The sequence below is a fragment of the Dehalobacter sp. genome, from assembly GCF_030063005.1.
Taxonomy (GTDB): domain Bacteria; phylum Bacillota; class Desulfitobacteriia; order Desulfitobacteriales; family Syntrophobotulaceae; genus Dehalobacter; species Dehalobacter restrictus.
Window position 1 is genome coordinate 57672 of sequence record NZ_JAPDHR010000014.1, and the last position, 41853, is coordinate 99524.

Sequence of the window (41853 nt, forward strand, 5' to 3'; positions counted from 1 at the left end):
AAATCCCCTCCGGTATCCTGGGGGACCACTGCAATCGTTTTGGCAAGATCTTTTTTCCTAATCTTAAAAATATTCTGATCATCGAGCAGGACAACTCCCTTTTGGGGAGTAATTTCTGCGGTAATATTTTTCAGCAGGGTAGACTTGCCGGACCCGTTGGGGCCGATGATGGACACAAAACTGCCCTTGCTGATTTCCAGACTTAAGTCTTCCAGAATATTTTTACTGCCATAGGCGAATGTAAGGTTGCTGGCGATGATTGAAGAATCCACTTATATTACTCTCTCTTTCTTTTTCTTCAGCAGATAGATGAAGAAGGGTCCGCCAAAAAGCGCAGTGATGACACCAACAGGGATTTCCTGTGAACCCAGGCATGTCCTGGCAATCGTATCGGTAATCACCAAAAAGGTCCCACCCACCAGAAAGGAGAGTGGAAGCAGGACCCGGTGATCCGGACCAACCATAATCCTGACAATATGTGGAACGATTAGTCCGACAAAACCAATGGAGCCGCAGGATGCCACGGCTCCCGCTGTTGTCAGGGAGGTGGCCATCAGCAGAATGATTTGCAGTTTCCCAAGATTGATGCCAAGATGCTGGGCGGTACTGTCGCCAAATACCATCGCATTCATTTCCTTTGCTAAAGCGAATAAGACAATCACGCCAATAATGATAAACGGTGCGGCAAGTTGGATATGCTCCCAGCTCTTGTTGGCAAAACTGCCCATGAGCCATAGATAAATTTTATCGATATCATCCGTATTCAAAACCATCAGAAAAGACATGACTGCTGACAGAAACGCACTGAGTGCGACCCCTGCCAGCAGCAGTGTCGTGACAACGACTTTTTTCCCGACTTTGGCTAGGGAGTAGACGATCCAGGTTGTCAGAAAAGCACCGATAAAACTGAAAACAGGAATTTCGATCATGCCCAGGAGACCGCCTGCTCCGGTAATGATGGCGACCGTCGCACCCAAACCTGCTCCGGAGGATACACCCATTACGTAAGGATCGGCCATCGGGTTTTTAAAAAAACCCTGCAGGGTACCTCCGATGACGCCCAGAGCTCCGCCAACCAAAGCTGCCAGAATGATCCTCGGAACACGCAGAGACCAGATAATCGTTTGATGGACATGGGGATAGTCTTCGGCATGAAACCAGTGATTCAATAAAGGTACTTTGCTCATGATAATTCCGGCGCTCTCTTTAAACGAAATATCTGCTGAGCCAACCGTTGTGCAAAAAATGCCCACAGCAATCAAAAACAAGGTGAAGCAGATCAGCAGGTACTTCCAACTTTTCCGGTTTTTTAAAACATCCATGATTAATAGCACCGTTAATTTCCAAAAATTTCAGGATGAATAATTTTTGCGATTTGCTCCAGACCGTCAATGACTCTTGGGCCTGAGCGGCTGATTAGGTTGTCGTCGACTGCATATACCTTGTTGTCTTTCACCGCACTTAAGACTTCATAGCCGGTCCTGTTTTGAATATCAGCTGGGGTATGGGCATGAGTATTGATGATGTAATAATTTGGATCGGCTTGGAGCAGACTTTCCATGCTGTAATTATAAAATTTTTCAGTATTGCCGGCAGCAATATTGACGCCTCCGGCAACTTCGATAAGGTTATTGACAAAACTGGTTGAACCGGCCGACATCAGAGGATCGTCCCAAATTTCCACAAATACAGTCGGTTTGGCGACGTCTTTGAGTTTGGAGGTTATATTTGTCATTCTGGTTCTCATATCTGCAGTGACTTTCTTGGCTTCTGCTTCCTTACCGGTCAGAGAACCGGCCAATTCGATATTGCTGATAACCTGATCGATCGTATCGGCGTCGAGTACAACAACCGTCACCTTCAGCTCTTCAAGCTTCTTGATGACATCTTCCTGCACGCCGGCGGCAATAAAGACCATATCGGGCTCGGCAGCGACAATCGTTTCCAGATTCGGGTTCTTAAATCCGCCCATTTTTTCTTTAGTCAACGCTTGCTCGGGATAATCACAGTAATCGGTTACACCGATAATTTCCTGATCAAGGCCAATGGCAAAAAGTATTTCAGTAATAGCAGGGGCTAAAGAAATAATTTTCTGGGGGTACGCGTCAAGGGTGATCTGTCTGCCCATCGTGTCTGTAAATGTTTTTCCCTTCAAGGCTTGCTCATTTTGCGATGAACAGCCTGTGGCCAGCCCAAGGGCCAGGGTAAGCACCAGGGGCAGAATCAACAGCAGTGCAATTGGTTTCTTCTTCATAATCATTTCTCCTTTGTTTCGATTCATTTTAATAAAACAAAATAAAAGTCTCTTATATTCTAAGAGACTTTCCCATTCTAAGTCATTTAATCATTGAAGGAAGTGTTCTTACCATTACATCATCTTCCCAATCCTAGGCAGGTCTCCTGGCTTACGGGTCATTCTCCTCCCGGCCTTCCCAGATCATATCCAGTGGCATTCGGAATTCGTCTCCGCATACAGTGGTGGGTCCGCGCCGGTTTCCCGGTCTTCCCTATTATCCTCATCCTGAGGCACCTGGGATTAATCATTCATTTCTCATTTCCCTACGCTAACAATATTGCATAGAAGGCACTTTTTGTCAATCTGATTTTTTTTTAGGAATCCTTCCGGCTTTTCGGACGCTTTCCCGCAGGAGATATTCAATGTGAGCGTTGACGCTCCGGAATTCGTCGGACGCCCATTCTTCAATAATGCTGAATAGCCTTGGATCGATACGCAGCGGAAAGTTCTTCTTGTCTGCCATTATCCTGCTCCTGCCGACGTTCTTTAATATAGGGTGCCGGTATTGAGTACTGGCTGGGCTGAACGGTCGGAGACAATTGCCACAAGTAGATTGTTGATCATTGCCATCTTGCGTTCGTCGTCAAGTTCAATTGTCCCGCTGTTTTCCAACTGCTGAATGGCCATCTGGGCCATTCCGACAGCACCTTCCACAATTTTCTGACGGGCAGCCAGGATTGCGTTGGCCTGTTGCCTCTGAAGCATAGCGCTTGCAATCTCGGTGGCATAGGCCAGGTGGGTCAGGCGGGCTTCAATTACTTCCACGCCGGCAAGTGTAAGGCGCTCCTGAAGTTCCTTCGCAATTTCTTCGGCTACTTCCTCGGTGTTGCCCCTTAAGGAAACGTCACCTTCTTCATAATTGTCATAAGGATATTTAGTTGCAACATGGCGCAATGCTGTCTCACTTTGGATTTCTACAAACTGTTCATAATTGTCCACATCAAATACAGCTTTAGCAGAGTCCACCACTTTGATCACGACAACCGCAGCAATTTCAATCGGATTGCCGTCGACATCATTGACTTTCAAACGCTCACTGTTGAAGTTGCGGACTTTTAGGGAAATCTTTTTTGCGGCAACGAACGGAACCGTCATCCAGATACCGGGTTCGCGGATACTGCCAATATAGCTGCCGAAAAATGTCAGTACTTTGGCTTGATTCGGCTGGATAACCTGGATGCCGGTTGAGACAATCAGTGCCAGAAGAAGCAGAACCACTGCCAGTACGATATTCGTGAATCCTGTTTCTTGGACTGAGGCGACAATATTAAATGTTGCAGCAGCTAAAAGGGCTAAAAAAATGAGAATGCCTAAGAACCCGTTAATTTTCCATACTTTTTTTTCGATCATAGTTTACCATCCTTTCTTGGAGAAAAATCCAGTCTGATCGAACTGGATCAAACAGCTGGATCATACATTTAATTGATATGATAATGATATCACTTTAATATAATTAATGCAACTGGTTCTGCGGGCGATTTTGGCAATATGTTTTGAATCTTCTGATCTGGTAAATACTACATAGAGAGTCTTGAGCAGGAGGTACAAGAATGGAAGGTTTAGGGTTTGGGTCACTACTGGCGATGATTCAGCTGGCTTTTGTCTTGGTTGTCGGGATTTATTTCTGGACGATGTTAAGGCAGCAGTACTCGACGAGATCTGCTGTGGAGAAGGAGTCCGTGAAACAAAAAGAAAAGCTGCAAAGAATGCGTAAAATATCTTTGACGATCCCACTGTCGGAAAAGACCAGACCGGAAGTCTTTGCGGAGATCATTGGACAAAAAGAAGGCGTGAAAGCACTTCGGGCTGCTTTGTGCGGGCCGAATCCCCAGCATGTCCTGCTGTACGGGCCTCCGGGCGTCGGTAAAACAGCCGCAGCCAGGCTTGTCCTTCAAGAAGCTATGAAAAATTCGCTCTCACCGTTTAAAAGTGAGGCAAAATTTATTGAAATTGACGGTACGACAGCCAGATTCGATGAGAGAGGGATCGCTGACCCGTTGATTGGTTCTGTCCATGATCCGATTTATCAGGGAGCTGGCGCCATGGGGATGGCGGGAATACCGCAGCCTAAGATGGGTGCAGTCACCAAAGCCCACGGTGGGATTCTTTTTATTGATGAAATTGGTGAACTTCACACTATCCAAATTAATAAACTGCTTAAAGTGATGGAGGACCGCAAGGTTATTCTGGAAAGCTCGTACTACAGCTCTGAGGACAGCAATGTCCCTGAGCACATCCACGATATTTTCCAAAACGGCTTGCCGGCAGATTTTAGAATGATCGGTGCGACGACCAGAAGACCGGAGGAAATACCAGCGGCAGTACGCTCACGCTGTATGGAAATTTTCTTCAGGGCGCTTCAGCCGGAGGAAATTGCAGTCATCGCCAAAAACGCTGCCGAAAAAATTGATATAGAGATCACAGACAGAGCATTGGAAGTTCTTGAAAAATACGCCACGAACGGCAGAGAAGCTGTCAATATCGTGCAGCTGGCAGCCGGAGTCGTTCAAAATGAAGGTCATTGCTGTATCGATGAGGAGAACATCGAATGGGTGGTTACGACCGGACAATACACGCCAAGGCCGGAGAAAAAAATTCCGCCTTTCCCCCAGATAGGATTGGTCAACGGCCTAGCAATCTACGGAGCGAACCTTGGCATGCTCCTGGAAATCGAGGTCACAGCCTACCCGGTCAGGAACCGTAAGGGAGAGCTCTATGTAACCGGAATTGTTGAAGAGGAAGAATCAGGTTATGAGGGTAAAAAAACGCGCCGGAAAAGTATGGCGCGCTCCTCACTAGAAAATGTTCTGACGGTGCTTTGCCGGGAGCATAGGATTGAACCGCGTCATTACGATATCCATGTCAATTTCCCTGGGGGAGTTCCAATGGATGGTCCGTCTGCAGGGACGGCAATGGCGACCGCAGTGTATTCAGCAATTAAGAAATGCAAGGTAGACAATACCGCAGCTATGACCGGGGAGTTATCGATCCGGGGCAGAGTAAAACCGGTTGGCGGGATCAGTGCCAAAATTGAGGCAGCCGTCCAGTCAGGGTGTAAAAAAGTATTTATTCCGCAGGAAAACTGGCAGGCCAGGTTTGCTCACTGGGAAAAGGACATCCAGATCATTCCGGTGGAAACGCTCGATGAGATATTGAATGCAGTACTGCAACCTGTTCTGCCGATCACCGACATGGTCGAAGTGGATTTGTCGGAAAAGGAGGTATCGCTGAATAAAGTGCTGAAAAGGATAAAAATTCCATCCGGCAATTTGCATGAACAAGGTAAACCGTGTTAAAATATAGCACTGACAAGTCTTTTGAGGGGAGATAAATTATGCAAGAAAGAGAGATACCGATCCTTCCGCTTAGAGGAATCCTTGTCTTTCCCTATATGGTGATTCATCTTGATGTTGGCAGGGAAAGATCCATGGCAGCCATTGAGGAAGCAATGCTCTTGGATCGCCAGATTCTTCTACTATCGCAAAAGGAAATGGAAATAGACAGCCCGACGATTGATGATCTGTATACAGTAGGCACAATTGTCGATATTAAACAGCTTTTGAGACTTCCCGGCGGGACAATGCGCGTTCTCGTCGAGGGGATCTGCCGTGCCGAGATCAAGGAATTTTTGGCGGAAGATCCTTTCTTTAAAGCGCAGGTAGAAAGATTCCCCGGTAATGAGCGTATGACCCCAGAACTGGAGAATATGACCAGAAGTCTGACCCACCAGTTTGAAGAATATGCGCGTCTCAGTAAAAAAGTATCCCCTGAAGCGATTGGATCGGTGCTTGCTGTAAAAGAGCCTGGTCGGATGGCTGATTTGGTGGCTTCCCACCTGAATTTAAAGATAGAAGATAAACAGGCGGTTCTTGGCGCGATTGATGTAAGCGAACGCCTGGAAAAGCTCACCGAACTGATCATGCGTGAAATCGAGATTCTTGAGCTGGAAAGACGCATTGGGCTCAGGGTACGAAAACAGATGGAAAAGGCCCAGAAAGAATATTACCTGCGGGAGCAGATTAAAGCGATCCAGAAAGAACTGGGCGACAAGGATGAAAAACAGGCTGAAATTGAAGAATATAAAGAGAAGATCGAAAAGGCGAATCTGACGGATGAGGCCAGGGAAAAGGCCTTGAAAGAACTGGACCGCCTCGAAAAAATGGCTGCATCTTCCGCTGAAGGAACCGTTGTCCGGACGTATATTGACTGGATCATCGCGCTTCCCTGGAATAAGGCGAGCAGGGACAAAGGGGATATGCATAAGGCTGAAAAAATATTGGAAGAAGACCACTATGGTCTGGAGAAAGTCAAGGAGCGGATCCTGGAGTATCTTTCTATCCGTAAACTCACGCCAAATATGCGCAGCCCGATACTTTGCTTTATCGGACCGCCCGGAGTAGGTAAAACCTCACTCGCGAAATCCATTGCGAGGTCTCTGGACCGCAAGTTCGTCAGAATGTCCCTGGGCGGCGTTCGCGATGAGGCGGAGATCAGGGGTCACCGCCGGACGTATATCGGCGCATTACCCGGCAGGGTGATTCAGGGGATACGCAAGGTGGAAACGAAAAATCCGGTCTTCCTATTTGATGAAATTGATAAAATGTCTTCAGACTTTCGCGGGGATCCTGCTTCTGCCATGCTTGAAGTGCTTGATCCGGAGCAGAACCATTCCTATGCGGATCACTATCTGGAGGTTCCATTTGATCTTTCCAAAGTGCTGTTTATCATGACAGCCAACTATATCGAAAATATTCCGCGTCCGCTTCTGGACAGGATGGAAGTCATTCATTTAAGCGGCTATACCGAAGATGAAAAAGTCAATATTGCGGTTCGGCACCTCGTACCGAAACAGATGAAAGTGCACGGGTTGAAAGAGATTGTTGTCCGGCTGGATAGCGCCTGCGTCCTGAAGATTGTCCGGGGTTATACCAGGGAATCCGGAGTCAGGAATTTGGAACGCGAAATTGCTAATGTGTTGCGTAAAGTAGCGGTCCGTGTTGTGAAAAAGGAATGGAAGCCGAGGACACTGACACCGGAAGATATTGAAACCCTGCTCGGAGCCCCCCGCTATTTTTACCGAACAGTGGGCTTCGAACCGGAGATCGGCGCTGCCGTCGGCCTGGCTTATACTGAAGTCGGAGGAGATGTACTGACCATTGAAGCTACGCCTCTGGCAGGCAAAGGAAGACTGACGCTGACGGGAAAACTCGGCGATGTGATGAAAGAATCGGCGCAGGCAGGATTGACATTTGTCCGTTCCCAGGCTGAAAGCTTGGGGATTAGCAAGGATTTTTACGATCAGCTTGATTTGCACATTCATGTGCCGGAGGGAGCTGTACCGAAGGACGGACCGTCCGCCGGCATCACGATGGCGACGGCAATGGCTTCGGCGCTTTCTTCCAGAGCTGTCCGGCAGGATGTCGCGATGACCGGAGAGATCACGCTACGCGGCAATGTGCTGCCGATTGGCGGGCTGAAGGAAAAGGTGCTGGCCGCACATAGGGCGGGGATCAAAACGATTATTCTTCCCGAAAAAAACCTGAAGGACCTGGAAGAAATTCCGGAAGAAATCAGGAAAGAACTGGAATTCCGTTTTGTCAAACGAATGGAGGAAGTTCTGGATATAGCCCTTCTTCCGGTTTCTAAATCACAAGAATTCCTGCCGCAGCTGCCGGTCTACAACACGGATTTTACGCAGCCTGAAAGCAGGCCGCTGTAAGCAGCTTAAATAATCTGCTGCTAAACAGGTTTCAGTCTTATATACTGGCAGACGGGAGACAGAGGGGCGTTTTAGTATCTTGTTTCAGAGGAAACAAAGAAAACGTCCCTCTGTGTTTTCCTTTGTTTTCTAACTCCTTAGTCGGTCTCCCGATGTATTTGTCTCCCTTGGATTAATCCCGATTTTGGAGTACAATATTAGCTGTTGATGTTTAAGGACATAGTTGGGACATAACATAGTTGGGATATTGTACTCACGATGTTCCGTTGAGGTGATAGTGTGATTTTTCGTAAAGCAGAATTTATGATTTCGGCAGTGAAGCCGCAGCAGTATCCTGAGGGAACAAGGCCGGAGCTGGCTGTCTCAGGCCGTTCCAATGTAGGAAAGTCTTCTTTGATCAATAAGCTTGTCAATCGGAAGGGGCTGGCCAAGGTTGGCAAAACGCCCGGCAAAACGCAGACGATCAATTTTTTTAATATTAATGATGAATGGTATCTTGTTGATTTACCGGGTTATGGCTATGCAAAAGTGTCTCAGGAGACCCGAATGCAGTGGGGGAAGATGATGCAGACGTACTTTCGTCTGCGTGAAAATTTGAAAGGCGTCATTCAGCTGGTTGATATTCGCCATCAGCCGACCGAGGAAGACAGGATGATGCTGGAAATGCTTAAGGTCAACAACATACCTGTTCTGGTGGTAGCGACAAAAGCAGATAAGATTGCGAGGGGGCAACGACCCAAATATCTCAAAATCATTGCGGAATCTTTCAAAATGTCGGACTGGAAGACGATTATTCCTTTTTCTTCAGAGGACGGTACCGGCCTTCAGGAGCTAAATCAGGCCATGGATGATATTATCTTTCCTGATGCGGAAGACAAGCCCGGAGAGTGATCCGGAAGAATAATCAATGGAGAAGAACAATAGATTTTGAAGAGTAATGCAAAATAAAACATAGAATAATTAAGATTTTTATGGAAAATAATAACATTAATAGCTTTGAATTAATAGTTTAAGAGAAATAGTTTATTGAGCTAAACGGGAGATAAAAAATGATCGATATAATTTTTTTGGTTGTCAGTCTGGGTATTATTCTTCTTGGTGCAGAAGTGTTTACAAACGGAATAGAGTGGCTTGGCAGGAAACTCAATTTGGGTGAAGGGGCTGTTGGCAGTATCTTTGCCGCGGTAGGAACCGCTTTGCCTGAAACATTGATTCCGATTCTCGCGATTCTAACCTCCAGCGGTGCAAGCGGGCATGACATTGGAATAGGGGCAATTTTAGGAGCGCCGTTTATGCTTGGAACACTTGCTTTTTTCGTCACAGGGATTGCTGTGCTGATTTTCCGAAGAACAAACAGACCGATGTATATTCATCCGGAAGTCATTGAGCGGGATCTGAAGTTTTTTCTGATTGTCTATTTACTCGCAATCGTTGCTTCCTTTTTACCGACACACTCTTTGAAAATGCTGATTGTGATTGTTCTTGTGGGGGCTTATTGTGCCTATGTTTACCGGACAATCAAATCAAGCCATGGTGAAGCGAATTTAGAAGAGGAACTTCCTGTGTGCTACTTTTCCCGCAGGGGGGAGCCTAAGCTGATTGTCGTATTCGTTCAGATTATAGCTGCGCTTGCAATTATCATTGCGGGTGCGGAACTGTTCATCAATTCTGTTCAGGCTGTATCGACGGCTGCCGGAATCTCAGTGTTCATCCTGGCAATTATCATTACGCCAATTGCAACTGAACTGCCGGAGAAATTCAACAGTGTTCTCTGGGTGCGTCGTGGTAAAGACACATTGGCCATGGGAAATATCACCGGAGCAATGGTCTTCCAGAGCTCGGTCATTCCGGCAATTGGCATTTCGCTGACCTCCTGGGTTCTGGAACCGCTGGCCCTGGTCAGTGCGCTGCTTGCCCTAGCCTCCGCATCCCTTCAGTATTTCATCATCGTCAAAACGAAAACCCTCTATCCTGCAATCCTGATGATTGGTGGGGTATTCTATGCGATCTTCCTATTCCTTTCCCTAAGAGCGATTTAATCCCGAATGGAAGATATCACAGAAAAAAATAGACAAATGTTCCCAAAACTATGAATAAAGGTTATCCCGGTTTTAATATATTATAATAGGATAATATACGAAACCGGGTGATTTTTTATGGGAACAAGCATTCTAAAAGGCATTACCATAGGCCTGCTCGTCACGGTTCTGACCCTCCTGGCTGTACTGGTCACAACACTGGCTGGAATTGATGAAAAGATAATCGCCTATCTTGTGGATTTTGGTCTTTTGCTGAGTTGCCTGATAGCCGGTTTTCGAGCCAGCAGAGATTCCGGCCGGCTACTTCCTGCAGGACTGGCTGCCGGGGGATATGCTGTGGTTGGCATACTGCTTTTGGCTCTTTATTTTCCGATTGAAAGCCTTGGCGCCGTCAAAATCATTTCCGAGGGAATAGGTCTCGGATTGCTGGCAGGGGTACTCGGTACAGGTTTTCTTGGCTCTGAACGTGTCTCTTATGAACGGCTAAACAGTATATCGTATCCAAACAGTCTGGTGCGATCGAAATGGCCGTTAGAGGAAGACCGGAAATCCACAACTGAGATTCGGAGCAATTCCAGTTGGTACGGTGAAGACCCGGATGCGGAAAGGGCCCGGATCTACGAACTGTGCAGCAAAAAACCGGAACTCACGGAGGAAGAAGAAGCTTTCAACTGGTGGGAAGTTGAAACCAAGAGGCAGCTTCGGCGACGGTAACTATACAATCCAAAAGCGTTGACTTCATTTAAGCTTCTTTTCCACTTGCATTGTTTCAGGGCGAACGAGCAAGAGGGAAGAGGTTTTTTCTTCATTTGAAAAGAGTTTTAGTATAGGTAATCCATATACAGGAAAAGCTAAGCCGAATGATGAGTGCCGCGGTGGACAGAGCAAAAAATGAAAGCAATTGGATAGCTGAAAACAGGGGTGCCGATGATGACGAAAAGAGAAAAAGCCATCCTATTTTTCTTATTGACTTTTATTCTTCTGCTCAGGCTCTATCATATGAATGTCGGTCCTGTTGAAATTGAGGAGAGCTGGCGGCAGGCTGACACAGCATCAATCGCCAGGAATTTTGCGGGTTATGACTTTCATCCGTTTCATCCCAATTTGAACTACGACGGGATGTTTCCAAATATTCCGGCATTGGAAATTCAAGTTACGACTTATCTGATCGCGATCCTGTACAAAGTATTCGGCTATCATTATTTTCTGGCAAGGGCTGTTCCGATTGCTTTTTTTTTGATCTCAGCCCTATATCTGTATCTGCTGGCACGCCTGTATCTGGGGTGGAACGGAGCAGCTTACAGTCTTCTGATTTATGGGATCCTGCCGATTAATCTGTATTATTCCCGGGCGATTATGCCGGAGTCAACAGCCCTGATGTTCTGGATCGGAGGATTTTACTATTTTAACCGATGGATTATCAAGCAAAATAATAGCGGGGATTGTCAAAGAAACAATCACAGGAATCATGGGAATAACGGCAATCATAATCATAGAAATGATGATGTAAATGATTGCGATTATGGCGATCTGCGAAGCAAATACGGTTTGCTTATTTTGAGCTCGTTTTTTTTAGCTTTGGCAATCATGACCAAACCGCCTGTGATTTTTATTGGAATCCCCATGATGTATCTCTGTTTTAAGTATTATGGGCGGAAATGGCTGAAAATGCGTGTTTTTTGGATATACGGCTTCATTACGGCAGCGCTTCCAGCCTGCTATTACTATTTCAGTACTGCTGCTGCAGAGTATAAATTTACACTGGGCATTACCCGTAATATTATTTTTAAGCAGGCGGTTACCGCCTTTTACAGTCCGGAAGCACTTGACTTTTTCACGATAAATTTGCCGAGGGCCCTTGGAATGAGCGGGCTGCTTCTTTGCCTTGCAGGAATATTTTTTTTGCGGGAAAAGCAAAAAGTATTTTTGGTCTGGTTTATCACGATGATTTTCGAGGCAATCTTGATTGTAAGCGAGATCCGGGCATTTTATTACCTGATATTTTTGATGGTGCCGTGCTGTTTGCTGGCCGGTAATCTTTTGGCCAGGGCGGCTTCGGGTCCAGTGGGAAAAATTGCAGGAGTGGTATTGGTACTGCTCTTAATGAAGGAAAGTTATGATCTGGTCAAACCGATGTTCACCATCAACACGGTGATGGCGCAACAAGTAAATGTAGTAAAGCAGCTGACGGATCAGGACGATCTCCTTGTGGTCGGTTCTCTGGATCCGTGTCTGCTGGACTTAACGGACAGAAGAGGCTGGCGGTACAATCTTAGGCTGTATGCTGCAACCCCCAAAGATCCTATTCAGGAACTGGATGATTATATTGCAAGAGGAGCCAAATATTTTGTGCCAATTCAGGGGAAAATATATGGGGATCAGGATGAGAGGCTGTTGAGCTATATCGAAGGAGAATATCCGAAGATCGAGGTCGTACAGGGTTACCCGATTTATGTACTAAAGTGAGCGGCGACTGCTTATCCGCAAACTTACATTTATCTTTGTGGCAATACTGCCTGGAGGAGGCGAGTGATATGAAGGTCCTGATTGGCTTGCCCGCCTATAATGAAGCAGCCGGGATTATTCATTTATTCAACAGCATTGCATCCTACCGAGAGGTCAGCCGGTATAATATTCGGGTCCTGCTGGTGGATGACGGCAGCATCGACAATACTGCAGAAATTGTAAGCACTTACGCCCGGGATCATGGTTATGTAACGCTGGTCAGGCACCACGGAAACAAGGGCCTCGGAGAAGCCGTCAAAACAATTTTGCGTTATGCGCTGGAAAACCTGAAGGATGACGATGTCCTGGTTACCATGGATGCCGACAATACCCACAGCCCCCTGCTGATCGAGAGCATGATTGAAACGCTGAACAGTCGGGATCTTGACTTGGTTGTGGCCTCCAGATTTACTTCGGGAGGATATGAAATTGGGCTGAAAACCTTGCGAAAGTTATTCAGCCGGGGTGCCAGGTGTTTCTTTAAATTGTTTTTCCGCATCAGAAACCTTAATGACTACTCATCTGGCTACAGGGCATACCGGGTGAGAATAATCAGAAAGGCACAGGAACGCTGGAAAGAGCTGATTACGACCAACGGATTTGACTGCATGGCTGAGATCGCTGCTAAATTCAGCAGGATGGGGGTTAAAGCCGGGGAGGTACCGCTTATTCTTCATTATCAACAGAAAGAAGGGGCCAGCAAAATGCAGGTATCAAAGACAGTCAGAGGTTACTTTGCGCTGCTGGCTAAGGTGAGATAAACGGATGATTTATTTGCTGGCCTTGATTTCCATTGCTCTGGGATCGACCGGGCAGTTCGTTCTTAAGCTGGCGGCAGGGGAACTTCGGCTGGACAGCGGAATCTGGAACCTTATTTATTCGATGATCAGCCTGAAGATGGTCTTTGCTGTAAGCTGTTTTGTTTTCAGCATGCTGATGTGGATATTTGTCCTGAGAAAACTGGAACTCAGTATTGCTTATCCAATGGTCAGTCTGGGCTATATCCTGGTGATGCTGCTTTCCTTTTTATTTCTTCAGGAACAGGTTTCAGCCGCCAAGGTCGGCGGGACATTATTAATTGTGGCAGGGGTCATCGTACTAAACATGAAGTAATGTCCTACTTAAAGAATTTCTGATAAAAAGATTACCTGAGTCCATTGAACGGACTCAGGTAATCTTTTTATTGTCTGATGTGTAAAATCTATTCGTTTTTAAATTTTTAAATATTTAAAAAGGAATATCATGTTGGGGCTTGAATCTTAGGCTTCATTGTTCTTTTCGGACGCGCTTTTACAGCCATTTCCTTGTAGTTTGGCGGTTTGTTGGTTGCTTCTCTGGCAGCATTGTCTTTCTTGTTTACGTCCTTGATTACTTCGCTGTTTACTTCCTGAATGATGACCAGAATCATTGGACGTCTGCCGGTTCTCTGATAGAGGTGTTTTCCGACGATATCTTTGACCTTGTTTTTGATTGGCGCCCATTGGTTGATACCCTTTTGCTGGCATTCCTGCATAGCCACTCGGATCAGACACCTGACTTCGCTGATAATTTCTTCCGACTCCCGCACATAAATAAATCCGCGGGTCACGACATCAGGGCCCGCAACCAATGCACCGGTCGGACGGCTGACAGTCAGAACAGCAATCAATATCCCATCCTGCGATAACTGTTTACGGTCGCGCAGTACAATATTGCCGACATCACCGATCCCGAAACCATCGATCAGAACTCTGCCTGCCGGAATACTTTCGGCCATTTTAGCGCCCTCGTCCGTAAATTCCAGAACACTGCCGTTTTCGGCAATAAAAATATTTTCTTTAGGGATGCCGACCTGCTGCGCGAGTTCAGCGTGCTTGACAAGCATACGGTACTCACCATGCACAGGAAGGAAGTATTTCGGTTTCACCATGCTGAACATTAGTTTAAGTTCTTCTTCGCTGGCATGCCCCGAAACGTGCATTCCTGAAATCGGCTCATAGATGACATGCGCACCGAGTTTGAGCAGTTGGTCGATATTGCGGGAAATGGCTTTCTCATTACCGGGAATCGCGCTGGCCGAAATAATGACCGTGTCGTTCTCACTGATTGAGATCTGGCGGTGGTCGCCGCTGGCTATTCTGCTTAAGGCTGACATCGGTTCCCCCTGGCTGCCTGTGGTCAGGATGCAGAGCTGGTTGCCAGGATAATCCATTGCCTTGTCTACCTCAATCAGGGTTCCCTCCGGCATATCAAGATAACCCAGATCCATCGCAATATTAATGACATTGACCATGCTTCGTCCGATTGCAGCAACTTTGCGTTGGCATTTGACGGCAGCGGAAATCGCCTGCTGCAGCCTGTTGATATTTGAAGCAAAACTAGCAAAGATAATCCGTCCTTCGGCGTGGAAAAAGGCTTCATCAATATTTTGGCCGACAGACCGCTCGGACATGGTAAAGCCGGGACGGTCAACATTCGTGCTGTCGGACATCAGGCACAGAACGCCGTGTTCCCCTAATTCGGTAAATTTGTGTATATCCAGGACATCGCCGCTGACAGGCGTATGGTCGAGCTTAAAGTCTCCGGTATGGACAATGGTGCCAATCGGTGTATGGATTGCCAGGCCGACAGAGCCCGGAATACTGTGGCTGATGTTGATGAATTCAACCCGGAAAGCGCCGAGCCGGACCGTGTCATTCGGATGAATGACGTTGAGTGTCGCTTTCGTAATATTTGCTTCCTTCAGCTTGGACTGAATCAGGCCAATTGTAAGGCGTGTCCCATAAACAGGGACATTAAGATCCTTCAATAGATAAGGAAGAGCCCCAATATGATCTTCATGGCCATGGGTAATGAGTATCCCTGCAACCATTGCCTGGTTTTCAACCAAATACGTATAGTCCGGAATCACGATGTCAATACCTAAGAGGTCTTCATTTGGAAATGTCAGACCTGCATCAACCAGGATAATTTTATTATTATACCGGATGACGGTCATGTTCTTGCCGATTTCCCCGAGACCGCCGAGGGGAATAATTTGCAGTTTGTTCTCTTTTGTCAAAAACTTTTACCTCCATATTTTGTGTTGTGTCAAACAAGCAGAAAACAAGCCAAAATACGGTTAAACCCAAACGCCCCGGTGTTTAAGCATATTTCAGTAATTTTTTAATAGCCGTTCTGAGGCACATTAATTATTATTATATCACGTATTTGTGTTTTTAAACAAACATTGCCTGGGAAACCTTTCAGCTGATACGAATTTGAATGGGATCCTTTCGCTTAAAACCTTTTGACTTTTTTTTACTGCCTCAGTATAATAAAGAAAACTTCGCTGGCGCCAAGTCTTTGGCGGTCGCTTCTTGCCATCCTTGGCATTGCGGCACTAAGCCATCCATGGCTGTCGGCAGCATTAGCTGCACTTAGATGTAACAGAAGGGATGTATACATTCTGTTACACTAAAGAAAACTTGGTTGCCACCAAACCTTTTGTTGTTGGCGGCAGTATAGAATTTAGAATGGAATTGGCAGAGGGGCTGAAGGATTTCCTGATTCATTGCCGGCTGGAACTGTACAATCGTATAATATTCCGGTATGAAGTATTTATGTGAGTCTTTCGTCCTTTGGGCCGGAAGATTTTTTTGGTTCGAAAGGAGCCTTTTTATGAGTGAGGACCAACAGATGGCCAAAATATATGATCCTGGCCAGGTAGAGGAAAAATGGTATCAGTATTGGGAACAGAACGGATTTTTTACGCCAAAAGTTGAACCAGAGCAGAAACCTTTCAGCATTGTGATGCCGCCGCCGAACGTAACCGGGTCTTTGCATCTCGGACACGCGATGGATAACACGCTGCAGGATATTCTGGCCCGTTATAAAAGAATGCAGGGATATAATACGTTATGGCTTCCCGGGACAGACCACGCGGGCATTGCTACCCAGGCCAAAGTTGAGGAACAGCTGGCCAAAGAAGGAACGAACAGACACGAACTTGGAAGAGAAAAATTTCTAGAAAGAGTCTGGGCCTGGAAGGAACAGTATGGCGGTACAATTACCCGTCAGCTGCGCAAACTAGGTGCTTCCTGTGATTGGTCACGGGAACGGTTTACCATGGACGAAGGATGTTCCAAGGCTGTAAGAGAAGTCTTTGTCAACCTTTACAACAAAGGCCTGATTTATAGAGGGAACTATATTGTTAACTGGTGCTCCAAGTGCCATACGACTATTTCGGATATTGAAGTCGAGCATAATGAACGGGAAGGAAACCTGTGGCATATCCGTTATCCGGCAGCGGATGGCGGGGAAGGCGTTGTTGTGGCGACGACCCGTCCGGAAACGATGCTCGGAGACGTGGCGGTTGCCGTCCACCCTGAGGATGAACGGTACCGGCATCTTGCAGGAAAGAATGTGATCCTTCCTTTAGTGAAAAGAGAGATTCCGGTGATTACCGATGAATATGTCGAGAAGGAATTTGGCACCGGCGCGGTCAAAATTACGCCTGCGCATGACCCAAATGACTTTGAGATGGGGCTCCGCCATAATTTGGAGCAGATTAATATCATGAACAGCGATGCCACCATCAACGAAAATGGCGGCAAATACCAGGGACTGGATCGTTACGAAGCACGCCGCCGGATTGTCAAAGATCTGGAAGAGCTTGGCCTTTTGCTTAAGATAGAACCGCATACCCATGTAGTGGGGGAGTGTTACCGCTGTTCCACAGTGGTTGAGCCCCGAGTCAGCAGGCAGTGGTTTGTGAAAATGAAGCCATTAGCTGAACCGGCAATCAAAGTCGTGCAGGATGGCGATCTGCAGTTTGTGCCCGACCGTTTTGCCAGGATCTATACAGGCTGGCTGGAAAATATCCGGGATTGGTGTATATCGCGGCAGCTCTGGTGGGGTCATCGTATTCCGGTTTGGTATTGTCAGGATTGTGGAGATGAAGTTTGCGTGAAAGAGGATCCGGCGGCATGTCCGAAATGCGGAAGCCATCACCTGCAGCAGGATCCCGATGTTCTGGATACGTGGTTTTCTTCCGCACTCTGGCCATTCTCAACCATGGGATGGCCCGAAAATACCGCTGAACTGAAACAGTTTTATCCGACGAGTGTTCTGGTTACCGGCAGGGATATTATTTTCTTCTGGGTAGCCCGGATGATTTTTATGGGACTGGAATTCCGGGAAGATGTTCCGTTCCACAAGGTGATGATTCACGGGTTGATTCTTGACCCGCAGGGGCGCAAGATGAGCAAATCACTTGGCAACGGTGTCGATCCGATCGAAGTCATTAATCAATATGGTGCGGACACCCTGAGGTTTATGCTGATTACCGGCAACACACCGGGTAATGATCTGAGATTCCATTTTGAAAAATTAGAGTCCACCAGAAACTTTTTGAACAAAATCTGGAATGCCTCCCGTTTTGTGCTGATGAATCTGGAGGACTACCAATCGGAAGCTAAGGAACAGCCTGCCGGACCGTACGCTGCTGAGCTTACCCTGGCAGACAAATGGATTCTGTCACGCTATGAAGATACGGTTCAGAATGTCACGGCTGCTTTAGAGCGCTTTGACCTTGGGGAAGCCGGCAGACTACTCTATGAATTTATCTGGAATGAATATTGTGACTGGTACATCGAGCTGACTAAAAAACGACTTTATATGAAAGAAAACCAGTCTGAACGCCAGACCGCCCAGCGCATTCTCTTTGAAGTGCTGGAAGGTACAATGAGACTGATTCACCCGTTTATGCCGTTCTTAACTGAGGAGATCTGGCAGCATCTGCCCATCAAAGGAAAGACGATTATGCTCAGCTCCTGGCCGCAGGTTGAAGGATATCGCAACGAGCAGGTTGAAAAAGAGATGAATGTCCTGATGGATATTATCCGGGCAGTGCGCAATATCCGGGCGGAGATGGGTGTCGCTCCGGGCCGCAGGGCAGATATCCTGCTCGTAGCTCCCGAAAAAGATATGCTCTCGGTTCTACAAAGCGGTCTTGCGGATATCCGGCAGCTTGCAGTTGCGGAAAACATCACAATTTTACAGCAGATGGAGAATAAGCCGCCGCAGTCCGCCAGTACGGTTCTTACTGGTGTTACCGTTTATATACCACTGAAAGGGCTGCTTGATTTGGACAAAGAAGTGGCCAAGGTCCGCAAGGAAATTGAAAATATGATCAAGGAACAGAAAAGGCTGGAAGACAAGCTCGGCAACCCAGGGTTTACCTCGAAAGCGCCGGAAGAGGTCGTTCAAAAGGAAAAAGAGAAACTGGATGATATCATGGTCAGAATGCGTTCTCTAAAACTCAGATTATCCGATTTAAGCGAAGAGCTTGAATAAATCTGCAAAGGATTAAGGATAATGACGGAATACGAAAAGACATTGGAATATATTAAGAATCTGACAAAGTTCGGTATTAACCTCGGACTGGAGCGGATTAAGGCTTTGCTGGATCGTCTGGATCACCCGGAAAAGAAATTGAAAGTGATTCATATCGGCGGCACCAACGGGAAAGGATCGACGACGGCAATGCTTCAGTCGATTATGACGCAGGCCGGTTATCGCGCGGGAATGTTTACATCCCCCCACCTTCATGATTTCCGGGAAAGAATCACGATAAACGGAGAGATGATCTCGCCGGAAGATGTGGTTTCAGGGATCAATAAGCTAAAACCCCATCTGGAGGAAATGGAGCGTCTCGGGATTGAACATCCGACCGAATTTGAAGTTTGTACGGCGCTGGCCCTGTGTTATTTTGCTGAAAAACAACCCGATCTGGTCCTTCTGGAGGTCGGTCTCGGCGGTGAAATTGATTCCACCAACGTCGTTACCCCTTTAATATCTGTGCTGACCAGTATTGGCATGGATCATATGGATTATCTTGGAGATACGCTTCAAGCAATTACTGGGGTCAAGGCCGGCATTATTAAGGATGGCGTTCCAGTGGTCACTTCCTCGGACAAGCCGGAAGTTCTGAAGGTCATCGAGGACCGGGCTGCCCAAAAAGGATCCAGGATGATTGAGGTAGGCCGCGATGTACATTGGCGGCACCCGGGCGATGCTTCGCAGCGTTTTGGCTATGAAGGCTTGTACTGGTCTTATCCGGATCTGGAGCTCGCGCTTCTTGGGGAACACCAGTTTACCAATGCAGCGGCTGCACTAGCTGTCTGTGAAGTATTGGTTGGAACGTATTCCCTGAATATATCTGAAAGTGCCGTCAGGGAAGGTCTCAAAGCAGTCCGCTGGCCGGGCAGACTGGAACTCTTGCTGCAGAGCCCGAGAGTTCTTCTGGACGGGGCACATAATGCCGATGGGATGATGTCTCTGGCTAAGGCGCTGCAGCAGTACGCCGGCGGACCTTTGAAAAGAAACAGGCTGTTGCTTTGTCTTGGCATGCTCAGGGACAAAGAAATAGAAAAAGCCGTTGAGATTATCGCACCGCTGGCCGATGAAATCATCGTGACCAAGCCGGATTCCCCAAGGGCTGGTGACTGGGAGTATGTAGCCAGAATCGCGGAGAAGTATCTAGTGCAGGAAAACGTATCGACGGTTGAAGATCCTGCGGGAGCAGTAAGAAAAGGGCTTGAAAAAATGAAGCCGGGTGATCTGCTTTGTGTCACCGGCTCCTTGTACATGATCTCCGGGGTAAGAAAATTTTTACTGGATCATTATACGCATCAGGAATAATCCCACTCCACGCAATTTCTGCCGTGTTTTTTGGCTTGGTACAAGCAGGCATCGGCTTTTTCCAATATGCTGTGGCAGCATTCGTAATTGGCCGGTATCATACTGTATCCGCCCACACTGACGGTCAGAGCAGCGTGGCTGCCGGCGGGATTGTTGAACAGTTGGGATATACTGACATGGTAACGTATTTTTTCGGCGATTTCACTTCCGGCAGCCGCATCCGTATCCGGAAGAATCACGACAAATTCCTCTCCGCCATACCTGGCCAGAAATTCGTGAGGTTCATTCAAGCATGAGCGGATGATCTGGGCAACTTTAACAAGCGCTTCATCGCCTTTGGAGTGCCCATGCTGATCGTTGAATTTCTTAAAGAAATCAACATCAATCATGATCAGCGAAAGCGGACGCTTGTTGGTGGCTGCAAAGCCAAATTCGGCAGTAAGTTTTTCTTCAAAAAATCGCCGGTTTGGGATCTCGGTAAGACCATCCAGGTGAGACATTCTCTCCAGGAGTTTTTGCTGATGAATGAACCGTAAAGTGTTCTTGACCCGGGCCTGAATAATTGTTGGCTTAAAAGGTTTGGTGATATAATCTACAGCACCCAAATTAAGCCCTTTTTCTTCATCTTCAATGGAGTCAAGGCTTGTCAGGAAAATAACGGGGATGTTCCTGGTCCGTTCATCGTATTTTAGCTGTTTGAGAACTTCATAACCATCCATTTCCGGCATCACGATATCCAGCAGGATCAGGTCAGGAGAGTACCTTCTTAGCAATTCCAGGGCTTGTCTGCCGTTTCTGGCAGAGATAAACTGATATTCGGCTAAAGTTTTTTTAAGAAAAATAAGATTAAAGTCCTGATCATCCACTGCAAGAATCAAATATTCTTCCATACCGGCATATCCTTCCTTATTGGGATACTTATTTTTCCAGAAAATATTATAACATATTATGGAACTAAAATTTATTTTATTTTCAAAATATTTAAGCGCTGATCATATACCATGTACTAATTATTGCCGCTCCTTCATATGATCGGAATAGAATGATTTGAAGGAGTTGCCTGATGGGAAAAAAATTTAGATCAGGTGTTTTGATTTCAATCATAATGGTAATACTAGGATTATCCGCTGTCGGCTGGTTTGTATGGTATACTGGAAAGATGTTTGTCGGGCTTGTTTCCGCAGAGACCGCCGTTACCTCAGAAAACCCGTCAGAAACAAACAGTGAGATTCTCAACTTGCCGGAAATCAAACTTTGGACCTGTCAAATCGGTGTTTATAAGGATAAAGAAAATGCCGAAGCATTGCTGCAGAATTTGCATAACAAGGGTTGGCAGGCCGTGATCATCAGTAAGGAGCCTTATCAGGTTGCGGTGGGTGCCTTTGGCGCCGATGAAGAGGCGTTTTTTTGTTACCAGGGCTTATTGGAAAACGGTATTGATTCATGGGTCAGGGAAGTGACGTATCCTGCTTTGCACTATAAGGTCAGCGGCAGTGAAACGGAAACGGTTCTGGAAATCCTCGAGCTGGCGAATTCATTATGTGCAGGTCTTGGACAAGACAATGGTCAAACTGATGCCGCAGAGAAAATTCAGGATGTTAAAGACAGCGATTATCCGGAAGATTTCAGGCATTTGCAGGATAATTTGAGCGCCCTTAATGCTTCCCTGGATGGTCAGGGGAATCTTCAATATAAGTATAATCAGCAGCTTCTTCAAGTCTTTGCTGAGTATAAATGGGTTACTTACAAGTATTTTGAACAGAATCCCTGATTATTTTGGGTAGGGTCAAAAAACACGATTAAACAGTAATATCTTGCATTTCCTTCGGTTTAATTGCATTTTCTTTAGGTAGTGATATAATTAACTTATCTTTGAAGTAGACGAAATGGGGGATTTGGATTTGAAAACCTTGAAAATTCCTGAAGCAACGATTATACGGCTTTCCGTATATTCTCGTTATTTGACAGAGATAGACCGCAAAGGAATCATAACGATTTCTTCAGGTGATATTGCTGAAGGAGTAGGCGTAAGTCCTGCTCAGGTTCGTAAAGACCTTGCTTATTTTGGGGAGTTTGGGATTCGCGGAGTAGGTTACAATGTTAAAGACTTGCATAAAAATATTCTTCGGATCATGGGTCTGAGCAATGAGTGGAGCGTTTGCCTCGTAGGATTGGGCAACCTCGGACTCGCCCTGAGTACGTATAAGGGTTTTAAAGAACGCGGATTTTCGATCATTAATATTTTTGACAATGATCCCCAAAAAACTGGGATGAAGATTAACGATATCGAAGTATTACCGATTGAAACGATGGAAGAAGTCGTCGCCCAAAACCAGATCCAGATCGGGGCAATAACTGTCCCGGCATCTGCAGCCCAGGAAATTGCCGATAAACTTGTTAAAGGCGGAGTCCAGGCCATTTTGAATTTTGCACCTGTCGTTTTAAATGTTCCTCCCACTGTAGAACTCAGAAATGTGGATTTGTCTGTAAACCTTGAAGTGCTGACATTCAATCTGGGCGGAAAAATGGCTTAGAACCTAGAATCGATCATTTGTACATGAAGGAAGGTATTCCAGATACGCTAACGCTGGATGCCTTCTTTTTCTATTCTGAAATGGATTAAGGCTTTATTAATTTTGTATTTAAAGGTAAAATGAATTATTAAACATTTTTAAGCAATTTTTAAGATGCACAGAGAGCTTTTGGGAGGGAAGAGAATGGCAGACAAGCGTATTTCAATTTACGACACGACGCTGAGGGACGGAGCTCAGGGAGAAGGCGTTCACTTCTCAGCCAAAGATAAACTTTTCTATATGCAGAAAATGATTGAAGCCGGCATCGACTATGTGGAAGCCGGCTGGCCGGGTGCGAATCCCAAAGATGATGAGTTTTACCGTGCGATGGCCTCCTGGGCGGATTCTGCCGAAAGTCAGGACTGGCGTTTCCGGACGAGGGTCGTTGCATTCGGCAGCACCTGCAGGGTCGGCGAATCTCCGGAAAAAAGTGATTCATTGAACGGACTGATTGCTTCCGGAGCGAATACCCTGACGATCTTTGGGAAGACATGGAAACTTCATGTTGAAACGGTCTTAAGAACAAACCCGCAGGAAAACTTAAGAATCATCAGAGAATCTGTTGAATATCTTGTGAAAGCCGGCAAGGAAGTCTTCTTTGATGCAGAACACTATTTTGACGGTTGGCAGGACGACCCTGCGTTTGCGTTAAGCTGTCTGGAAGCCGCCATGCTTGGCGGAGCGAAAGGACTTGTCCTCTGCGACACGAATGGCGGTACCTATACCAGGGAGATCACGAACGGGGTGCAAGTTGTCAGGCAGGAGCTTTCCCCTGCCGTACTCGGTATTCATACTCACAATGATGGAGGGCTGGCTGTCGTAAATACGTTGGCGGCTGTTGAGGCAGGAGTGGATCAGATCCAGGGAACCTGGAACGGCTTCGGGGAACGCTGCGGCAATGCGAATTTAAGCACGCTGATACCCTGGCTGCAGCTGAAATTAGGTTATCAACTGCTTGAACCTGATGTTCTGCACAATATTTCTTATTTAAGCAGGTATGTGGCGGAACTCGCCAATTATCCGTTTGATGAGAAACAGCCGTTTGTGGGCAGAAGCGCTTTTGCTCATAAAGCGGGTATGCATGTCGACGCGGTCATGAAGAATAACAAAACCTTTGAGCACATTGACCCTGCTTCGGTCGGGAATGAACGCCGGGTTCTGATCTCCGATCAATCCGGAAAAGCAAATTTGTGCTTGAAAATGCGCCGGTTCAAACCTGAGATTGAAAAAGATGATCCGCTCGTGGAACTGGCGATGGAAAGAATTAAGAATGCCGAAAACGAAGGATTCCAGTATGAGACGGCAGAGGGAAGCCTGGATCTGCTATTACTGGAGATCCTCGGCAAATACGAACAGCCGTTTACACTCGAAGACTATCACGTTTGGAGTGATCCGCTGCGCGGTGAGCTCGACTCTGTAGCGGTTGTGAAAGTGCAGGTCGGAGACAAGCAGGTTCATATTGCAGCCGAGGGAGACGGGCCGGTTCATGCACTTGACCAAGCTCTCAGAAGCACTTTGGGTGCCTTTTTCCCGGCTATTGAAGAGAGTGAGCTGACGGACTATAAAGTTAGGGTTCTTGACGGTTCCCGGGGCACAGGTTCAGTTGTCCGGGTTGTGGTTGAAACAAAGCATGGCGTCAATACCTGGGGAACGATCGGGGTATCCAGCAATATTATTAAGGCCAGCGCCAAAGCGCTGCTCGATGCGCTCTATCTGGTTATCTTGAGCTCTCAGGGCAAGGCATAGACTTTTGCATTTTTGTCGCAAAAGTGCCAATACACGCTAGACTTGTCAAAAAAAGGGAATAGTGCTAGACTAATAGAAGACTTAACAGCCGGGGGACGATGACCCTGGCTTGTTAAATATTTACTTCATTCATGCTCCGTTCACAGCGGAACGGTGGCCCATAGACTGATCATAAGTTCGGGCAGGAGGGCTTCGTAAGTATTAATTGTTTATAGCGATGTAGATGATTTTGAAGGAATAGAAAGATGCTTAGGATGTGACAGAATGATGTTGATTTTGGCTTCGGCTTCGCCGCGGAGGCGTGAGCTTCTGGAGGAATGGGGATATGACTTCAGACTTGTCAGTGCTCCGGTCGACGAAGTTCTTCCACCGGATGTTTGGCCTGAGACAGGCGTACAGGATCTTGCCAGACGCAAGGCACTTTCCGGATTTGAAGCGTGGCTTGATTTAAGCGGTTCGGCCGATGATTTGGTTTTAGGCGCCGATACCCTTGTGGTGCTGGACCATATTGTGCTCGGAAAGCCTGCTGACGAGGAGGAAGCGGAACGAATGCTTCTTAACTTAAGCGGAAAAACACACCGGGTGATGACCGCAATTGCGTTAGCCGCAATGGACAAGGTTCGGCAGATCAGCGTAGAGACTGCTGTTGAGATTACAACTGTGTCTTTTCGGGAGCTGAAGGTTCAGGAAATCAAGGATTATATTATGACAGGGGAACCGATGGATAAAGCCGCCGCTTACGGGATTCAGGGCGGAGCTGGCGGGTTTGTGACAGCAGTCAGTGGTTCCTGGTCGAATGTGGTTGGACTGCCGATGGAGCTTCTGGTGCGAAAGCTTGAGGATAAGGGGATTTCCCCTAAAAAATAAAAGGTACCTTAAAATACGAGGAAAAAGAGATGAATTACCGCCGGCTAAAGGACTTGCCTGAAGATTTAAAACCAAGGGAACGTCTTCATCAGCATGGTTCGGAAAACCTATCCACCAAAGAAATACTGGCGATACTGCTGAGAACCGGTTCAAGAGGGGAAAATGTCCTGGAACTATCTGAACGAATCTTGACGGAAACGGGCGGACTGACTGGCCTGGCCAGATTATCTGTTGATGAATTAAAACAGGTTCACGGCATAGGACCAGCCAAAGCGGCTCAAGTCAAGGCAGCCTTGGAAATCGGCAAACGGAGTGTCTGCGCTGATCCCATGTCACGCCCGGTGATCAACACGCCATCAGACGCGGCCGATCTGGTCATGGAGGAGATGCGGAAGCTCGACCGGGAACACTTCAGGATCATACACTTAAGCACCCGGAACAATGTACTGGGCATAAGTCCTGTATCGGTCGGGTCTCTCAATTCATCCATTGTGCATCCCAGGGAGTGTTTTAAGGATGCCATCCGGCGTAACACGAATACAATTATTTTGCTGCATAATCATCCGAGCGGCGATCCTTCGCCCAGCAGGGAAGACCTTGATATTACCAAAAGGCTTGCCGAAGGCGGAAAAATATTAGGGATTGAGGTATTGGATCATATCATCATTGGGGATAAAAAGTATGTCAGCCTGAAAGAACAGGGGATCATCTAGCCCGACCTTTAGCCTAACAGTACCACTGTCGAAAGATCACCACAAATATAAAAAAATATTGAAAAATAGGAAATATTCATTAATTTGATGCAAAAAAATGATATAATAAAACGATGCCATAGCAATACGAAATATGGTATGAAAAATTCCACTTTGTGGGAGACTGAGAAAAGACTGCCAGGCATCACTTGAAATTTGAAATGATTTATCTTGAAGGGAGATTTACAAAACATGGTTTTTTCCAAGGACCTCGGAATCGATCTGGGAACCGCCAATACCCTTGTACATATGAAAGGCAAAGGAATCATAGTACGGGAGCCTTCAGTGGTTGCTATGGATATAGAGAAGAACGAGCCTCTGGCGGTTGGAGACAGAGCCAAGGAGATGATCGGAAGAACTCCGGGAAATATTGTTGCCATCAGACCGTTGAAAGACGGCGTAATCTCGGATTTCAATGTTACTCAAAAAATGCTTAAATATTTTATCAACAGGGCTTTAGGATCAAAATTCTTATTTGCGCGGCCCCGGGTCGTCATTTGTGTGCCGTCCGGAGTTACCGCAGTTGAAAAAAGAGCTGTCAAGGAAGCAGCTCTTGCAGCCGGAGCAAAAGATCCGATCATTATGGAAGAGCCAATGGCTGCCGCCATCGGAGCAGGCCTGCCCGTGAGTGATCCTACCGGCAATATGATTGTCGATATCGGCGGAGGCACAACTGAAGTCGCCGTGATCTCGATGGGAGGCATCGTTACAGCCGGCTCGATCCGGGTAGCCGGAGATGAGATGGATGATGCCATTATTGCGTATATCAAGAAAACTTATAACCTCTCCGTCGGTTATCAGTCGGCTGAGAACATCAAAATGGAGATCGGAGCGGCCTATATGCCGGAAAAAGGTTTGACGTATGCCATCAAAGGACGCGATCTCCTGACAGGTCTCCCCAAGAACGTTGAGATTACTTCCGAAGAAATTGTTGAAGCCTTAAATGAGCCGGTAAATGCTATTGTTGATGCGGTAAAGAACTGCCTTGAGAAAACACCTCCGGAACTGGCGGCAGATATCATGGACAGAGGCATTATTATGGCGGGAGGCGGATCACTGTTAAGAAATCTGGACAGGCTAATTGCCGATCAGACAGGGATACCCGTCCACCTTGCTGAGGATCCGCTTTCCTGCGTTGCACTGGGTACCGGTAAAGTGCTTGAGAATGAGGAAATTCTAAGAAGGATTGCCGCTATGCAGAAGAATTAAAAGCGGGAGGAGAAATCGGTGGGGAAAAAAATAAATCCCATGGGTATAGCCGTTCTCGTTTTTGCTGTTCTGCTGATCACTTTGACGACGATCCATTTGACCGGACTCGGCAGTCAGTCTCCGAACCCTGTCGGGAACGCCATGCAAAGAGTACTTTCACCGATAGAAAGTGCGATTTGGAATCTGGGAGATGGGATTAAAGATAATTTTCGGGCGATTTTCAGTTTTCGGACTGTCAAAGCAGAAAATGAGGAACTTCGTAAACAGGTAGAAACGCTCACGGGAGACAATCTTCAGCTCAAACAACAGGTACTGGCTGCCCTGCGCTATCAGGAACTTGATGCTGTTTTTCAAAGTCCCTCGCTGGAGAGCTATGAGAAAATTGGAGCCACCATTATAAACCGTAATCCTTCAGCCTGGTATCAGACAGTCACCGTCAATAAAGGCAGTGATCACGGCGTAAAAGTGGGTAATCCTGTTGTTGCCAATCTGGGTCTGGTCGGGAAAGTCATTTCTGTCACCCCGAAGACCTCGGATGTTTTACTGCTACTCGACGGAGAGGGACAGGTTGGCGCCTTTGCCAGGGGTAATAAAGGTGAGGCAATTTTTGGGATTGTCAAAGGTACGTATAAGAAAAACACCAGGCTGAATTCCTCAGGAGAACTCGAAATGAATTTCCGGCAGGACGATGAAGTCAATGCAGGAGATTTGGTATATACTTCGGGTTTAGGAGAGGTCTATCCCAAGGACATTCCGATTGGTGTTGTTACCGAGATTAAAATTGATGCGAAAGGCTTGCTGAAGGTAGCCTCGATCGAACCCATTGTTGATTTTGATTCTCTGGAGGAAGTCTATGTAGTGAGCATTCCGGAGGGCAGTCGATGAAACGTTTTATCGTAATGTTACTGATTCTTATTGTCTGTCTCATCCTCCCGGGGACAATCTTCCATTATTGGTCATGGGCCGGCATAAAACCTGATTTGGCCATGCTCTGGGTTATTTATATCGCTCTGCACCACCGACCGGCTCAGGGAATTGTGTATGGGTTTGTGATCGGCCTGATTGTGGATTTCTATCTCGGAAGGTATATCGGACTCTATGCGATCATTTTAGCTGTCGTTGCACTGCTGATCAGTATGCTTCAGCAGCGCTGGTACAGAGAAAACATTCCGCTTACCATGGTACTCGTCTTTATCGTAACGGTTCTCGGGCAGACCCTGATGGCCTTGATTGCAACCACCGCTGGACTTAACTGGTACCTCGGCGATGCTGTAAAGGTCATTCTGGGCATTTCTTTCTACAACTGCCTATTGGTTCCGCTTACCTATCCCTTCGTCCACAAGTCTTTTACAGAAGGAATTTTGCAGCCTAAAAAGAAGATCGAACAACAATTATAGTGTTGGTTAAACATGATTGCTTAATAGGAGATGAACACGATGGAAGAAAGGGAGAGACAACCCTATCAGAGGCGATTAACCTGGCTCAGTGTGGTTGTCGTTCTTCTTTTTTTAATTTTAGGATTTAATCTATGGTGGCTGCAGATTGCCAAAGCGTCCTATTATTCGGATCTGGCTGCCGGTAATGTGATGAAAACGGTCACGACGTCCGCAGTCCGCGGGGAGATTGTGGACAGCAACAATATCGTTTTGGCCCAAAGCGTGCCGAAGTTTGCGCTGACCCTGGACTGGACGGACCTGCAGAAAGTGAACACCAACTGGAAAGATGTTGTTGCTAATCTCGCAGAATATATTAAACCGTACTGGCCTTATCCGAACCAATCGGTAGAATTGATTACCGAGGATCTTTTGGTGATGATTCGTAACCAGCAGTGGAAGAGCTACAAGACGGTTGTCATTCTGGAAGATATACCGAAAGAACTACAGGCGATTATCGCCGAGCACAGCAATGAGCTGCCCGGCGTCAGCATTGAACCGATAGCGGAAAGGGTTTATCCGCAAAAGACACTGCTTGGTCAGATCTTAGGCTATGTTCGGGAAATAAGCGAGAGTGAAATTGAACAATTCAATGAGCAGGCAGAGTCCAATGATGATGAATATCGCTACACTCAGGGTGACCTTGTAGGGAAAATGGGTGTGGAAAAAAGTTACGATACCTGGCTGCGCGGCAGTCATGGTGTAGAAATTGTCAGCGTCGACAGCAACGCGAGGCCGATCGACAAAGAAACGCTCCAGGAAGCCCAGGCGGGTTATACCCTGCAGCTGACCTTAGACAGCAAGATGCAGCGTGTCGTGGAGAACGAACTGGACAGAGTGATCAAGGATATTCAGAAGACCCATCCTGATGCCCAGGCCGGCGCGGCGGTAGTCATCGATGTTAATACAGGCAAAATACTGGCCATGGCTTCCCGTCCTTTCATGGATCCGAATGACCTGATCGGGACAATTTCGGAGGAAACTGCTCAAAAGTATTTCAGCAGTGAAGATGCCGCGTCATTTAACCGGGCGCTGACCGGTACGTATCCTCCCGGTTCGACTTTTAAGATGATTACGGGAATGGCTGCTCTGGAAGCTGGTGTTGTTACGCCGGACGATACTTTCATGGATACCTTGTCTTCGCTGGGGTCCCCGGATGTGCAAAGTGCAGGGGTTGCCGAGTGGGGTGGAAATAATTTTGGCAGGGTGAACCTTTATAGCGGCCTTGCACATTCTTCCAATATCTATTTTCAAATTATTGGCCGCAGGGTTTTTGAAAAAAATCCTGAGCTGATCAAAAAAATTGCCAATGAATTTGGCTTAGGTGTTAACAGCGGTGTTGATTTACCGTATGAAGCGGAAGGGAATGTGCCTTCTCCAGCCTGGAAGAAATCTTATTATAAACCTTATTACGATAAAAAAAGAGAAGAAAAGCTTCAGGAAATTGGGGATAAATATGCGCAGCTTCTGGCCAGTGCAAAAGATCAGGATGAGAAAAATAAGCTTCAGCATGATAAAGAAGATGAAATTGCTCAGGCCGAACAGGAATATAAAAATAACATTAATGAGTATGTAAACTGGCGGTTGTACGACAGTTATAATAGTTCGATTGGTCAAGGCGCAAACCACTATTCAATTCTTCAGATGGCTAACTATGTCGCGACCATTGTCAATGGCGGAAAACATTACAAGCCTTATGTTGTGGACAAGATTCTTGACCCTGTGACCGGGAAAATCGTCCAGCAGAACCAGCCGGAAGTTCTAAACGAAGTTTCTGTTTCCCAACAAAATATTGAAACGATCAAAAAAGCAATGTCGGAAGTAACGAGCGGTGGGGGGACAGCGGCCTGGCTTTTCAGAGATATACCGGAGTTCACCGGCGGCGGTAAGACCGGTACGGCCCAGATCGGTTCGAAGGGAACGTCCAAAGAAGAAGCTTATAACGGAATGTTTGTCGCGTTTGCACCGTATGACAATCCCCAGATCGCGTTTGCCGGCGTGGTGGAATATGGCGGACACGGCAGTGAAACATCGGGTTATGTCGCGAAAGCAGCGTTTAAATATTATTTTGGCTGGAAATAGTCATATAAATAAGAAATACCGGGGAATTTGATCCTCGGTTTTTTCTCTTTGCGAAAGGAAAAGCAAACGGGATTGTAGAATCTTCTTACACAGAAACAGATCAAAGCTCACGCTGGGCTAACAAGGTACTGGTTGGAATTCTGAAGAGGGGATTTATTTTTTACTTGGAAATGGGAAATTATAACTAAAATGTAAGACAATGCATTAATCATTTATGATGAAAGGCAGGCTTGGTTATGGGTGAAACAATTGTAGTAACTTCAGGGAAAGGTGGCGTAGGGAAAACTACTACAACAGCAAATTTGGGGACAGCCCTGGCTTTTGCCGGATTTAAAGTTGTATTGGTCGACACGGATATCGGCCTTCGCAATCTTGATGTTGTTATGGGCCTCGAGAATAGGATCGTCTATGATATTGTCGATGTTACAAGCGGCAGCTGCAGGATCAAACAAGCACTCATTAAGGACAAGCGGTTCAACAGCCTGCATCTGCTTCCGGCTGCTCAGACGAAAGACAAAACAGCAGTAAGCCCCGACGAGATGGAGGTTCTCTGCGAAGAGCTCCGTGAAGAATTTGATTATACGCTGATCGATTGTCCGGCTGGGATTGAGCAAGGCTTTTACAATGCAATCGCCGGTGCGGACAAAGCAATTGTCGTTACGACGCCGGAGGTCAGTGCTGTCCGCGATGCCGACAGAATTATCGGACTATTGGAAAGTTCGGATCTGCGTAATCCAAAACTAATTATTAATAGAATCAGACCACGGATGGTTAAACAAGGGGACATGATGGACATTGAGGATATCGTTGATATCCTGGCTATTGATCTTCTTGGTGTGGTACCGGAGGACGAGAAGATTATTGTATCGACCAACAGAGGAGAACCCGCAGTCATGGACGGCGTTTCCAAAGCGGGCGAAGCTTACCGGAGGATTGCACAGAGGGTAAGAGGCGAAGAAGTCCCATTAATGAATCTGGATGTATCGAATTCCCTGATGGATAAACTGAAAAATTTAGTTGGCATACGCTAGCCCTGCACTGGGGGGAGGTAATTATGTTGTGGGAATTATTATATCGTGTGCTGGGCAAGGACAATTCCGGAAGCCGTAGTCAGGCCAAAGATCGGCTGCGGCTGGTTCTGGTTCATGACCGTGCCACGATATCGCCCTACCTGATGAATCGCTTAAAAGAAGATCTGGTCAAGGTGATATCGAATTATATGGTGATCAACGAAGAGGGGTTGGAGGTATACCTGAATCAAGATGAGAGGGAAGTCGCGCTGATGGCCAGTGTTCCTGTAAAGAAAATTAGAAGGGACTATATGGAGAGAACACAGTCGATTTCGTGAGTAAATCGCTCAAGTCAAACAAAAAGGAAGCATTAAGCTTCTTTTTTTGTGAACAAGACTTTACATCGATGTATGGGGATCAGGCCTGTCCCAAATTCGCCCCCGGAGGCGATTTTGAATGCGCATTCGAATTTAGGACAGGCTGTCTATATGAGGTTTGTCTCGTAAGCCTGGACGGCTGGAGTCGGGCCGGGATGAAGATGTTCAACGTATTTTAGTAAGAAAAAACCCATACTTGTCAAGTTATCATTGTGAACGGAGAGATCTGTGATATAATCTTTGGTAGCAGCCGATATATGGAGTATTGTATGATAAAAGAAAGAAATTGGAATTTTATCAGAGGTCTCGATCTTGGAATGGTCCTGGCAGTTGTACTGCTTTTAGGGGCGAGCCTGCTGATCTTAAGCACGGCTTCCATCAATGTTATGGCGTCAGACCCGTATCATTATGTGAAAACTCAGGTGGTCTGGATCGCTACAGGAATTGTTCTTGCAGTCATTGTTGCGTTTACTGATTATGAAAACTATAAAAAGATCGGTATCTGGATCTACGCTTTCAATATATTCCTGCTTCTTCTCGTTTTTGCTTTTGGTTCTGAAGCGAAGGGTGCGCAGCGCTGGATACCTATCACCTCTACGCAAAGCATTCAGCCCTCGGAATTTGCCAAAGTGCTGCTGATTGTTACGTTTGCCAGCTTTCTCAATGAGAGGGAAGGAAAGCTGAATAATGTAAAGGATTTTATTCTACCCCTGCTGTTTGTACTGCCGCCTACTTTATTAATATTTCTTCAGCCTGATTTGGGGACTGCGATGGTGTTCGGGGCGATTTTTATTGGAATGATGTTTGTTGCCGGAGCGAATCCGATTAAATTTGGGGCGGTGATTGTCGGCTGCATTGGGGCGGCCATTGGTGCTGTTGCATTGCACTTAGCCACGAACCTTCCCGGACCGCTGAAATTTCTGGAAGGATTGCCGTTGCCTTTGAAAGATTATCAGATTAACCGGTTTATTGCTTTTCTGGATCCCGCCAAGGATACTTCAGGGGATGGATATCATGTTATTCAGTCGGTTTGGGCCATAGGTTCCGGAGGCATTTGGGGCAAAGGGTACCAGCAAGGCACCCAGGCCCAATATAATTTTTTACCTGAGCATCATACAGACTTTATTTTTTCAGTTGTGGGCGAGGAATTTGGCTTTATCGGAACATCGATACTGTTGTTTATATTCTGCATCCTGCTTTTGCGGATGGTTACCGTAGCCACCAAATCGAGAGACAGGTATGGGGTCCTGATTGTCTCCGGAGTCGTAGCAATGATTGTTTTCCATGTTTTCATCAATGTTGGGATGGCTTCAGGAATCATGCCTGTCACCGGAATTCCTCTGCCGTTTATTACTTCCGGCGGCAGCTCGATGTGGGCAAATATGCTAGCGGTCGGGCTTGTCTTAAGCGTAAGTCGCAGAGGAGAACGACGAATGTTCTGACATCTTCAACGATAAAAGTTTACAAGCCATTATTCAAATCTGTAAAGAAATTTCTAAAAGAACATTTTCGTCAGGAAGATGTTCTTTTTTGCGTATTTGTTCATATTCTTTATTAGGGTTGTCTCCCTGAAGGAAAACCTTTATAAGGCGGTGGATGAATGGATCCGTTTGAGCGCTGGGATGACTGGGAATTTGAAAAGGCTGCCCGGGAGATCGGACGTGGTTACAGGGATGATCAGGAATATGTCAGGAGCGACTGGAAAGATCATCGGACTTATTTCAATAAAAAACCTTCCGGAGGTCTTTTGGCCGATTGGAACGGCAGTCAGAAAAGAGTACTTCTTTCGGCTTTTTTGTTTTTAACGATTGTTTTCAGTGCCAGCGGAGAGGACTTTGTTTCCAAAGGTGTCTATGCTGTTTATCAAGGCGGTATGAGCAGTGGAAATATCTATGTGGCATTAAACACGATGGCAAAAGAAGCAATAGGCCTTCAGAACTCTGAAAGCCTGCCGGTGAATTCTGTAAAAGAAGAGATTTTTTATCCACCTGTAGCCGGAGCTGTCAAGGTAGCGTTTGAGAGTACAGATGAGGATGGGACGATCAGCAGCGGAATTGAAATTGAAAGTGCGCTGGGGACTGCTGTGCTCTGCCCCCAGGAAGGAGTTGTACTCGAAGTCAGTGAAAATAAAAAACTCGGAAAAGTGATACGGATCAACTTTGGCAATGGCTGGGAAGGCCTTTTGGGGAATTTTGGCGATATTAATGTTGAACGGGGTGAACCTGTTTCGATGGGGAAAAAATTGGGGACAGTCGGAGTCAGTTCAGCACAGGAAAAACCCTGGCTCTACCTAGAACTGCAAAAAGACGGTCAGCCGGTCGACCCCTTGACATACCTAATTCAGAACTAGTATATAAATTCAAAAATCCCGATTGTACTTAATACTTTTTAATCGATCTGCTAGGGATGGGGACAGAGGGGGATCAAGATGAAAGTTAAAGTTCACCCGACCTTTATCATCCTGTTAATCCTATGTATGCTTGCTGGTCAGGTTGTCAGGGCGCTTCTAGTCTTTAGTCTGGTTATTGTTCATGAAGCCTGTCATATACTTGCTGCAAGAGGTTACGGGATCAGGTGTAGGAGTATCGAGCTCTATCCCTATGGGGGGACGGCCGTTCTTGACGACAGTTTTGAAGGGAAAAAGAAGGAGGAGACAATTATTGCTTTTGCTGGTCCGGCCGTCAATGTCGTGTTGTTCTTTTTTATTCAGATTCTTCGTGAAAACGGAATCTTAAGCGGAGCATGGGCGTTGGAATTTGCCAAAACAAATTTCTGGCTGGCAGCCTTTAACCTGCTTCCTGTTCTGCCGCTTGACGGTGGTAGAATTGTCCGTGGCCTGCTGGCGGGGTCTTTTGGTTTTGTCCCGACCACCCGGTTCCTGGCGGCAGCCGGTAAATGCCTTGGGGGTGCTTTTGTTTTTGCTGGTTTCCTGATGCAGGGAATGGGCTTCTATATTTATGAACCGATTCTTTTTATTGTTCTTGGCATCTTTTTCTGGATTGGCAGCGGCAAAGAGCTGGACAATGCCAGAATTGTTTTTTTAAAGCAGCTCTGCCGCAAGAAAGAGCGTCTTTTGGCGCAGGGGCTGATGCCTGGAAGGAGTCTCGCGGTAAGTAGGGACACTGCGCTTAAACAGATTATTGATAAGTTTTCTGCTGATCATTTCAGTCTCGTCAGTGTAATGGGTAAAGACGATAAGATCGAAAGAATGCTAAGTGAGACTGAAGTTATCCAGGGCATGATGGATTTTGGACTCAATTGCATGGTCGGAAAATTAAAAGAAGAATAAAAAAAGATCATATAGAATGGAATACTGTGGTAATGATCCAAAAGCATGTAAATATCATGCACCGGTAAATATAGAGAAGCATTCAGACTGGGAAGCTCATTCGATATTCCCTGATTAATGTGCTAAAACTTCCTGGGGCAGCACCCTGAAGGATCATAGCTTGGGACTTTTCAAAAAGGTGTTTGTGGACATCTTCTCTGTCACCCAGAAAGCGAATCATCTTTTTCAGACCAGGATCGCTGGTCATTGTCAAATGTGTGTCATAAAGCATTTTTGCGCGGATCTCAGCTTCAGCATCGGCCTGCAGCATCGCAACAGGATCAAGGCTTTGATCGACATAGGTCAGGTCCCAGGGTATACCCTCGGAATTGACGTAGCAAAGTGGTGGTCCTCCAAGTCTGTTAATCGCCTCAGCAATCATCTCCATATGGCTATGTTCTTCTGCTGCGATAAGACCCAATAACTCCCTTACAAAGTGGTTGGGCATATTAGCACGGTGATTCATATACTGGGTGGCTGCGGAGAACTCGCTATCTTTCCCGCCGTAATGTTCCAGCATGATCCGGCCGAACTGCGGGTCTGGATAATTGACTTCTACTGGAAATAACAGCGCATCGGCGTATTTGAACATAATTTCCCCTCCAATACTTCTTTTCGCTTGCTTTCATACGAGCAATTACTGTATTATATTATCCTATCTGAGAATTCGTCACTCTGTCTTTTCAGCTCGAAGAGGGTTGGACTGGCAGACCGGCTATTCAAATAGGTGAAGGGAGCTGGTACCCTGTCAACATGAAAACGAACATGACCTATACCTGCACTGTGAATACACCTCTTGGAAAAATGACAGCTGCGGCAGTCCAAGATAAGCTAAGCGGTTTATGGTTCATTGGCCAGAAGCATTATCCTGCCGTTACTTCCGAATGGACAGAGAATCGGGAATATCCTGTTTTTGAGACGCTGCGTCGGCGGCTGGATTTTTATTTTTCGGGACAAGAAGGACAAGCTTGGGAAGAGGAACAGGCGGCAAGCACGGAAAGAAATGCGAAAGGTATCATGGCAGGTATTTCAGTTCCCAAAATGGATTTGTATCTGGCTCCTGTGGGGACCGACTTCCAGAAGGCTGTCTGGGAGATACTGCTGCAGATACCGTATGGGAAAGTCATAACTTACGGGGAAATTGCCCAACGTATTGCTCTGGCCCGGGGGTTAACAACGATGTCCGCTCAGGCGGTAGGCAGTGCAGTCGGGCATAATCCGATCTCCATTTTAATTCCGTGTCACCGTGTGATTGGCGGCAATGGAAAACTTACCGGTTATGCCGGCGGCCTGGACAAAAAGAAAGCCCTTCTGCGCCTGGAAGGTAGGTTTTTGCTTAAGAATAAGGTGCTGTGCTATAATAATTTATCCACAATTAAGTAATCCGTCTCCGTAATATATAGACAACGTCAAGCGGAACAGGGATGCTGAGCGCGGCACACGAGGGCTATGGATGGCCTAGTGTTACGATGCCATGGATGGCATAAAGGCAGGTCAAAGCCTTTATGCTGCCGAAAGCGTATATATTATGAAGACCTGCCTGGATAAATAGGCTCAAGGGGGAAATACATATGAATCAGAAGGATCGTGAATGGATTCGCCAGAAACTCGACCGGATTTTACCGCAGGTGATTAAGCCCGGTCGTTATGTCGGTGGTGAATGGAATATGGTAAAAAAAGACTGGGAAAAGACAGATGTACGGGTGGCATTTGTCTTTCCTGATGTATATGAAGTCGGCATGTCCAATCTTGCGTTACGTATCCTGTACGGCCGCATCAATTCTTATGAAGAGTTTCTCTGTGAAAGGGCCTTTGCTCCATGGCCGGATATGGAAGAAAAGTTAAAGCAGGGAGGAATCCCGCTTTACACACTGGAATCTTTTCGTCCTCTGCTGGATTTTGATGTGGTCGCTTTCACGCTGCAATATGAGCTCAGCTATACCAATTTATTAAATGTCCTAAAGCTCAGCGGGATACCGTTAAAATCCGAAGACAGAAAAAACGGGACGGAAAGTGGGGGTGCGTATCCCTTTATATTTGCCGGTGGTCCATGTGCCTACAATCCTGAACCTCTGGCGCCTTTTGTAGATTTCTTTTTCCTGGGGGAAGGGGAAGAACAATTTCCCGCAGTTCTTCACGTGATTCAGCAAGCCAGGAAAAACGGAAAACTGAAGGAAGCTATTCTGGTCGAACTGGCCCAGATTCAGGGAATCTATGTGCCGGGTTTTTATGAGGCCGAATACAAACCTGATGGTTCAATCCAGCAAATCACAGTCAGGGAAGGAATTTCTGAGACGGTCAGAAAGGCGGTGTTGCGGGACTTCAGCTCGGCCTACTTCCCGGAAAAAGTGATTGTCCCGTATACGGAGGCTATTCATGACAGGGTAATGCTTGAGGTCATGAGGGGTTGCACCAGGGGATGCCGCTTTTGTCAGGCCGGAATGATCTACAGGCCGCTTCGGGAACGGTCTCCTGAAGCATTGCTGGAACAGGCGGAGAAATCCATCAAGGCCACCGGTTATGAAGAAATCTCACTTGTTTCGCTGTCGACCAGTGATTATACTTGCATCAACGGTGTCCTTAAAGGTCTGATGGCTAAAATGGAACCCAAAGGGGTCAGTGTATCCCTTCCCTCACTCCGCCTGGATTCATTTGATGTTGAGATTGCCGAACAGGTCCAAAAAGTACGCAAATCCGGACTGACCTTTGCACCGGAAGCCGGAACCCAGCGCTTAAGGGATGTTATCAATAAAGGCGTAACGGAAGAGGATCTTTTAAGGACGGCAGAAGCATCCTTTAAAGGAGGATGGAGCAGTATCAAGCTGTATTATATGATTGGACTACCGACCGAAACCTATGAGGACTTGGACGGAATCGTCGAACAGGCCAGAAAAGTCCTAGAGTTGTCCAGAAAACTTGGGAAACGCGGCTGCAGGATCACAGTTTCGGCAAGTTCGTTTGTTCCCAAACCGCATACGCCTTTTCAATGGGCAGCACAGGATTCCATGGTGACTCTTAGAGAAAAACAGGAATACCTCCGCAAGAAACTGCGGGATTACCGGATCAAGTTTATCTACCACGATGTAGAAGCAAGCTTTCTGGAAGCCATATTTGCCAAGGGTGACCGCAAAGTTGCGGAGCTACTGGAATGGGCGGTTAACGCAGGTTGCAAATTTGACGGGTGGAGTGAGCATTTTCGGTATGATCTGTGGAAGCAGGGAATGGAGGAAATCGGCATTGACCCGCATTTCTATGCCAACAGGCGGATATCAGAGGATGAGATCCTTCCCTGGGACCATCTGAACTCAGGTGTCAAGAAATCCTACTTGCTTGGAGAATATAAAAAGGCCCTGACTGAAGCTGTCACACCTGATTGCCGGGAAAAATGCAGCCACTGCGGAGTCTGTCCGGATCTGGCCAGACCCGTAAAATTCAGTGCGCTTTAACTTTATACAGAACCTAGCCTTGACTGCAGATGGTCTGGGTGATCCCGATGAAATATTCAGATTCACGGATGATGTGTTTGATTACAGCTGCAGCAGTCGGATTCTTCTTGACTGCCTGACTCAAATCTAGAATTTCAAAAAGGAATTTTACAAACCGGCCGCTTTGTTCAAGAGAAAAGCTGATCAGACGAAGTGCCTGATCGGCGACAACCGGTTGCGTATTTCCATATCTGACCAATGTTTCAGTGAGCTGGACAACCTGGCTATGCGTCCTTGTCAGAGCCTGTTCCCATTCTTTAAGTTCTTCGACAAATTTTCTTTCCAGATCCGGCACGATTTCCCGGATGACGTTCGTATGCTCATATTCCTGGTGTTTCCAGAAGTTGGCCTCATCCAGCAATCTTAGCGGCGTCTGTTCGCCAGAAGAAAATTGCATTGAAATCCCTCCTCGTTTACAAGTAATGTATTCGGCTTTTTTACAAACATGCCGGAATAAAGAAAGGCTTTACAACAAAGCTTTGGAAGATAGCTCTGATATTTATATCTTGGAAAGATTGGAAAAGAGGCGGTTATGATGAAGATAAGGCTGGCCTACACCAAGAAAGGTGAAGCCCGGTATATTGCGCATCTGGATTTAACCAGAATGTTGGACAGGGCCCTGCGCAGAGCCCAAATTGAAGTGGCTTTTTCCGAAGGATTCAATCCTCATCCGAAGATTGCTTTTGGTCCCCCTTTGCCAGTCGGTGTGGAAGGAGAACAGGAATATGTCGATATTGAAGTCAAAGAGAATAAAGAACAAGAAAAGGACGCTATTCGGGAAGAAGCTGGAGAAGCAACAGAAGCCGGAGCATGTGATATTGGGAATATCGTTGAGCGGCTTCAGAGCCAGTTGCCCGAGGGCATAAAAATCATAGGCGCTGGGATCGCAGTAAAGGGAAGCAAGGCACTGATGGCTGTGATTAATCTTGCCAGATACCGGACCGAAGCGCCTCTCCTTCGTCCGGTCGAGGCAGAAGAACTCCGTAAAGCTTGCCGGAACTGGCTGAACAGGGACGAAGCAACAGGGATTCGCTATCAGCAGGGCAAAAAAATAGAGCGGAATATTCGTCCGTTTGTTAAAACCATAACACTGATTTCTGAAGAAGGGGTTATTTCTGCGGATGCTCAGAATTATCATGTACAACTGCGCCTGGATATTATTACCGGAAACGCTGGTTCAGTCCGGCCGGTTGAAATCCTGGAAAGTCTAAAAAACATGGAAGGACTTCCGGTAGATATTTCAGGCGTAACGACAACAAGGGAAGGCCTGTTTATCGAACAGTCCGACGGGATGCTCAGAAACCCACTCGAAGTGATCGCAACGATATAGTGTCATCTTAGAAATTTGGATTTGATACTAAGCCTGAAAGCAGGGATAAGATTGAAAGAGATTGTCATTACCACTGAGGATCATCGGATGAGGGCTGCGGTACTGGAAGAAGGCAGACTGGCAGAAGTCCTGGATGATTCCGGAAGAGAATCCCGTTTGGCCGGCAATATCTACAAGGGGAAGGTCAGTAATATTGTTACAGGCATACAGGCTGCTTTCATCGATATTGGGCTCGAGAAGAATGCCTTCCTCTATGCAGGGGATATTGTCAATCCAGAATATGTCCAGGTGCAAAATGTACCCGGATCGCCGGTGCCACCGATCGAGAGCCTCTTAAAAGAAGGCCAGGAGGTGATTGTTCAGGTCACCCGGGAAGCTGTCGGTAATAAAGGAGCAAGAGTTACGACCAATCTTTCACTGCCCGGGCGTTTTGTGGTACTCTTGCCCGGGAATCGCGGATATTTGGGGATTTCACGTAAAATAACGGATGAAACAGAAAGAGAACGTCTTAATCAACTTGCCCAGAATCTCAGCATTGAGAATGCTGGTCTGATTGTCCGGACGATGGCGGAAGGCGTTGCGGAAAAAGAACTGGCTGATGATATTGAAAAGATTTTAGAAATCAATCAGACCTTAACGGAAAGAATCAAAAGCAAGTCTGGCAAGGGACTGATTTACAGCAGCAGCGACCCATTGTCCCGTCTGTTAAGAGAAACGATCGACGAAGAGGTAACCAGGATTATTACCGATGACGGGGAAATGGCCGAGCTGCTACGGACAAAGCTCCGGGAAGTCAGATGCTCAGTTTCCGGGAAAATATGGACTGACTTTAAAGGGAATTTGTTTGAACGCTATCATATCGGTGATGAAATCCTGAAAGCATTAAAACCCAAGGTCCCGCTTGAAAGCGGAGGCTATCTGGTGATTGAACAGACTGAAGCCCTGACCGCCATTGACGTCAACTCCGGAAAATACACTGGAGAAAGCTCCCTGCAGCATACCCTGCAGAGTCTGAATATGGAGGCTGCTACAGAAATATCCAGGCAGATAAGACTTAGAAACCTTAGCGGGATTATTATCGTCGATTTTATTGACATGGAACAAAATGAGGATTGGAATCAGCTGCTGGAAATGCTGGAAAAGTCTTTTAAACAGGATAAGGTCAAATGTAAAGTAGTGGGGCGCACCAGGCTGGGGCTCGTTGAGGTAACACGCAAAAAAGAAGGTCAGACCTTAGCTGCCAGGAACACTGAAAAATGCCGGGAGTGCGGCGGAAAAGGCTGGCACGAGAGACGAGAGACGAGAGACGAAGGATTTTTTCATTTGGTGAGCGGTCAAAGTAAATGCAACCTTTGACAGAGTAAATATAGTGGGGTTTCATTGAGTCTGTCAAAATACTGGGAATAACAGGTATAGTACCTGTTAAAAATAGCCGATTCA

37 protein-coding genes and 1 riboswitch (1 of these 38 cut by a window edge) are annotated in these 41853 nt (G+C 46.6%); of the genes, 28 read left to right on the forward strand and 9 right to left on the reverse strand.

All coding sequences use genetic code 11. The features are described 5' to 3' along the window. The 5 genes from OKX56_RS04310 to OKX56_RS04330 form a co-directional block, all read right to left on the reverse strand. On the reverse strand, positions 1 to 272 hold the 5' portion of the coding sequence (locus tag OKX56_RS04310) for a heme ABC transporter ATP-binding protein (protein ID WP_015044669.1). It extends 1000 nt beyond the left edge of the window; 272 of the gene's 1272 nt are visible here — the first part of the coding sequence; the start codon lies at positions 270 to 272; the stop codon falls past the left edge of the window. Beyond that, entirely contained in the window at positions 273 to 1322 is a 1050-nt protein-coding gene (locus tag OKX56_RS04315) for a FecCD family ABC transporter permease (protein WP_015044668.1), read from the reverse strand. Positions 1323 to 1336: 14 nt separating this feature from the next. Next, positions 1337 to 2254, reverse strand: coding sequence for an ABC transporter substrate-binding protein (locus tag OKX56_RS04320; RefSeq protein ID WP_015044667.1), 918 nt, complete (start codon positions 2252 to 2254; stop codon positions 1337 to 1339). A gap of 119 nt (positions 2255 to 2373) precedes the next feature. Next, a riboswitch (cobalamin riboswitch) is annotated at positions 2374 to 2549 on the reverse strand. Positions 2550 to 2594: 45 nt separating this feature from the next. After that, the gene (locus OKX56_RS04325; protein WP_015044666.1) at positions 2595 to 2759 is read right to left on the reverse strand and encodes a type II toxin-antitoxin system antitoxin; all 165 of its coding nucleotides are present in this window, start codon (positions 2757 to 2759) and stop codon (positions 2595 to 2597) included. Between the two features lie 23 nt (positions 2760 to 2782). Continuing rightward, positions 2783 to 3646 (reverse strand): SPFH domain-containing protein, encoded by an 864-nt coding sequence (locus OKX56_RS04330; protein WP_015044665.1) that lies wholly within the window; start codon positions 3644 to 3646, stop codon positions 2783 to 2785. A gap of 200 nt (positions 3647 to 3846) precedes the next feature. Between OKX56_RS04330 and lonB the strand changes: the two genes are divergently transcribed. The 8 genes from lonB to OKX56_RS04370 all read left to right on the forward strand — a co-directional run bounded on the left by lonB (position 3847) and on the right by OKX56_RS04370 (position 13672). Further along, positions 3847 to 5592 (forward strand): ATP-dependent protease LonB, encoded by a 1746-nt coding sequence (gene lonB, locus OKX56_RS04335; protein WP_015044664.1) that lies wholly within the window; start codon positions 3847 to 3849, stop codon positions 5590 to 5592. Between the two features lie 38 nt (positions 5593 to 5630). Beyond that, positions 5631 to 8015, forward strand: a complete 2385-nt coding sequence (gene lon / locus OKX56_RS04340; protein WP_015044663.1) for an endopeptidase La — start codon at positions 5631 to 5633, stop codon at positions 8013 to 8015. Positions 8016 to 8294: 279 nt separating this feature from the next. Then, the gene (gene yihA / locus OKX56_RS04345; RefSeq protein ID WP_015044662.1) at positions 8295 to 8906 is read left to right on the forward strand and encodes a ribosome biogenesis GTP-binding protein YihA/YsxC; all 612 of its coding nucleotides are present in this window, start codon (positions 8295 to 8297) and stop codon (positions 8904 to 8906) included. Positions 8907 to 9064: 158 nt separating this feature from the next. Then, positions 9065 to 10054: a sodium:calcium antiporter gene (locus OKX56_RS04350; protein ID WP_015044661.1), complete on the forward strand. Its 990-nt coding sequence runs from the start codon at positions 9065 to 9067 to the stop codon at positions 10052 to 10054. A gap of 117 nt (positions 10055 to 10171) precedes the next feature. Continuing rightward, complete coding sequence (locus OKX56_RS04355; RefSeq protein ID WP_015044660.1) at positions 10172 to 10768, forward strand: hypothetical protein; 597 nt, start codon at positions 10172 to 10174, stop codon at positions 10766 to 10768. A gap of 213 nt (positions 10769 to 10981) precedes the next feature. Beyond that, a complete protein-coding gene (locus tag OKX56_RS04360) occupies positions 10982 to 12520 on the forward strand; it encodes an ArnT family glycosyltransferase (RefSeq protein ID WP_015044659.1) in 1539 nt (512 codons plus the stop codon). A 68-nt stretch (positions 12521 to 12588) separates the two neighbouring features. After that, positions 12589 to 13320 carry a glycosyltransferase gene (locus OKX56_RS04365; RefSeq protein ID WP_015044658.1) on the forward strand — a complete coding sequence of 244 codons (732 nt, stop codon included), beginning with the start codon at positions 12589 to 12591 and terminating at the stop codon, positions 13318 to 13320. A gap of 4 nt (positions 13321 to 13324) precedes the next feature. Further along, a complete protein-coding gene (locus OKX56_RS04370) occupies positions 13325 to 13672 on the forward strand; it encodes an EamA family transporter (RefSeq protein WP_015044657.1) in 348 nt (115 codons plus the stop codon). A gap of 127 nt (positions 13673 to 13799) precedes the next feature. On the opposite strand, the gene OKX56_RS04375 is transcribed toward OKX56_RS04370, so the two are convergent. Further along, positions 13800 to 15599 carry a ribonuclease J gene (locus OKX56_RS04375; RefSeq protein ID WP_015044656.1) on the reverse strand — a complete coding sequence of 600 codons (1800 nt, stop codon included), beginning with the start codon at positions 15597 to 15599 and terminating at the stop codon, positions 13800 to 13802. Positions 15600 to 16198: 599 nt separating this feature from the next. On the opposite strand from OKX56_RS04375, the gene OKX56_RS04380 reads away from it, so the two are divergent. Next, positions 16199 to 18874: a valine--tRNA ligase gene (locus OKX56_RS04380; protein WP_015044654.1), complete on the forward strand. Its 2676-nt coding sequence runs from the start codon at positions 16199 to 16201 to the stop codon at positions 18872 to 18874. Between the two features lie 21 nt (positions 18875 to 18895). Next, on the forward strand, positions 18896 to 20221 hold the full coding sequence (locus tag OKX56_RS04385; RefSeq protein WP_287895737.1) for a bifunctional folylpolyglutamate synthase/dihydrofolate synthase: 1326 nt from the start codon (positions 18896 to 18898) through the stop codon (positions 20219 to 20221). Here OKX56_RS04385 and OKX56_RS04390 read toward each other — a convergent pair. After that, on the reverse strand, positions 20212 to 21111 hold the full coding sequence (locus tag OKX56_RS04390; RefSeq protein WP_287895738.1) for a diguanylate cyclase: 900 nt from the start codon (positions 21109 to 21111) through the stop codon (positions 20212 to 20214). The two genes, OKX56_RS04385 and OKX56_RS04390, sit on opposite strands and share 10 nt — an antisense overlap. A 173-nt stretch (positions 21112 to 21284) precedes the next feature. Here OKX56_RS04390 and OKX56_RS04395 point away from each other — a divergent pair, with 173 nt between their 5' ends. The 14 genes from OKX56_RS04395 to OKX56_RS04460 all read left to right on the forward strand — a co-directional run bounded on the left by OKX56_RS04395 (position 21285) and on the right by OKX56_RS04460 (position 35559). Next, positions 21285 to 21992, forward strand: coding sequence for an SPOR domain-containing protein (locus OKX56_RS04395; protein ID WP_287895740.1), 708 nt, complete (start codon positions 21285 to 21287; stop codon positions 21990 to 21992). A gap of 130 nt (positions 21993 to 22122) precedes the next feature. Beyond that, on the forward strand, positions 22123 to 22755 hold the full coding sequence (locus OKX56_RS04400; protein WP_287895742.1) for a redox-sensing transcriptional repressor Rex: 633 nt from the start codon (positions 22123 to 22125) through the stop codon (positions 22753 to 22755). 183 nt (positions 22756 to 22938) lie between these two features. Continuing rightward, positions 22939 to 24540 (forward strand): citramalate synthase, encoded by a 1602-nt coding sequence (gene cimA / locus OKX56_RS04405; RefSeq protein ID WP_287895743.1) that lies wholly within the window; start codon positions 22939 to 22941, stop codon positions 24538 to 24540. 264 nt (positions 24541 to 24804) lie between these two features. Further along, positions 24805 to 25407 carry a Maf family protein gene (locus OKX56_RS04410; protein ID WP_287895744.1) on the forward strand — a complete coding sequence of 201 codons (603 nt, stop codon included), beginning with the start codon at positions 24805 to 24807 and terminating at the stop codon, positions 25405 to 25407. 29 nt (positions 25408 to 25436) lie between these two features. Continuing rightward, complete coding sequence (radC, locus tag OKX56_RS04415; RefSeq protein WP_287895746.1) at positions 25437 to 26120, forward strand: RadC family protein; 684 nt, start codon at positions 25437 to 25439, stop codon at positions 26118 to 26120. A 231-nt stretch (positions 26121 to 26351) separates the two neighbouring features. Further along, on the forward strand, positions 26352 to 27368 hold the full coding sequence (locus OKX56_RS04420) for a rod shape-determining protein (RefSeq protein WP_015044646.1): 1017 nt from the start codon (positions 26352 to 26354) through the stop codon (positions 27366 to 27368). A gap of 18 nt (positions 27369 to 27386) precedes the next feature. Further along, positions 27387 to 28253 carry a rod shape-determining protein MreC gene (gene mreC / locus OKX56_RS04425; RefSeq protein WP_287895748.1) on the forward strand — a complete coding sequence of 289 codons (867 nt, stop codon included), beginning with the start codon at positions 27387 to 27389 and terminating at the stop codon, positions 28251 to 28253. After that, complete coding sequence (mreD, locus tag OKX56_RS04430) at positions 28250 to 28765, forward strand: rod shape-determining protein MreD (protein WP_287895750.1); 516 nt, start codon at positions 28250 to 28252, stop codon at positions 28763 to 28765. Before mreC ends, mreD begins: the two co-directional genes overlap by 4 nt. A gap of 39 nt (positions 28766 to 28804) precedes the next feature. Beyond that, positions 28805 to 30883 carry a penicillin-binding protein 2 gene (gene mrdA / locus OKX56_RS04435; RefSeq protein ID WP_287895752.1) on the forward strand — a complete coding sequence of 693 codons (2079 nt, stop codon included), beginning with the start codon at positions 28805 to 28807 and terminating at the stop codon, positions 30881 to 30883. A 236-nt stretch (positions 30884 to 31119) separates the two neighbouring features. Beyond that, on the forward strand, positions 31120 to 31914 hold the full coding sequence (minD, locus tag OKX56_RS04440; RefSeq protein WP_287895754.1) for a septum site-determining protein MinD: 795 nt from the start codon (positions 31120 to 31122) through the stop codon (positions 31912 to 31914). Between the two features lie 23 nt (positions 31915 to 31937). Beyond that, positions 31938 to 32231, forward strand: coding sequence for a cell division topological specificity factor MinE (minE, locus tag OKX56_RS04445; protein ID WP_019224791.1), 294 nt, complete (start codon positions 31938 to 31940; stop codon positions 32229 to 32231). A 308-nt stretch (positions 32232 to 32539) separates the two neighbouring features. After that, entirely contained in the window at positions 32540 to 33712 is a 1173-nt protein-coding gene (rodA, locus tag OKX56_RS04450) for a rod shape-determining protein RodA (RefSeq protein WP_025206113.1), read from the forward strand. Positions 33713 to 33870: 158 nt separating this feature from the next. Next, the gene (locus tag OKX56_RS04455; RefSeq protein WP_019224794.1) at positions 33871 to 34620 is read left to right on the forward strand and encodes a murein hydrolase activator EnvC family protein; all 750 of its coding nucleotides are present in this window, start codon (positions 33871 to 33873) and stop codon (positions 34618 to 34620) included. Between the two features lie 78 nt (positions 34621 to 34698). Continuing rightward, complete coding sequence (locus OKX56_RS04460; protein WP_019224795.1) at positions 34699 to 35559, forward strand: M50 family metallopeptidase; 861 nt, start codon at positions 34699 to 34701, stop codon at positions 35557 to 35559. Positions 35560 to 35641: 82 nt separating this feature from the next. On the opposite strand, the gene OKX56_RS04465 is transcribed toward OKX56_RS04460, so the two are convergent. After that, positions 35642 to 36190, reverse strand: coding sequence for a manganese catalase family protein (locus tag OKX56_RS04465; protein WP_019224796.1), 549 nt, complete (start codon positions 36188 to 36190; stop codon positions 35642 to 35644). Positions 36191 to 36351: 161 nt separating this feature from the next. On the opposite strand from OKX56_RS04465, the gene OKX56_RS04470 reads away from it, so the two are divergent. Beyond that, on the forward strand, positions 36352 to 36981 hold the full coding sequence (locus OKX56_RS04470) for a methylated-DNA--[protein]-cysteine S-methyltransferase (RefSeq protein ID WP_019224797.1): 630 nt from the start codon (positions 36352 to 36354) through the stop codon (positions 36979 to 36981). A 188-nt stretch (positions 36982 to 37169) separates the two neighbouring features. Beyond that, a complete protein-coding gene (locus OKX56_RS04475; RefSeq protein WP_019224798.1) occupies positions 37170 to 39044 on the forward strand; it encodes a TIGR03960 family B12-binding radical SAM protein in 1875 nt (624 codons plus the stop codon). A gap of 13 nt (positions 39045 to 39057) precedes the next feature. Here OKX56_RS04475 and OKX56_RS04480 read toward each other — a convergent pair whose 3' ends face one another. Next, positions 39058 to 39480 carry a DUF2935 domain-containing protein gene (locus OKX56_RS04480; RefSeq protein ID WP_019224799.1) on the reverse strand — a complete coding sequence of 141 codons (423 nt, stop codon included), beginning with the start codon at positions 39478 to 39480 and terminating at the stop codon, positions 39058 to 39060. 135 nt (positions 39481 to 39615) lie between these two features. On the opposite strand from OKX56_RS04480, the gene OKX56_RS04485 reads away from it, so the two are divergent. Both OKX56_RS04485 and OKX56_RS04490 read left to right on the forward strand, forming a co-directional pair. Further along, positions 39616 to 40413, forward strand: coding sequence for a TIGR03936 family radical SAM-associated protein (locus OKX56_RS04485; protein WP_242836955.1), 798 nt, complete (start codon positions 39616 to 39618; stop codon positions 40411 to 40413). 51 nt (positions 40414 to 40464) lie between these two features. Further along, positions 40465 to 41769, forward strand: a complete 1305-nt coding sequence (locus tag OKX56_RS04490) for an Rne/Rng family ribonuclease (RefSeq protein WP_025206111.1) — start codon at positions 40465 to 40467, stop codon at positions 41767 to 41769. Positions 41770 to 41853 lie beyond the last annotated feature (84 nt).

Excerpts from the sequence above, each read along its gene's own strand:
- lonB (WP_015044664.1), top strand. The coding sequence starts at position 3,847 with ATGGAAGGTTTAGGGTTTGGGTCACTACTGGCGATGATTCAGCTGGCT.
- radC (WP_287895746.1), top strand. The coding sequence starts at position 25,437 with ATGAATTACCGCCGGCTAAAGGACTTGCCTGAAGATTTAAAACCAAGG.
- rodA (WP_025206113.1), top strand. The coding sequence starts at position 32,540 with ATGATAAAAGAAAGAAATTGGAATTTTATCAGAGGTCTCGATCTTGGA.
- OKX56_RS04420 (WP_015044646.1), top strand. The coding sequence starts at position 26,352 with ATGGTTTTTTCCAAGGACCTCGGAATCGATCTGGGAACCGCCAATACC.
- minE (WP_019224791.1), top strand. The coding sequence starts at position 31,938 with ATGTTGTGGGAATTATTATATCGTGTGCTGGGCAAGGACAATTCCGGA.
- lon (WP_015044663.1), top strand. The coding sequence starts at position 5,631 with ATGCAAGAAAGAGAGATACCGATCCTTCCGCTTAGAGGAATCCTTGTC.
- OKX56_RS04480 (WP_019224799.1), bottom strand. The coding sequence starts at position 39,480 with ATGCAATTTTCTTCTGGCGAACAGACGCCGCTAAGATTGCTGGATGAG.
- OKX56_RS04395 (WP_287895740.1), top strand. The coding sequence starts at position 21,285 with ATGGGAAAAAAATTTAGATCAGGTGTTTTGATTTCAATCATAATGGTA.
- OKX56_RS04315 (WP_015044668.1), bottom strand. The coding sequence starts at position 1,322 with ATGGATGTTTTAAAAAACCGGAAAAGTTGGAAGTACCTGCTGATCTGC.
- cimA (WP_287895743.1), top strand. The coding sequence starts at position 22,939 with ATGGCAGACAAGCGTATTTCAATTTACGACACGACGCTGAGGGACGGA.
- OKX56_RS04355 (WP_015044660.1), top strand. The coding sequence starts at position 10,172 with ATGGGAACAAGCATTCTAAAAGGCATTACCATAGGCCTGCTCGTCACG.
- OKX56_RS04485 (WP_242836955.1), top strand. The coding sequence starts at position 39,616 with ATGATGAAGATAAGGCTGGCCTACACCAAGAAAGGTGAAGCCCGGTAT.
- OKX56_RS04330 (WP_015044665.1), bottom strand. The coding sequence starts at position 3,646 with ATGATCGAAAAAAAAGTATGGAAAATTAACGGGTTCTTAGGCATTCTC.
- OKX56_RS04365 (WP_015044658.1), top strand. The coding sequence starts at position 12,589 with ATGAAGGTCCTGATTGGCTTGCCCGCCTATAATGAAGCAGCCGGGATT.
- OKX56_RS04470 (WP_019224797.1), top strand. The coding sequence starts at position 36,352 with ATGAAAACGAACATGACCTATACCTGCACTGTGAATACACCTCTTGGA.
- OKX56_RS04320 (WP_015044667.1), bottom strand. The coding sequence starts at position 2,254 with ATGAAGAAGAAACCAATTGCACTGCTGTTGATTCTGCCCCTGGTGCTT.
- OKX56_RS04410 (WP_287895744.1), top strand. The coding sequence starts at position 24,805 with ATGATGTTGATTTTGGCTTCGGCTTCGCCGCGGAGGCGTGAGCTTCTG.
- OKX56_RS04360 (WP_015044659.1), top strand. The coding sequence starts at position 10,982 with ATGATGACGAAAAGAGAAAAAGCCATCCTATTTTTCTTATTGACTTTT.
- OKX56_RS04390 (WP_287895738.1), bottom strand. The coding sequence starts at position 21,111 with ATGGAAGAATATTTGATTCTTGCAGTGGATGATCAGGACTTTAATCTT.
- OKX56_RS04455 (WP_019224794.1), top strand. The coding sequence starts at position 33,871 with ATGGATCCGTTTGAGCGCTGGGATGACTGGGAATTTGAAAAGGCTGCC.
- OKX56_RS04475 (WP_019224798.1), top strand. The coding sequence starts at position 37,170 with ATGAATCAGAAGGATCGTGAATGGATTCGCCAGAAACTCGACCGGATT.
- OKX56_RS04325 (WP_015044666.1), bottom strand. The coding sequence starts at position 2,759 with ATGGCAGACAAGAAGAACTTTCCGCTGCGTATCGATCCAAGGCTATTC.
- OKX56_RS04350 (WP_015044661.1), top strand. The coding sequence starts at position 9,065 with ATGATCGATATAATTTTTTTGGTTGTCAGTCTGGGTATTATTCTTCTT.
- mreD (WP_287895750.1), top strand. The coding sequence starts at position 28,250 with ATGAAACGTTTTATCGTAATGTTACTGATTCTTATTGTCTGTCTCATC.
- OKX56_RS04380 (WP_015044654.1), top strand. The coding sequence starts at position 16,199 with ATGAGTGAGGACCAACAGATGGCCAAAATATATGATCCTGGCCAGGTA.
- minD (WP_287895754.1), top strand. The coding sequence starts at position 31,120 with ATGGGTGAAACAATTGTAGTAACTTCAGGGAAAGGTGGCGTAGGGAAA.
- OKX56_RS04385 (WP_287895737.1), top strand. The coding sequence starts at position 18,896 with ATGACGGAATACGAAAAGACATTGGAATATATTAAGAATCTGACAAAG.
- OKX56_RS04370 (WP_015044657.1), top strand. The coding sequence starts at position 13,325 with ATGATTTATTTGCTGGCCTTGATTTCCATTGCTCTGGGATCGACCGGG.
- mrdA (WP_287895752.1), top strand. The coding sequence starts at position 28,805 with ATGGAAGAAAGGGAGAGACAACCCTATCAGAGGCGATTAACCTGGCTC.
- OKX56_RS04465 (WP_019224796.1), bottom strand. The coding sequence starts at position 36,190 with ATGTTCAAATACGCCGATGCGCTGTTATTTCCAGTAGAAGTCAATTAT.
- OKX56_RS04460 (WP_019224795.1), top strand. The coding sequence starts at position 34,699 with ATGAAAGTTAAAGTTCACCCGACCTTTATCATCCTGTTAATCCTATGT.